This window comes from Delftia sp. WSY_12, assembly GCF_043104645.1.
Taxonomy (GTDB): domain Bacteria; phylum Pseudomonadota; class Gammaproteobacteria; order Burkholderiales; family Burkholderiaceae_C; genus Comamonas; species Comamonas tsuruhatensis.
On record NZ_JBICKW010000016.1, the window covers coordinates 1 to 55,012 of the forward strand.

Genomic DNA, 55,012 nt, shown 5'->3' on the forward strand with positions numbered 1-55,012 from the left:
ATGCGTGGCCACCCAGGGCAGCACACAGTCAATCCAGCTCCCTCACCACCCCGCGCTCCCTCACTCCCCCCATCACATCCTCAAGCGCATCTTCCTGCGCCTGAATAAACGCCAGCAATTGCCCAGGAGTCACCGGCTCCAAGGCATGCCCCGGATAAGCACCAATAATCAAACTGGAAATCAGCCCCAACTGATCCTGCACGCGCCGCAGGCTGTTGTACTCTGGCTCGGAAAGTTGAAAGTACAGCATGGCAACTCCTCAATGAGCACGCTTGGCGGCTGACGCAAAGGAATGCCCATGTGCTCGAAGCACGGGACCACGCAAAGGATTGGGAGAGGGCTCGGGCATTGATACGCCCGCAAGGAAAGCAGCCATAAGGCCTCCTGTGAGTACGTCCAACTGCTTTCGGGAGTGTGGCGGGACCGCCTGTGAAGGTGTGTTCAGCACCTGGGCGAGATGATACAGCGCTCAGGCGCAGCTCCCGCATCCTTGTGTTGCCCGCCCGCCGCAGCTCAGCCCGACAAGGCTCCGCGCTCAAAGACCCCAGCGCCCTCGGAACGCAAGGAAGGCCCCCACGCAAACGCATAGCCAGACGCCCACCACCAGGGCGACTCCGGCACGGCTTCGGGGTTTGCGGCCCTGGGCCTGCATCCAGGCCTCGGCCTGCTGGCGGCTGTCGGCCAGCACGGCAGGGGGAAGCAGCCGCACGGTGAGCCAGATCAGCGCGGGCAGCAGCAGGACGTCATCCACATAGCCCAGCACGGGGATGAAGTCGGGGATCAGGTCGATGGGGCTCAGGGCGTAGGCGACCACGAAGGCGCCCAAGGCCTTGGCATACCAGGGCGTCTGCGGGCTCTTGCAGGCAAACCACAGGGTGACGCCATCGCGCTTGATGCGTCGTGCCCAGGCCTTCAATCTTTCACTGGCTGTCATGGATATACGAGGTTGTGACCGGGCTGGATGATGGCGGCCGGCTGTTGCCCTTGGGGCTGCGCCGCCAGGCCCGCGCAGCACTCGATGATATGGACCGCCAGCCCGCTGCGCGCGGTTTCCTTGTACCGGGTCTTCATGTCCGTATCGCCACGGCGCCGTGCCTGTGGCCGCAAAGGCCCGCAGCACGGCGGTGCCGGCGGCCTGCGTCCACTGGGGCAAATGGCTGCACTGACTGGCAAAGCCTTGTCACCGCCCTGTTCCTCATTCCAAGACCCATATCGCCTGTGCTCAAGGCATGCATCTCGCATATGAGTCTAGGAATAATCTGAAAATAATCAGTCACCAGCCTTTCTGCTTGACTTCCAGATACCCAAGAAATCAAATAGCCGGACTCCCACAACGGAATTCCCAGGCCATTGATTGACATTGGCCTTGGGAATGATTGCTAACGCGCAATTCCCACTCTCACACCTTGATCGGACCTGATTTCTCACAGGACCGAGGGTAGGCCTGCATTTGTGATCTTTCTGGCATTTTGCAAATCACCATTTCCTTATTCATTCCATTAACCATTCGCTTGCAGGCTATGGCAACATCCACCGATCTCACCCGCCCGTATATCAGCTATGAAAAGGCCTTCAACAGGCAGATCACCTGCGCCATGGACAGCCAGCAGGTGGACGTGGTGGTACTCACGCCGCAAGAGTTCATAGGCGTCCTGCAAGACAGGTCGCGCAATGACCCGCGCCTGGAGGCCAGCCTGCGCGCCATCCTGGCCCAAAGCGCCTTGGGCAAGTATTGGACGCAGACGGCCAGCCCCAATGCCGGCAAAACCTGGACCATACCTGCCTCCATGCTGGCCAATGACGCCTACCTGTTCACCAGAACGCTGATTGCATTGCGCCTTGCCGGTGCGCGCACCTATGTCAAGGCGACGCCCAAAGGCACCTATATCATCATAACGGGCCGAGCCGGGTTTCGCGGCAATCTGCTGCAGGGCACGCGCTTTCTCACCACCAATCCCCGCATGGTCCAGATGGGCCTGGGCATGCGCGGCCTTCAAGGTGTGGCCAGAGGGGGCTTCATCTTGAGCTTGGTCGTTGGCATCGGCGTGGAGACATTGGACTTCATCTTCAACGACGAGAAGACCATGCATGACCTGGTTGGAGGGATTGGAGTGGAGGCGGTCAAGGCTGGGTTGGCGACGATGGTTGGTATAGGCGCGGGAATTTTTGTCGCAAGCGTGACTACTATTGCTGTTTTTTCTTTAGGTGCCATGGCCTTAATGGTATTTTTTACCGGGATAGCTTTAAATAGAATCGATAAAAGTTGGGAAATAAAGAAAAATGTTATTACTTCACTAAAAATTTTGACAAACAGCACACCTTCTGGCATATACCGCGTTAATACTGACGCTCTCGTCACAGACCAGTTGAGTGGCAATCATGAAACAACAGAGATCAAAGAAATACCCCAGAACCATCCTAAAAATTTACTATCCCCTATTAATCGCAAAAATTGATGAGTCTTGAAATGGACAAAAGAAATTTAACCGAAATCAGAAAATCACTAATATGGAGTATTCCACTTTTTCTGCTGCTTCTAGCAATGTCAATTTGGAGTATTTTCTATTCTCTATGCGAAACCGTAAATGATTTGAATAAACTCGCACCATCAGTAAGAATCACACCATTTGATCCAATTGCGTTGTGTGTGCCAATAATTTCAATCACAGGAATTATCATTGCAATACAAAAATCAGTCCCTTGTACAGAAGACGCCATGAAAATCCCAACGCGTATTTTTTTATCCGCCATAGCCGTTGGAGTTTTTATTATGTTTTTTTGTATTTTTGCAGTTACTCCTCTTCAGTACTATGCCATGCCAAAACTGGGCTATACCCGCTGCAATATCCTGGAAGACCACCCCACCATTTATTTTACAGACTGGGTAAAGAATCCGGATTGGTGCGTGCGTGGAAAAAGCCGGAAATGGGTCAATGAGCAAGCTCGTTTGGGGAAATAAGGCCGCCGTACTCTTTTGAACGCAACGGCTGCAGTTACTATATTTACTAAAATTGGCTCAATTTTATTGATCGACGACCAAGCAGTCTTGCCGCGCAGAAACAGCAGCAAAAATTAGCAACCAGGAGTACACAATGCAATATCGCGTCAAGCAGAACAGAAAAAATGCTATTTGGGTTATTCCTTTTGCCATAGCGCTGCTTATTGTCGATTTGTACCTTATCCGTGAAATTGTTATACCGGAGACTCTAGATCTCTTTGATCTTTCACCAGTAGTTAGAATAACACCGCTATCTCCGATGATAGGCTCCTTCTGGGCAATCCCATTGACATTGATAGTGGCAGTTATTGCCAACGCAATTCCTTTCAGAAAGCAAACACTTAAAAAGGTGGAATGCATTCTCCTCTCTTTCACTTGCGCCAATATATTCTTTGCCGCTGTCGGATTCTTTGCAATACTACCTTTGCAGTACTACGCCATGCCCCAACTCGGGTATACACACTGTAATATTCTAGAAGGCCATCCAAATAAAGATTCAATGGACTGGGTCAAAAACCCAGAATGGTGTGTGCGTGGAAAAAGCCGGGAATGGGTCAAGGAGCAAGCCCGTCTTGCCCAATGACCAGATGATTTTTCCCGGGTAGGTAAAGAGGGTCGAATGGCCTACCGGCCCAGGAACAGGCGGGTGGCGCGCAGGCCCAGAGGCGTCCAGTGCAGGCCCGGTGACATGGCCTGTACCAGCAACTCATGCTGGGCCGCTGGATCGAGCGTGGGGTAGCGCTGCTCGAAGAGCATCAGGTCTGTGTCCAGTTCCTGCGCGCTGCGGCCCGGGTCCGGTCGCGCGCCACGGGATGTGCGCAGACGCTCGGCCACGCGAAAACTCATGCGCCGCGCCGGTTTGCCGGGCTCGGCCACGGATTCGAAGGAGGCGCCATCCGCACTGGCCGGCCCACGCAGCCAGTCATGAATGACTTGCAGCTCATAGGGAGAGAAAACACCGAACATCTCTGCCCGCTCGCCCTGCAGCAGCTGCCAGAAGCGGCTTTCCTCAGCAGGCCGGTTGCGTTGTATCCAGCGTGCCTGCTCCAGCGCGCCCAGGAAGGCAGGCATGTCCTGCGGACGGGACAGCCAGTCATTGACGCTGCGGCCGGCCACCTTGCAGAAGTCCGAGTGAGCGCCATGCCCGGAAGGCGATTTGCGCGCCAGGATGCGCACCACCTCAGCTTCGATATCGAACGACCTGATCACGTCCAGCGTGCTGGTGCCCGTGTCTGCCAGCCGGGCGCCTGCGCGTACGCGGCGCCAGTATTCGCCGCCATCGTCAATACGCGGCGCGTTTTCCCAGGCGGCAATGCAGGCGCGCCGGGCATGGCCGGTGTCGGCGTTGTCCACGGTGACATGCAGCGTGAAGTAGTAGGGATCTATTCCCAGTTCATTGAGTTCGTAGGCGGTGATGAGCAGGTGCAGCGGCAATTGCTCATAGCCCAGGTTGAATCCCACGATCTCGGGCAGGAACTGCTGCGCATTCCAGCCCAACGCCAGCTGTACCAGCCCCTGCCGGTACAGGTCGTCGGGCAGATCCTCCACGGGATCAAGGCCATACCTGGCCAGGAGTTCCCGGTAGAGCTTGACGTGGTTCTTGTCGGCCATGCCGTCGCCCAGTTCTTCCACATAGGTGGTGACCAGGTCCGACATGCGTGAGTTGCCCGCATGCGCGCACAGGCCGTAGAGCCAGGAACCGTCCACCAGCTTGGTAGGCGCCACATTGCGCAGGAAGTACAGGGCATGGGCGCGGTTGCCGAAGTAGCGGCGTGCCGCACCCGCCTTGCGCTCTGCCAGGTAGGCCTGGTACTGGGCGTGCACTTTTTCGACATTGGCACGCATCCAGTCGGTCAGGTGCTCCGGGTTGTCCGGCAGGCCATCGGCATCGGCAGAGGTCTCGGCGATCACGCCGTGCAGGAAGTCCGCAGCAGCCTGGCGCTCCTGTTCGGTGGGCAGATGGTTGGCCAGGCGCTCGTAGAGCGGTACATGCAGGAAAGAAGGCGCAAGCGTGCCTGCGCCGGCGGCCGGTTCGATACGTGGGGATTCCAGCAGTTCTGTGTTCATGGTGGGGCTTTGGTCCGTAACGCCTTCAGGATGCGGTGTGGCCCTCGGTACAGCCATCGGGCCAACGCCTTCCTGTGCGTCGTAATACGCCTACCCTTGGCGCAGGCGCCCGGGCCGGACCGCCGTCGCCCTGGCGCCCACGCTCATGGCAGGGGAACAGGAACCGGCCCGGCCTTGCCGGCGAGCATTGGCTGGTACTGGGCGCCGGCCTGCTGGGCCTGGGCTGGGCCCGGTTATGGACAAGCGCGGCGTCTTGCTGATACTGAGATAAAGCCGGTCTTCCTGCCGCTGCCCGGCCATCGCCTCACGCTGGCGTTCAGCGCGCATCTTCGTGCCCCCGCGTACTCCCCCTCCCCACCACCTCGAACCCCACATCCTGCGCTGCCGCCGCCACGCCACCGGCCATGCGCGCAATCAGCGCCTCTGCGCCCAGGCGGCCGATGGCGGCGCCGTCCACGCGCACGGTGGACAGGGCGGGCCAGGCGTCCAGCGCCAGGGCCTGGTCGCCAAAGCCCAGCACGCCGAATTCCTCTGGCATGCGCAGGCCCAGCGCGTGGGCATGGGAGAGCACGCCTTGCGCCAGCGCATCGGAGCTGCAGAAGACGGCATCGGCCTCCGGTGCCTGGGCGCGCAGGGCGTTCAAGGCATCGCGGCCACGGCCGGATTGGGGGATGGCTTCCGAGAAGACGATTTGCGCAGGAACCGGGGCACCGGCTTCCGCGGCGGCGCGGGTGAAGCCCAGGGCGCGGCGGGCGGCGCGGCTGTCGTCGGCGCGCAGGATGGCCGGGCGCCGGTAGCCGCAGGCGGCCAGGTGGCGGAAGGCAGCGCGGCCCGCGTCTTCCTGCGAGAAGCCGACCACCATGTCCAGCGGATGGGGCTGGTAGTCCCAGAGTTCGACCACGGGCACGTCGGCATTGACCAGCAGGCGCCGCGTGCGGGCCGTGTGCTCGGTGCCGGTGAGCACGATGCCGTCCGGGCGGCGGCTGAGCATGGCGGCCAGCCAGGTTTCCTCATGCTCCGGGTCATAGCTGGAGATGCCCAGCGTGGTTTCATAGCGCTGCGCGGCCAGGGTGTGGATGAGCGCATCGAGCATGTCGGAAAACAGCGAGTGCCCCACCGAGGGCACGATGGCCGCCACCAGCCGCGTCTGGCGCGAGGTCAGCCCGCCCGCCAGGGAGTTGGGCACGTAGCCCGATTGCTCCACGGCCTGCGCCACGCGCAGCCGCGTGGCCTCGGCCACCAGTTCAGGCCGGTGCAGCGCGCGCGAGGCGGTGATGGGCGACACGCCGGCAATGCGGGCCAGGTCCTTGAGCGTGGGCGCATTGGCGTTGCGCAGGGTGCGGAGGGTCATGCGAGGCCTTTGCCTGGAATGGCGATGGAGAGGCGGCTTGAGGATGATTGCGTGGTCATGTTAACGATGATGTCCATCAGCACGGTCTGATTGTTTCCCCTCGTAGGTCCGAATGGAGAGCGCTGCCTTTGCTTGAAATGATTGCGCAATCATTCAAGAGGAGACCACCATGCGCCCTTCGCTCTCCAACCGCCGCAGCGCCATGGCGCGCCTGCTGGCTGCGGCCCTGGCTCCGGCCTCGATGCTGGCCCCCGCGCACGCCCAGGCCCAGGCTGCCTGGCCCATCCGGCCGATCACGCTGGTGATTCCCTTCCCTCCCGGGGGCCAGACCGATGTGGTGGGCCGGCTGGTGGGAGAGCGCCTGTCGCAGCGCCTGGGTCAGCCCGTGGTGGTGGAGAACCGGCCCGGCGTGAATGGCTCGCTGGCCTCGGAGGCCGTGGCGCGGGCGCGGGCCGATGGCTACACGTTGGTGATTGGCGGGCCGGGCACGCATGCCATCAACCAGCTGGTCAATTCCAACGTGAAGTACGACGCGCGGCGGGATTTCACGCACATTGCCATGCTGGGGCGCGTGCCCATGCTGCTGCTGGCCTCGCCCAGGCTGAAGGTCGCTTCGGTGGCCGATGTGGTGGCCCTGGCCCGGGCCAGCCCCGGTACGGTGAATGTGGCGCTGACGGGCATTGGCTCGTCCAGCCATGTGACGACGGAGCTGCTGCGCCAAGCGGCCGGCGTGAGCTTCAACAACGTTCCCTACAAGGGCGATGTGCCCGCCATGACCGATGTGATGGGCGGCCAGGCCGACCTGCTGTTCGTGCCCGCCACCTCGGCCGTGGGCTTTGCGCAGGCGGGCAAGCTGCGTGCGCTGGCCGTGGCAGGCGAGCGGCGTCTGGCGGCCCTGCCCGATGTGCCCACCATGGCCGAGGCCGGCCAGCCGCAGGTCGTCAACTATTCATGGACCAGCCTGGCGGGGCCGCCGGGCATGCCGGCCGATGTGGTGGAGCGGCTCAACCAGGCCTGCCAGTCCCTCCTCGCCGACTCCGAGGTGGTGGCCCGCCTGGCCGCCATGAGCAACGAGCCCACGCCGGGCACGCCCGCCCAGGCCGCCAGCTTCATCGCCGCCGAGGTGGCGCGCTGGAGCGAGGTGGTGCGCAAGGGAAACATCCAGGTCCAATGAACAGCTTCAGGAGAGTCCCCATGAGCATGCTGCTCGCCAATACGTTCAAGCGCGCGCTGCGCGAAGGCCGCCCGCAGATCGGCCTGTGGTCCACCATTCCCTCCCCCTTTGTCTGCGAGATGATCGGCGGCGCGGGCTACGACTGGGTGCTGCTCGATACCGAGCACACGCCCACCGACGTGCCGCTGATGCTGGGCCAGCTGCAGGCCGTGGCCGCCGCCCTGCCCGCACCGGGCGCCCTGCCCGTGCATGCCGTGGTGCGGCCCGCCTGCAACGATGCAGTGCTGATCAAGCGCTACCTGGACCTGGGCGCCCAGTCCCTGCTGCTGCCCTTTGTGCAGAACGCGCAGCAAGCGCGGGATGCCGTGCGCGCCATGCGCTATGCACCCCAGGGCATGCGCGGCATGGGCGGTTCCACTCGCGCGGCCAACTTCGGGCGCACGGCCGACTATGTGGCACGTGCGGCCGACGAGCTGTGCCTGCTGGTGCAGGTGGAGACGGCCGAGGCGCTGGAGCAGATCGAGGCGATTGCGGCCGTCGATGGCGTGGATGGCATCTTCATCGGCCCCGCCGACCTGTCGGCCAGCCTGGGCTATCCGGGCCAGGCGCGCCACCCTGTGGTGAACCGGGCCATCGACCAGGCCATCGCCCGCATCCGCGCCTGCGGCAAGGCGCCGGGGATCCTGATGGTGGACGAGGCACGGGCGCGCGAATGCCTGGAGCTGGGCGCGCAGTTCGTGGCCGTGGCGCTGGACACGCTCTTGCTGCGCGACGGGCTGGATGCGGCGGCGGCGCGCTTCAGGAAAGGGCCGCTGGCCGCGAACCCGCCAGGGCCTGCATCCACTGCCGGCAGCTACTGAGGAGCCCCACAACCATGACACGTTCCCCCGAATCCCTGCGCAGCGCACGCTGGTTTGCTCCCGATGATTTCCGCTCCTTCGGCCACCGCTCGCGCGTGCTGCAGATGGGCTATGGCTACGAGGACTGGATGGGCAAGCCCGTGATCGCCATCGTCAACACCTGGAGCGATGCCAACCAGTGCCATGCCCACTTTCGGCAGCGCGTGGAAGACGTCAAGCGCGGCGTGCTGCAGGCGGGCGGATTTCCGCTGGAGCTGCCGGCCATCTCGCTGTCGGAAAGCATGGTCAAGCCCACCACCATGGTCTATCGCAACTTCCTGGCCATGGAGACGGAGGAGCTGCTGCGCAGCCACCCGGTGGATGGCGCCGTGCTCATGGGCGGCTGCGACAAGACCACGCCGGGGCTGGCCATGGGGGCGATCTCCATGGGCCTTCCCTTCATCTACCTGCCGGCCGGCCCCATGCTGCGCGGCAACTGGAAGGGGCAGGTGCTGGGCTCGGGCTCGGACGCCTTCAAGTTCTGGGACGAACGCCGCGCCGGCCGCCTAGACGAGCAGGCCTGGCGCGAGATGGAAGCCGGCATTGCCCGCAGCCACGGTACCTGCATGACCATGGGCACGGCGGCCACCATGATGGGCATTGCCGAGGCCGTGGGCCTGGCGCTGCCGGGCGCTTCGTCCATTCCGGCCGCCGACGCCAACCACATCCGCATGAGCACCGAGTGCGGCCGCCGCATCGTGCAGATGGTGTGGGAAGACCTCACGCCCGCCCGCATGCTCACGCGTGCGCATTTCGAGAACGGCATTGCCTGCGCCATGGCCATGGGCTGCTCCACCAACGCCATCATTCACCTGATCGCCATGTCGCGGCGCGCGGGCCATCCGGTCAGCCTCGATGACTTCGACGCCTTCAGCCGCCGCGTGCCCGTGATCGCCAACATCCGGCCCAGCGGCGACCGCTATCTGATGGAGGACTTCTTCTATGCAGGCGGCCTGCGCGCCCTGCTGGAACGTATCCGCCCGCATCTGGACACCGGGGCCATGACGGTCAACGGCAAGACCCTGGGCGAGAACATTGCGGGCAGCCAGGTCCACCAGGACGACGTGATCCGCCCCCTGTCCCGCCCCATCTACGCCGAAGGGGCGCTAGCCGTGCTGCGCGGCAACCTGGCGCCGGACGGCGTGGTCATCAAGCCCAGCGCCTGCGCCCCGCACCTGCTGCGCCATACGGGGCGCGCCCTGGTGTTCGACGACTACCCCAGCCTCAAGCAGGCCGTGGACGACCCCCATCTCGATGTGAACGGCGAAGACATCCTGGTGCTGCGCAACGCCGGCCCCAAGGGCGCGGGCATGCCCGAATGGGGCATGCTGCCCATTCCCACCAGGCTTCTCAAGCAAGGCGTGAAAGACATGCTGCGCCTGTCCGACGCCCGCATGAGCGGCACCAGCTACGGCGGCTGCCTGCTGCACTGCTCGCCCGAGTCCGCCGTGGGCGGGCCGCTGGCCCTGGTGCGCACGGGCGACCGCATCACGGTGGACGTGCCCGCCCGCCGCATCCACCTGGAAGTCAGCGACTCAGAACTCGCCACCCGCCGCGCCGCATGGACGCCCCCGCCCGCGCGCTACGAGCGCGGCTATGGCTGGCTGTTCGGCCGCCATATCCTGCAGGCCAATGAGGGATGCGATTTTGATTTTCTGGAGACGGGTTTTGGGCGGGCTGTGCCGGAGCCGGATATTTTTTGAAGCATGCAAATCAATTCTTTCTTTCAGACTTCCCTATATGATGGAAAGATTTTTTGGTCCACATTGCATCAGAATATTGAAACCATGAAAGCAATTGAAAAGCAATTTTCCCAATGGGTCGACGAAACACTGTCCGGCGATCTGCCAGAAGGAATCGCAGCATTCCACTTCAATCTGTATGACTCGCCCACATCGCACGAACTCCAGATTGTGGGCTGCCCGACCTACGACCCGCAGGACCCGGACTGGGCGTGCGATGACATATTCATGTCCGACGATCCTCACTTCGAGTTGCCGCATGAAGTCGTGGGAAGCGAGTGGGAGAAGGGACTTGCTGCTGCCAGGAAGCTGCTTGGCTCCTACGTGGCCTCGGAAGCGGCAGGAGCCCTTCGGCTGCGCCAGTCGCAAGCGGTGAGCGCCGGTTTTGTGGATGGAGAGCTCCACCTCATCTGGTCGCGAGATGCGTAATTGATGAATTCAGCTGGCGGGCAATAGATTTCATCCAAAAACTGGAATCCTGGGCCTGCAAGCAAGGCAGGCTTGTATATGTATCCGCTTTTGCTGACGGCGCAGTCCTACATTGCCGTTGGTCTTTGTCGTGAATAGTGGCTCTGTTCTCAACAAGGATTGACCCAAAGAAGCCAATGAAATAGCCATATTCGATTGAATATTTCTTGGTCACAATCATTTGTGCAGAAGTATTTTCGATAGCTATTTCCAATAGCGACTCGCCGTTTCCCAGTCCACGCGCACGCAATGCCCCCTGCCCTCCTGAGGCAGCCGCTTCCGTTGCCTTGCACCGCCGTGGACCTCAACCCAGAAGCAGAGGTGGCTGTGGACTTTCTCAGAAGCATCTTTCATCAGGCTCCGGAAATCGCGCTGTTCGCTGCCTTGGCGCTCGGTTACTGGGTGGGCAAGTTCAGGTTCGGGTCGTTCCAGCTGGGGGGCGTGGCGGGGTCGCTGCTGGCGGCGGTGCTGATCAGCCAGGTGGGGGTGACCATCGATTCGGGCATCAAGGCGGTGCTGTTCGCGCTGTTCATCTATGCCGTGGGTTTCGAGAGCGGGCCGCAGTTCTTCCGTTCACTGGGGCGGCAGTCGGTCAAGGAGATCCTGATGGCCCTGGTGGTGGCCGTGTCGGGGCTGGTCACGGTGGTGGTGATTGCCCGGGTGTTCCATCTGGACAAGGGGCTGGCGGCGGGGCTGGCGGCGGGCGGGCTGACGCAGTCGGCCATCATCGGCACGGCGGGCTCGGCCATCGAGAAGCTGGGGCTGGCGCCCGACGAGGTGCAGCGCATGCAGGCCAATGTGGCCATCGGCTATGCGGTGACCTATATCTTCGGCTCCTTCGGCGCCATCATCATGTGCGTGAACGTGCTGCAGTGGCTGACGGGCCGCAAGATCCGCGAGGACGCGATCCAGGCCGAGCAGGAGCTGCTCAAGGGCGTGCGCGTGTACGGAACCGGCGAGTCACCGGCCGTGCCGGATCTGGTGGGCCGCATTTTCCGCGTGGGACAGGCGGGCCGCACCGTGGCGGAGCTGGAGGCCAGCGCCACCGCCAACGGCGGCACGGTGACGGTGGAGCGCATACAGCGCAGGAACGCGATGGTGGGCGTGGACGGCAGCCTGGCGCTGGAGGCCGGCGACATCATCTTGCTGGTGGGCCGGCGTGCGGCCGTGGTGGCGCTGGGCGCCTCGGTGGGCGAGGAGCTGCAGGGCGCCGAAGGCATGGACGTGGTGATGGTGCGGCGCGACGTGGCCATCTCCAACAACCAGTACCTGAACCGCAGCGTGAAGGACATCCTGGACAGCCTGTCGCAGGAGTTCAAGCACGGCGTGTACGCAGTGGCGCTGATGCGCGCGGGCACGCCGGTGCCGATTGCGCCGGCCACCATGGTCATGCCGGGCGATGTGGTGACGCTGTTCGGCACGCCGCAGGATGTGCAAAAGGCTGCGCAGTCGGTGGGCCCCATCATCGTGCCCAGCGACAAGACGGACTTTGTCTTCCATGGCCTGGGCATCACGGTGGGCCTGCTGATCGGGCTGCTGGTGCTGCGCCTGGGCTCCATTCCCATCACGCTGGGCAGCGGCGGCGGCGCCCTGCTGGCGGGCCTGCTGTTCGGCTGGTGGCGCAGCCGCAAGCACACTTTCGGCAACATGCCCACGGCCGCTTCCACGCTGCTGCGCGACCTGGGCCTGGCCGGCTTCGTGGCCATGGTGGGCCTGCAGTCGGGCCAGCAGGCCGTGACCACGGTGATGCAGCAGGGCCTGACGCTGTTCCTGCTGGGCGTGGTGGTGACCATCGTGCCGCTGCTGATCGCCATGCTGTTCGGCAAGTACGTGCTGCGCTATGACAACGTGGCCGTGTTCGCGGGCTCGCTGTCGGGGGCGCGCAGCGCCAACCCGGCGTTTGGCGAGATTCTGGACAAGGCCGGCAACTCGATTCCCACGGCACCGTTCGCGATCACCTATGCGCTGGCCAATGTGTTCCTCACATTGCTGGGCCCGCTGGTCATCGCCTTTGCCTGATCACCCCTGATCACCCCTGACCGATCCCCAAGGACCACCAAGGACCATCACAAGGAGCTGCGCAATGAGCAAGGATTATCGGAGTCTGGCGAATTTGAGCCCGTTCGAACTCAAGGACGAACTGATCAAGGTGGCCTCGGGCAAGGCCAACCGCCTCATGCTCAATGCGGGGCGCGGCAATCCCAACTTCCTGGCGACCACGCCGCGCCGGGCCTTCTTCCGGCTGGGGCTGTTCGCGGCGGCGGAGTCGGAGCTGTCGTATTCCTACATGACGGTGGGCGTGGGCGGGCTGGCCAAGCTCGACGGCATCGAGGGCCGCTTCGAGCGCTTCATCGCCGAGCACCGCGACCAGGAGGGCGTCAAGTTCCTGGGCAAGTCGCTCAGCTATGTGCGCGACCAGCTGGGGCTGGACCCCGCCGCCTTCCTGCACGAGATGGTGGACGGCATCCTGGGCTGCAACTACCCCGTGCCGCCGCGCATGCTCACCGTGAGCGAGCAGATCGTGCGCCAGTACATCGTGCGCGAGATGGCAGGCGGCGCCGTGCCGCCCGAGTCGGTGGACCTGTTCGCGGTCGAGGGCGGCACGGCGGCCATGGCCTATATCTTCGAGAGCCTGCGCATCAGCGGCCTGCTCAAGGCCGGCGACAAGGTGGCCATCGGCATGCCGGTGTTCACGCCGTATATCGAGATTCCCGAACTGGCCCAGTACGACCTCAAGGAAGTGCCCATCCACGCCGACCCCGACAACGGCTGGCAGTACTCCGACGCCGAGCTGGACAAGCTCAAGGACCCGGACGTCAAGATCTTCTTCTGCGTGAACCCCAGCAACCCGCCGTCCGTGAAGATGGACCAGCGCAGCCTGGACCGCGTGCGCGCCATCGTGGCCGAGCAGCGGCCCGACCTGCTGATCCTCACCGACGATGTCTACGGCACCTTTGCCGATGAATTCCAGTCCCTGTTCTCGGTCTGCCCCCGGAACACGCTGCTGGTGTATTCGTTCTCCAAGTATTTCGGGGCCACGGGCTGGCGCCTGGGCGTGATCGCGGCGCACAAGGACAACGTGTTCGACCATGCACTGGCGCAGTTGCCCGAGTCCGCCAAGAAGGCGCTGGACCACCGCTACCGCTCGCTGCTGCCCGATGTGCGCTCGCTCAAGTTCATCGACCGCCTGGTGGCCGACAGCCGCGTGGTGGCGCTGAACCACACGGCCGGCCTGTCCACGCCGCAGCAGGTGCAGATGGTGCTGTTCTCGCTGTTTGCGCTCATGGATGAAGCGGACGCCTACAAGCAGGCCCTCAAGCAGCTGATCCGCCGCCGCGAGGCCACGCTGTACCGCGAGCTGGGCATGCCCCCGCTGGAGAACCCCAACTCGGTCAACTACTACACGCTGATCGACCTGCAGAACGTCACTTGCCGGCTCTACGGCGAGGCCTTCTCGCAATGGGCGGTGCAGCAGTCGTCCACGGGCGACATGCTGTTCCGCGTGGCCGATGAGACCGGCATCGTGCTGCTGCCGGGCCGGGGCTTCGGCTCCGACCGCCCCTCGGGCCGCGCCTCGCTGGCCAACCTCAACGAGTACGAGTACGCCGCCATAGGCCGCGCCCTGCGCCGGCTGGCCGACGAGCTGTACGAACAGTACAAGGCGCTGGGCAAGGAGTAGGCCCTGCGCACAAGGCCCGCACGGCTCATCGCCCGCACGGCTCATCGCAGCTGTCGGGCCTTGACCACCAGCAGCGCCCCGGCCATCAGGCCCACACCGGCCAGTTGCACGGCGTCCAGCGCACGCCCGTAGACGGCCCAGTCCAGCACGATGGCCGTCAACGGATAGACGTACTGCAGCACGGCGATGCGGCCCAGCGTGAGGCGCGCCATGCCCGCAAAAAGGATGGCGTAGGCCAGGCCGGTGTGCAGCACGCCCAGCCCGGCCAGCCACGCCCAGGATGACGGCGCCTGCGGCCAGCCATGAACCAGCGGCACCCACAGCAGCAGCACGGTGCCGACCGCGCATTGCCACCAGGCCAGCGCAAACGGCGTGACCACTTTCTCGGTCTTGGCCAGGATGGTCACGGCTGCATAGCACAGCGAGCCGGCCAGGCACATGAGCAGTCCGGACACATGGTCCGGTCCCCAGGCCGCCGAATCGCCACCCAGCAGCCCCGTGGTCAACACCAGTCCCAGCAACGCCGCCAGCATGGCCACCGCCTGCCGTGGCGCCACGGCCTCGCGCAGCACCAGGGTGCCGAACAGCATGATCCACACCGGCTGGATGTGGAACACGATGGTGGCCACGCCAATGGAGGTGCGCGGTATGGCGGCAAAGAACAGCGCCCAGTTCAGCACCATGAGGACGCCGGTGGCCGCCACCACCGGCCAGCTCCTGCCGCGCACGCGCAACTCGCCCATGCGGCCCGTGGCCAGCCCCCAGGCCAGCAGCGCCAGGGCACCGAAGGCGCAGCGAAACAGCACAGTGACCAGCGGATGCTGTCCGGCCTCCTGCACGAACACGCCCACGGTGCCCAGCAGCACGCCGCCCGCGATCATCAGCCACTGGCCGCGTGTCTCCTGCGCTGTGGGAGCGGCTTGTGCGGGCGCGGGAGCGGGAGCGGGCGCGGTGGAGGCTACGGATGCGGCCTGTAACGAATGGGTTCTGTCTTGCATGGCCACGATCGTCTCGTGGCAGGAAATTCTCGTAAAGCAAATAGTTTGCAGGTTTAGTATTCGATATTCGAATCAATGGAGCGTGCCGTGAACCACCCCGACCTGCAGATCGACTGGCTGCGCGCCCTGGTGGCCGTGGTGGATGCGGGCTCGCTCTCGGCTGCCGCGCCGCTGCTGCACCGATCACAGGCCGCCGTGAGCATGCAGATCAAGAAGCTGGAGACCACCCTGGGCCGGCCCGTGCTGCTGCGCGGCCCGCGCCATCTGCAGCTCACGCCCGCCGGCGCGGAGCTGCTGGGCTATGCGCGGCGCATGCTGGAGCTGCAAGCCCAGGCGCAGGCGGCCCTGTTCGGCCCCGACCTGTCCGGGCGCGTGCGGCTGGGCGTGCCGGACGACTACGCATCCACCTATCTGACGCCCGTGCTGCGCAGCTTCGCGGGCCGCTACCAGGGCGTGGAGATCGAGCTGACCTGCGAGCAGTCCACCGCACTCATCCCGCAGGTGGTGCGCGGCACGCTGGACCTGGCCCTGGTCTCACGCGACAGGCCCCAGCGCGGGCGCCTGCTGTTCCACGAGCCCCTGGTCTGGGTGGGCGCGCCGCAGCACGAGGTGTGGAGGAAGAATCCCCTGCCGATTGCCGTCTACGAGGCCGCCAGCCTGGCGCGCACGGCCGCGCTGTCCAGCCTGGCGGCCCAGCGGCGCGCGCACCGCGTGGTCTATCACAGCTCCAGCCTTGCCGGCCAGCTGGCAGCCGTGGAAAGCGGCCTGGCCGTGGCGGTGTTCACGCGCTGCAGCGTGCCCCCGCACCTGCAGGTGCTGCAGAACCTGCCGGCCGGCTTCGAGCTGCCGCCGCTGGTGTCCATGGAAGTGTCGGCCCTGCGCAGCAAGGCCTCGCAGGGCTCGGCGGCCGTGGATGCCATGTATGGGCAGTTGATTGCGACGCTGGGCCAGGCACCTCAGGAGCTGACCAAGGCCTGACGCCTGGCGAGGTTCGGCAAGCATTCTGCGCACGCATTTCGCTGTATAGCTGCGCTCGCGCGTTCCCGTGCGCGAGCAATGGCTGGCCGCAGGGGCTGCGCTGGGTAACCTCCTCAATGCCGCCCACCATTTGGGCTTTGGTGCCATCGTGCTCAGTGGCGAGCGCTGTTTTGACCCGGCCCTGCATTCAGCGCTGGGTTTGCGCGAGGGCGAGCATCTGGCCGGCTTCATCAGCCTGGGCTCCATCACCAGCCAGCCATCCCCGCGCGCAACGGTGGCGCCCTCTTCCATGCGCAGGGCATGGCAGGCGGAGCAGGCAGCAGCGGTCACGGCACAGGCCCTTCTCCAGCCAGACGGCAACCACGACAGCCACGGCAGCCACGGCAGCGATCTTTGAAGCCGCAGCCAGCGCGTGCAGGGTGGCGCACAGGTGGCGCACTGACTGCGCGGGGCGGTTAGAGTTGCGGGGCTGCTGCGCCCTCTTTTCCATCACGGAACAAGCTTTCATGATCATCCGGCCCCGCCCCCACTGGCTGCGCATGCTCTTCGTGCTGCGCGGCTCGGTGCTGCCCGACATCCTGCCCCAGCTGATTGCCGCCACCCTGTTCGCCGTGCTGGTCACGGCCCTGCACGGCCAGCTGTTCGCCTGGAAGGTGCCGCTGAACTTCGTGCCGTTTTCGCTGATCGGGCTGACGCTGGCCATCTTCCTGGGCTTTCGCAACAGCACCAGCTATGCGCGCTATTGGGAGGCGCGCACGCTGTGGGGCACCCTGCTCAACGAGACGCGCTCCCTGGTGCGCCAGGCCCGGACCTTGACCGATGCACCGCAGCACGCCCCGGCCCTGGCCATGGTGCTGGCGGCCTTCGTGCATGCGCTGCGCCACCAGTTGCGCGGCACCGATGCCGCGGCCGAGATGCGCCGCCTGCTGCCCGCCGCCGACTGCGAGCGCCTGGCCACGGCGCGCTTCAAGCCTGCCGTGCTGCTGCTCATGGCCGGCGAATGGCTGCAGGCGCGCCGCCAAGACGGCAGCCTGCAGCCGGTGCTGGTGCCCGCCATGGAGGCGCCGCTGTGCAAGCTGGGCGAGGCACTGGGCGGCTGCGAGCGCATTGCGGGCACGCCCATCCCCTTCACCTACGCAGTGATCATCCACCGCACCATCTACCTGTACTGCCTGCTGCTGCCCTTCGGCCTGGTGGATTCCATCGGCTTCATGACGCCGGTGATCGTGGCCTTCATCGCCTACACCTTCTTCGCGCTGGAGGCGCTGGGCGCCGAGCTGGAGGAGCCCTTCGGCACGGCACCCAATGACCTGGCGCTGGACGCCATGTCGCAGATGATCGAGGCCACGCTGCGCGAGCTGACCGGCGAGGTGCTGCCCCCTGCCCCGCAGCACAAGGATGTGCTGTTCCTGACCTGACCCTGCCTGCCGGCCCGGACAGCGCCAGCGGCACAATCTGCCACCCGCATCACAGAAAAAGGACAAGCGCCATGACGGAGACAAGCAAGGTCAAGGGACCGGCCTCGTATTTCCCTTCCATCGAGAAGACCTACGGCCAGCCGATTGCGCACTGGATGGACCTGCTGCAACAGCAGGACACCCGCAAGCACATGGAACTGGTGGGCTGGCTCAAGGCCCAGCACCAGATGGGGCACGGCCATGCGAATGCGCTGGTGGCCGTGTTCCTGGCGCAGGCCTGACCTGACCTGCAGCCAGCAATCCTCAGCCGATGGCCGTGCCGAAAGCCTGGCGCACGGCGGCACCTGCTTCGTCAAACAGGCGGCGTGATGCCGGCGCCAGCCCCAGCATGTGCATGCAGGCGTGCACCATGCCGGGCAGGCGCACGGCCTGCACCGCCACACCGGCCTGGGCCAGCCGCTGCGCATAGGCTTCGGCCTCGTCGCGCAGCGGGTCGTATTCGCAGCTGATCACCGTGGCTTGGGGCAGGCCTGCCAGGTGTTCGGCGCGCAGCGGAGAGACAAGTTCGTGCCGCCCCGGTGCCGCATCGCCCAGGTACGCGCCATAGCAGTACTCCATGGCCGCACGCGTGAGGTAATGGCCCTCGCCGAACTGCTGGAACGACGGCGAATCCATGGCCGCGTCCAGTGCCGGGTACAGCAGCAGCTGGTGGGCGATGGCCGGTGCGCCCGCCGCTCCCCAGCCTTCTTGCTGCCGCGCCAGCAGGCAGGCAGCGGCCGCGAGGTTGCCGCCCGCGCTGTCTCCGGCCACGCCGATGCGCCTGTTGTCCAGGCCCAGCGCATCGGCCTGTTCAAAGGTCCAGGCAATGGCATCGCAGAAGTCATGCAACGGCACGGGAAAGCGGTGCTCGGGCGCCAGCCGGTAGTCCACCGAGACCACGACGGCGCCCGTTGCCATGGCCAGCGCGCGGCAGGGGTTGTCGTAGACCTCCAGCGAACCCAGGCACCAGCCGCCGCCGTGGGCGAAGACCAGGGCGGGCTGGGGCGTGGGTGTGTCCGAGGCCAGCGGCCGGTAGATGCGCACGCGCAGCGGCGCACCGTCGCGCGCGGGCAGCGTGAAGTCTTCGGTGCGGGCCATGGCCTCGGCCGGGCCGTGCAGGGCGCGCAGCCCGGCGTCGGTGGCCTCGCGCAGCGCCGCCAGCGTGGGCTGCGTGGGCGGGGCCACGGCCTGGGTTGCCTGCGCCAGCTCGGCGAGATAGCGCGCAATGTCAGCGTCCAGGCCCATGGTCACAGCGTCCTTTGCAGGAAGGGCAGCAGTTCGGCGATGAAGGGCTCGGCGGCTTCCTCCATGATGAAGTGGCCGCAGCCCGGCACGATCACGCCCGACAGGTCATCGGCATGGCCGCGCAGCGTGGCCAGCGGCGCATCGGCCGTGGCGTGCTCGGCGCCAATGGCCAGCACGGGCATGGCCAGCGGGCGCAGCGCACGCTCGCGGTTCTGGCGGATGGTTTCGGGAATGGCGCGGTAGTAGGCAAAGCCGCCGCGCAGGCCACCGGGCGCCGCATAGGCATCGACATAGACGTCCACGGCCACGCGGTCGCGCCGCAGCGACCAGCGGTTGAACATGAATTCCAGGTAGGCACGCTCGCGCCCCGCGATCAGGGTCTCGGGCAGATCGGCCAGCTGGTTGAACATGAAGTGCCACAGGAAAATGTTCTGCTCGGGCGGCGCAAAGATGCTGGGCTCGGGCGCCAGGCCAGGGATCACGGCCTCGGTCAGCGCCAGGGACTGCACGGCCTGCGGCTGGTCGCTGGCCAGTGCATAGGCCACCCACATGCCCACGTCGTGGCCGGCGACCTGGTAGCGCTCATGGCCCAGCGCCAGCATGGTGCGGTGCAGGGTCAGCGCAATGGAGCCCGTGTCGTAGCCGGTGTCGGGCCGGTCCGAAAAGCCCGTGCCCGGCGGATCGACGGCAATGGCCTGGAAGCCCTGCGCCGCCAGTGCCTGCATGACGTGGCGCCAGGCATACCAGGTCTGGGGCCAGCCCGGGATCAGCAGCACGGGCGCGCCCTGCCCGGCCGTGATGCAGTGGATGCGGCGGCCGTCGATGCGCACGTAGTCGTGCGAGAACTCGCAGGCCTGGTCTTCCTGCTTGCGCAGGGCGTTCGATGTGAAAGCGTTCATTGTTGGATTCTTTTTGAGGTTCTTTGGCTGCGGGCGTGCTCAGGCGATGCCGAGCATGGCGTTGATCTGGCGCTGGTCCACGGGGGCGCCGGCGAAGTCGTCAAAGATCTTGTCGGTCACGCGGATGATGTGGCGGTTGATGAAGTCCACGCCCTCGCGCGCACCGTCTTCCTGGTCCTTGAGGCAGCACTCCCATTCCAGCGAGGCCCAGCCCTGGTAGTCGTACTGGGCGAACTTGGAGAAGATGGCCTTGAAGTCCACCTGCCCGTCGCCCAGCGAACGGAAGCGCCCTGCCCGCTCCAGCCACGAGGAATAGCCGCCGTAGATGCCCTGGCGCCCGCTGGGCAGGAACTCCGCATCCTTCACATGGAACATGCGGATGTGCTCGCGGTAGATGTCGATGTAGTCGAGGTAGTTGAGCTGCTGCAGCACGAAATGGCTGGGATCGAACAGGATCTTGCAGCGCGCGTGCTGACCCACCAGTTCATGGAAGCGCTCGAAGCTGGTGCCGTCGTGCAGGTCTTCGCTGGGGTGGATTTCGTAGCACAGGTTCACGCCCTGCTCGTCGCAGGCGTCGAGGATGGGGCGCCAGCGGCGCGCCAGCTCCTCGAAGGCGGTTTCGATCAGGCCGGCCGGGCGCTGCGGGAACGGGAACAGATAGGGCCAGACGAACGAGCCCGAGAACGTGCCCATGTCGCTCAGCCCCATGCGGCGCGATGCGACGGCCGACAGCTTGAGCTGCTCCAGCGCCCAGGCCGTGCGTGCGGCCGGATTGCCGCGCAGCGCCTCGGGCGCAAAGCTGTCGCACATGGCGTCGTAGGCCGGGTGCACGGCCACGAGCTGGCCAAAGATGTGCGTGGTCAGCTCGCTGGCCACCAGGCCGTGCGAGGCCAGCATGCCGTTGACATCGTCGCAATAGGTCTGGCTGCTGGCGGCCGTGGCCACGTCGAACAGGCGCTGGTCCCAGGCGGGAATCTGCAGGCCCTTGAAGCCCACGCCGGCTGCCCAGCGTGCGATGTCTTCCAGGGAATTGAACGGTGCCTTGTTGTCGGCGAATTGCGCCAGATGAAGGCTGGGGCCCTTGATGGTCTGCATGTGATTTCCTTGCGTTGAGCTATTGTTTGTTGATTGACAAAGAATAGTATCACGCCAATGCGGCTGCTTTTGCGAAGCCGATGCAAGACAGCATCACGGCGCCGCTAAGATGCCGCCCTGACTGTTGAGAAGGATGAGGAAGATGGCCGGAAGACCCAGGGAATTTGACCGAGACCAGGCGCTGGAGCGCGCCATGCTGGCGTTCTGGCGGCGCGGCTACGAGGGCACGTCCATGGCTGACCTGGTGCAGGCGCTGGGCATTGCGTCAGCGCGCATCTATGCGGCCTTCGGCAGCAAGCAGGACCTGTTCCGCGAGGCCGTGCAGCGCTACGAGGCCGGTGATGGCGGCTTTGCCGACCGCGCCATGGCCCAGGAGCCGCGCGTGCGCGACGCCCTGGCCCGCGTGCTGCGCGATGCCGTGGCCACCTATACGGACGATGCCCATCCGCTGGGCTGCATGGTGGTCACCGCCGCCACCAATTGCGCCGAGGAAAACGAGGCAGTCGCCGCCTGGCTGGCCGAACACCGCCGCCAGCGCACGCAGTCCCTGATCGACCGCCTTCAGCGCGCGCTGGATGAAGGCGAGTTACGCGCAGGCACCGATGTGCAGGCGCTGGGGGATTTCTATGCCACGCAACTGCACGGCATCTCCGTGCAGGCCCGCGATGGCGTGCCGCGCGAACGGCTGCTGGCTGCAGTGCAAACCGCCTTGCTGCTGCTGGACACGGCGCTGGAGCCGGCGCTGCAGCCCGCTGTCAAGGCGGGCTGAGCCTCAGGCGCCGAGCTTTTGCAGTTTTTGCAGCTCGGCGCGCAACTGGATCACGCTGGGCGTGACGATGGGGATGAAGGCCGATTCACGCCAGCGGCGGGCAAAGCCATCGTCCGCATCCAGGCTGTAGGCACGGCCACCGGCCGTCTGCAGCTCCAGCTGCATGGCCTGCTGCACGCAGTCGTGCAGGGCCAGGCGCAGCGCGAAAAGCCGCTCGGGCGCCTCCACGAAATCGCCGGCCTCTACACCGGCCTTGAGTGCGGCCACCGCCTGCTCCAGATGGCTGCGGGTATCGTCCAGCGGCTGCTGCAGCACATGCCCGCCCTGCCCCATGCGCGAGGCGGCCTGCGCACAGGCCGCGCGCGCCAGCCCGATGGACAGGCCGCATTGCATGCCCAGGAAGGCCGGCCGCACACGCGGCAGGAATCCGCCGGCGCGCTCGGCCAGCAGATCGTCTTCGGTGATGGCCACGTCCTTGAGTTGCAAGGCGGCGGTGTTGGTGCCGCGCAGGGCGATCAACTCCAGATCCGGCGAGCGCTCCAGGCCCGGCCGGCCGGACGGCAGGGCCACGATCATGGGCGGCGCGCCGTCGTCACGCGCCACGGCAATGGCGGCCAGAAAGCGCGGCCCGCGCAGGTTGGTGCACCAGGGCACGCTGCCGTTGAGCAGCCAGCCGCCGCCTTCCCGGGCCGTGGCGCGGATGTTGAGTGCCTCCAGCCCGCTGAGGAATTTCATGATGTTGGACAGCCCCGAGGCACCGGCCGCCTCGCCAGCCAGCAGCGCGGGCAGCCAGCGCTCGCGCAGGGCCGCATTGCCGGTGTTCGCCAGCATCTCGATCAGCACGCGCTGGCCCCAGAAGGCAAAGGCGGCGGACATGGAGTGCGTGGCCACCTGGGCAATCGCCTCGATGGCATCGCCGGCGCTGCCGCCCTGCCCGCCCAAGGCATCCGCCAAGCCGTGGCCCAGCAGCCCGGCTTCGGCCAGATAGGGCACGACGGCGGCCGTGGCCTCGCCGTTGCCGGCATCCAGGGCCTGGGCACATGCATCCAGCCATTGGCGGTTGGCGTCGGTCAGCAGGGGGAAATTGGGCATGGGCTCAGGCATGGGGTCGGGCATGGGGCTTGTCATCTTGCGGGTCACCATAAAAAAAGGGACCGCTGTGGGAACAGCGGTCCCTTGCCATCCTAGCGCAGCACACAGGCTGCGCAGATGACGCGGCGCAAGCTCAGTGCGCCGCCACCTTGCCGGGGCGTGTTTCCTCGCGCAGGGCCTTGACCTTGTCGCTCAGGCCGGGCCATGGCTGCAGGCCGTACTGGCTGCGCATGGTGTTGAGCAGCGTGGCGATCTGATCGTCGCTGAGGTTGTGGCGGAAGGCGGGCATGGTGCCCAGCTGCGGGCGCGCCGGTTGCGTGATGCCGTTGAGCACCACATGGATGGCGTTGGTCGGCGAGTCGCTGTACAGGTTGGTGTTCAGCGACAGCTGGGGACGCACCCCGAAGCTGCTGCCGGCCAGCACGCCGCTGGGATCGGCACGGTGGCAGGCCATGCAGGCGCCCTGGTACAGGCGATAGCCCTGGGCGTCGACCGGCAGCTTGGCAACCTCGGTCTTTTCCTTCACCAGCGCCTCGGCGTCACCCGTGCCAGCGGCATCGGCCACAGGCTTGCGGTACGACATCAGGTAGGTGGCCATGGCGTTGATGTCCTCGGCCGACTGGTGGGACAGGCCTTCGATCACGGGCGCCATGGGGCCGGCGGCCACGCCGTGGCGCTCCGAGAAGCCGGTCTGCATGTAGCGGACCAGGTCTTCTCGCGTCCAGGGCAGCGGAGCCACGGCCTTGTCGTTGAGCGCGGGCGCATCCCAGCCGTCGATGAAGGCGCCGGCCAGGTGGTCGGCACCCTTTTTCTCGGCGCCGAACTGGTTGCGCGGCGAGTGGCAGGCCGCGCAGTGGCCCAGGCCCTCGACCAGGTAGGCGCCGCGAATCCACTCGCCCGACTGGTTGGCGGGCGCGGGCTGCTCGCCCGGCTCCAGGTACAGCGCATTCCACAGGGCCAGGCCACGGCGCACGTTGAACGGGAAGTTCAGCGCGGTCTTGGGTGCCTCGTTGGAGACAGCCGGCTCGGTCATCAGGAAGGCGTACAGCGCCTTCATGTCCTCATCGGTCACGCGGGTGAATGCCGTGTACGGGAAGGCGGGGTACAGGTAGTTGCCCTCGCGGTCCACACCATGGCGCATGGCGCGCTCGAAGGCCTCGTACGACCAGCGGCCGATGCCGGTTTCGGCATCGGGCGTGATGTTGGTCGAGTAGATGGTGCCGAAGGGGCTGGGCATGGCCAGGCCGCCTGCGTTGCGCTGGCCGCCCGGTGCCGTGTGGCAGACAGCGCAGTCGCCCATGTGCGCCAGGCGGCGCCCCTGGTCGATCTGCTGCTGGCTGAATTCCTGCACCGGGATCTGCTGCAGGGGCGCGATTTCGCTGCGGCCCGTGGCCAGCCAGAAGGCGGCGCCGGCCACGGCGGCCAGGCCGACCAAGCCGAGGGTGATTTTCTTGAGTGTGTGCATGTTCCGGTCCTCCGCTCTCAGTTCTGTGCCTTGTCGGCCGGGGCTGCATCGGCAGCCTTTGCCTTGAGTGCGGCCAGCACGCGTGCCGGGGTGAACGGCACTTCGCGCAGGCGCACGCCGGTGGCGTCGAACACGGCGTTGGAGACAGCGGCGGCGCTGGGCACGGAGGCCGATTCGCCCGCGCCCATGGGGTCTTCGCCGGGGCGCTCGACCAGTTGCACGTCGATCTCGGGCAGCTCGTCAAAGCGCAGGATGGGGTAGCCACCCCAGTCCAGCGAGGTCACGCCCTTGCTGTCGAAGGTCACGTACTCCTTGAGCACGCGGCTGGTGGACTGGATGATGTTGCCGTGCACCTGGTGGCGCACGCCGGCCGGGTTGACCATCTCGCCGCAGTCATGGGCCACGAAGACCTTGTCCACCTTGATCACGCCGGTCTCGCGGTCCACGGTCACGTCGCAGATCCAGGTGGTCCAGGCCGCGCCGTAGCCAGGGAACTTGCTGTGGTAGTAGCGGGCATAGGCAAAGCCGCGGCCCTTGACCAGGCGCTGGTCGGCCGGCGCGGGGTTGCGGTGGGCCGGGCCATCCTGCCAGCCGGCCTGCTTGTGCGCAGCGTGCGTCAGCGCCACGGCGCGCGGGTCCTTCAGGTAGCGCAGGCGGTAGGCCAGCGGGTCTTCACCGGCCAGGTAGGCACATTCGTCGATCCAGCACTCATGGGCAAAGACGTTGGGCAGGGCCGAGACGCCGCGCATCCACGAAGCGCGCACGATGGGCGCCGCATCCTGCGAGACCACGCGCATCTTGGGGTACTCGTACTGCGGGATGGCCGTACGGTCGCCCATCTGCAGCACCTTGGGCTTGTTGGGCACCTTGCCCGTCAGGATCAGGGCCAGGGCAGCCGCGTCGTTGGACGGGTAGCAGGTCTTGAGCTCATAGCCCAGCACGGCATGGTTCTCGTCCAGGCCGCCGCGCACGCGGATCAATTGGCCCGTGCCCTTGGGCTCCCAGGCGGCTTCCTGCTCGCGCATCAGCTGCACGCGCACCGGGCGGCCCACGGCCTGCGACAGCAGCACGGCGTCGGATGCCACGTCGTCCGCGCAATTGCGGCCGTAGCAGCCCGAGGCTTCCAGGCGCGTCACATTGATCTGGTCGGCCGCCATGCCGGTCAGCGTGGCGATGTCCTTGCGCACGTCGTGCGGGTTCTGCGATCCGGTCCAGACCTGGATCTGGCTGGCGGACACCTCGGCCACGGCGCAGGACGGGCCGATGGAGGCATGCAGGTGGTAGGGCCAGACGTAGTCGGCCTCGATCACCTTCTTGGCGCCCGAGAAGGCCTCGTCAATGCCCGCGTCCTCGCGCAGCATGCGGTCGGTCTTCTCGTGCTTGACCAGGGTGTCGTGCATGGCGTTCAGCGACAGGTCGGGCACGCCGGCCCAGTCCTTCCACTTCACCTCCAGCTGGCGCATGGCGGCAATGGCCTGCTCTTCGCGCTCGGCCACGATGCCCACGAAATCGCCCCGCACCACCACCTTGACGATGCCCGGCAGATGCGCCACGGACTGTTCGTTCACCGAAATCAGGCTGCTGCCCAGCGGCGCCGACGCATCGGCACCGCCATAGGGCGGGCGCACCACGCGGCCGTGCAGCATGCCGGGCACGCGCACATCGTGCACATAGGCCAGCGCGCCCAGCACCTTGGCCGGAATGTCCACGCGCTGCACGGACTTGCCGATGTAGTTGAAGCCGCCGGTGCGCAGCGGCACTTCCTTGTCCAGCGCAATGTTCAGGTCCTGGCCCTGGGCCAGTTCGCCGTAGCCGATGCGCCGGCCGCCCTTGGCCACCACCGCGCCCTTGGACGTGGTGAGTGCAGACACGGGCTGCTGCAGCTTCTCGGCAGCCAGGCCCAGCAGCAGCTGGCGCACCTGCGCGGCGGCCTTGCGCATGGGGATGGCATCCACCTGGATGGTGTTGCTGGCAATGGTCGGGCCCTGGTTGGGCGTGCGGCCCGTGTGGCCCAGCACCATGGTGATGCGCTCGAACTCCACATCGAGCTCATCGGCCACCAGCTGCGCCAGCGAGGTACGGATGCCCGTGCCCAGGTCCACGTGGCCGTGGTAGGCCGTGACGCTGCCGTCCGCGCCAATGGCGATGAAGCTGCTCACCCGATCGATGGGGGGAATGGGGAAGGCGCCGGCCACGGCAGGCGCCGTACCCGTGCTTTCAGCCACCAGGCCAGCGGCCGCCACCGAGCTGACCATGACCATGCCGCCCAGCTTGAGCAGGTTGCGGCGCGTCAGTTGAAGGGGGTTGGATGCACTCATGCTGCACCTCCCTGGGCGATCAGCACGCGGGCGCGGGCGGCGGCCCGCATGATTTCCACATGCGTGCCGCAGCGGCACAGGTGACCGGACAGGGCCTGGGTGACTTCCTCGTCGGTGGCCGTGGGCTTGTGGTCGAACAAGGCCACCAGGGCCATGACCATGCCGTTGGTGCAGTAGCCGCACTGGGCGGCCTGCTCGTCAATGAAAGCCTGCTGCACGGGGTGCAGTCGGTAGACAGCCTTGACCGGTGCATCGGCTGCCGGCTTGCCGGCAGGCATCCCCGGCACGGCGGCCGGATGGGCTGCTTCCCAGTCACGCGCCACGCGGGCGTGCTCGGCCTGGGTCGCGTCCTGGGACAGGCCTTCCAGCGTCGTGACCTTCATGCCCTGGACCACGCTCACGGGAACGGAGCAGGAGCGGGCCACCTTGCCGTCGATCAGCACGGCGCATGCGCCGCATTCGCCCAGGCCGCAGCCGAACTTGGGACCGTTGAGCTGCATGTCGTTGCGCAGCACATAAAGCAGCGGCGTCTCCGGGCTGACGCCCTGGATCTCGACCTCTTGTTGGTTGAGAGTGAATTTCATCGTATGCAAACCTTGTGGTTGACAACAGGTGCAAACCATAGGTGCGCACTGAAAAATCAGGCGTCAGGCACGCCGCAGCAGGGCCCGAAAAAGAAAGCCCACCGCCGGCGGGGTGGGCTATTTCACGTGGTTTTTAGAGGCAAGTCGGATGGCTGGCTGCCTGTTGTATGCAAACGATTCTATGCCTCGCACTTGCTCGCCGCTGCCAGCGTGCCGCCATCCCGGCACCCGCACAGACTGCAGATTTCCGTGGCTTTTTATGCACAAGACCAAACTCATCCATCGGAAATATCCACTAAAGCACAGCGCAGCAGGCTGATCAGTGAGCCTGCACCAAGAGCGAAAAGGAGTGCACCACCGCAGTGCACAGGAGGGCAGGACACGCTGCAGCAATTTCCGTCCGGATCTTTCAGCCATGCACGGCCGGGCATAGAGATCGCAGCCCGTCCAGGCGTTCAACGCGTCGGCTCGAAAATCACACCAACCCAGCAAAACACTCGGCTTTTACCTGCATCAAATTCCAGTGAGAACGCTTGAAATTCACGAATGCATCATGCGCAGCGCCTGCAAAACACCTGCTCGTCTGCAGGATCGGCACCACGCAAGGCTGCTGGCTGCCACCCCAAGCATCAGCGGGTGCCCGGTGTGATCTGGATCGTGCCAAGGCCCGAATCCATGGCCACACGCCGCCGGGGAGTCAGCCAATGCACCCACAGCCCCCAAAGCCACCCCAGCGCAAACACGCAGGCCAAGGCCAACATGCCCCAGCGCCCGGCAGACAGCGCGCTGTAAATCCAATACGGCATGCCCCCCAGGCCGAAGAGGCAGGCCCATCGCCGAAGCGCGGCGGAACGGGATTGGGACAGCCAGACGGCAAGGGCTGCGGGGAGTGCGAAGGCGATCTGATCGATGCTCATGACTGCATCATACTGTACAAATAAACAGCATTGCACAGAAAAATCCAGACGCTTGCACAAGGCACGTCGACGGGACGGCCACACCCTCTGATTTGTTCGCATCTCATCTGGCAAGCAGCGTACAGACTGGACTTGAAGGATTCCGAATCCGCACCGGAGTTTGGGTAAAGCGCGGCCCTTGCATCACTCAATCCCAGCACCGCCGGCCATGAACCCGGAGTCACGGCTTATCCAGTTCCGCCCAGCCCGAAAGCGAGGGTGCACAGGATTTTGAAAACCCGCAGAACATACAGCGCCATACTGCGCAACGGCTCTTTACCCAAGGTTTACCTGACAGTTTGAACGCATTCGGGACGGGCAATGGTGGTCATAGGGGGAAATAATCGAAAGCATGCAAACCGGTTCTTAAAAAACAGTTAATATTCGCGCTTCAATCCATGAAAGGCAAACTACCGTGAGCAACACATACAAAGAACTTCTGGCGCAGCGCGAAGCACTTGAGGCCCAGATCCAGACAGCACGCAAGCAAGAAGTCAGTGATGTGATCGCCAAGATTCGCGGTCTGGTTCAGGATTACGGCCTGACAGCCGACGACATTTTCACGGCACGCCGCGCCTCCTCCACCGTGGCTCCCAAGTTCCGCAATCCAGAGACAGGTGACACCTGGACCGGACGCGGCAAGCCGCCCGCCTGGATCAAGGACAAGGATCGCGCCCAGTTCGCCATCTGAAGCCCTGGATAAACGCCTCCATGAAAACAGCCTGCAGTCACTTGCAGGCTTTTTTCATTCTGCCCCCACCTGGAGCGTGCATCTGAATTGGCATGCCTGCACTTCTGCAGGGCGGCATTGCCCAGGCCTGGCCCCGTGCAATCGCGGCAAGCACGCGCACATGCCCTTAGACATGCACTGTGGATGGATGCCGTGGTTCAATCAGTCGGCCTGATCTGCATCTTAAAATTTCTCGCTGTAGAGACCGGCCCCCGACGTTCGGCCTTCCATGACAAAACAGATCTCCGCCCCGGACAGTGCCCCCACCGCACGCCGTCCTGACAAGCTACCGACCGCCTTTGGAACGACACCTGTCGCAGATGCACTCTTGCGGCCCCATCTGCCATTTTCAGGACAGCAGATTCTGTTCATCTCGTCATGCGACGACCAGCACGCCCATCTGCTCCCTTTGCTCAAGGAGTGGGGTCTGGTGACCACGGCATGCCGCCATCCCACCGCGATTCGCCAGGATCGGCTACAGAAGTTCCACGTTGTCGTGCTATGCGGGCCGAAGACCTCATGGAATCCCAAGGACGAAAACCGCCTGGTGGCAGGAGCGGCACGCATCATCGAATGTGAAGCCAGCCATCCCATGCAGCCCAGAGTGATCAATGCCCGCATCATCGCGGTATCCTGGCATTCACCGCAGGGGATTCTTGATGCGCTGACGATGGCGATCCATTCAACGCATCCCAACCCCGACAGCCTCCTGCCGACTGACGAAGTCGTCCATTTCGAGAAAATTGCGCCACCCATCAGAAATGCCTTCCTGGAATCTGCGCGCTCTTCTCTGGCAACCATCAAATCCAGCCCAAACTGCAAAGATGTGCAAAGAGAGCTTCACAACCTGTCTGGCTCACTGAGATTCTTTGATCTGGTCGAGTTGTCAATACGGTGTGCCGACCTGGAAAGCCGCATGGGCCATGATGGGCTGGCATATCACAGACATTCGCTCTCGCTGCTGGAGCTCCAGCTTGAAGCAGTCATCCAGGACATACAGGCACTGAAGGCGGAATGAACATGCATCATTGAGATCTCGATGATGTCACCCACCCACATTCCAAGGCATATTTCATAAGGTCTATGTCTCGCTCTATGCCGAGCTTTTGCATGGCCTTGACTTTTTGCGTGCTGATGGTCTTCTTGCTCCTGTTGAGCTTGGCTGCAATTTCATCAATGCGCAGGCCAGCAGCGTACAACCGGACTACCTCGGACTCCTTGGGGCTCAGCTCGGCAGGCACTCTTCTCTCCCCCTGCACTCCGCCCAACCCGCCTGCACCACCTCTTTCCAGCCGCTCGGCGATGGCTGGCGAAAAATAAACTCCGCCAGTGAATGCCGCGTGGATCGCGGGAACAAGATGCAGCACCGGATCGGCCTTGCTGACAATACTGATGTTCGAGACACGACCCAGAGCCTGGAGTATTGCCGAGTTATCCAGCATGGTCAGGACCACCAGACCCAATTTTGGGAATCTTCTCGATATATAACCGAATAGATGCAGTCCATCTCCATATTGCCCGGTCGGCATGGAGTAATCGGATACAAGCACATCAAAACCTCCCTCTTCCAGCTTTTGAATCAGATCGGTTGAATTTGAAACACTCCCATTCAATGCAATTTCTGACTCACCAGACAATTCATGCCTGACACCTGATATTATCCCAGGATGATCGTCCGCCAACAATACGGATATTTTCAGGTATTTTTTATAGTCCATGGTGCGTAAATATGAATAACCTGACACCAGCCGGCTTTCAACCTTTCTCACAAATCTTTCAGAACGTCCATGAAATTCACAAGCTCCCCATCGACCGCTCGAAAATCTCGCGCATTGACAAAAGAAGAAATCCTATCAAGCGCCTGGACTATGTCATTGAACCCTGCCACTGCAAATGCCCCCTTCATGGCATGAATTTCCCTATGCACAGCCACGAGATCTCTTTTTTCCAAGGATTTCTTCAAGGAGATCAAGGATGCTTGTGTTGTTGAGACAAGAATGTCACGGTAGCCAGAAATCTTGCTTGTTCTTGCCGGCAATGCATCCACTTGGCAAACCCCGGACTTGCCGATATTTCTATCAATGAATTCCTTGATGCTTTTCAGGGAGGCTGGTTTGACGATGATGTCAGATATGCCGAATTTGGCACATTTATCCCTTTCATGCTTGCCTGCGTTTGCCGTTATTGCCCCCACTCTAATCCCGGGGTAATCCTTACGGATGTGCTGTGCAAGCACATAACCGTTCATGCCGGGCATCTGCAGGTCGGTTAGAACCAGGTCATAGGCCAGCTGTGCCAGCATGCTCAAGGCAGATTCCCCTCCTTCTGCAGAATCGGCCTCATACCCAATGATCCTCAGCTGATCCAGCAACAGCATTCTGTTAACAGGGTGGTCATCCACCACCAGAATCCTTGCCGAGAAATCCTCTCGTTCGTCCTCCGAAAGCAGGACATCGCCATCCTCCCAAGCGACAGCGGATGATGCGGGCTGCGCATGGTATGCGGGCAGCACCAGCTCGAAAATGCTGCCTTTTCCAAGGACACTTGAAAACCGGATCTCCCCTCCCATGAGGTGGGCCATCCGCTGGCACAGCGTCAGCCCAAGTCCGGTTCCTCCAAACTTCGTGGCGATTTCCGAGCCGGCCTGCTTGAACGCATCGAAGATGAACGCATGCTGCGAATGATGAATACCTATTCCAGTATCGGATACCTTGATATTCAGCTCGCCGGATCTGTCGGATGCATATACCTCTATTTTTCCACTCTTGGTGAACTTCAAGGCATTGCTGAGAAGATTGTTGAGTATTTGCTTGATGCGCTCAGCATCGCCAAGATATCCAGACTTCAGCGAATCATCGATGGTCAGGGAAAATTCAATTTTTGCCTCTGTCACCAAGGGTTTATAGATGGATGCCACCTGCCTGATCACAGACTTGAGATCGAATCCGGCCATCTCGACACTCATCTGACCAGACTCGACCTTCGAGAAATCGAGGACATCATTCAACAGAGACAAAAGAGAATGTGAGGAATTCGAAATGATGTCCAGCCGTGTTTTCTGCTCCATGGACAGAATGCTTCTTCCCAGTATTTCCAGGTTCCCCAGTATCGCATTGAGTGGAGTGCGTATCTCGTGGCTCATTACGGCGAGAAAAGATGATTTTTCATGGTTTGCCTCTTCCGCAGCCTTCTTTGCATCCTCCAGGCTTCTTTGGACCTGCTTGTGAGCCGTGATATCGGCAAACCCGCACAACAGCACGTTCCGACCTTGGTATTTTGCCTTCACCATGATCATGGACAGCTCTGCAATGGTTCCATCGTTGGAAATCACCACCTCGCTGGACACGGGCACATAGTCACTTTTCCCACCACCAAGATATTTCTCCACATAAACTCTGTGGAAATAGCCGATCAATAGCTCGCCAGGGACCGGGCCACGCAGTACTGCACTCTCCTTGTATTTGAACATCATGCTGTTCTCCAACAGCATCTTTTTCTCCTTGAAATCAAGAAGACCCAATCCGTAAGGAGCCATGGCAATGATGGTTCGACTCAGCTGCTCGGTATCGAAAACATTCTTTGCCTTTTCATAGATTGGAATAAATACCTTTTCGTAGAAATATATCAAAAAGCACCAGAACAAGACAATGAATATCAACGAAAGAATCAAATATACGAACGATTTTCCCTTTAGAAAAACCGCATCCTTCCACGAAAACACGTGGAGCAGAATCATGTTTGTATTCGATATCCTCGAGTAGTAATGAAAAAAACCATCCTTGTATACAGCACCATACTTGAACAGAAGATAGCGACTCACCAGATTGCCTTGGAATTTCGATGTTTCAATATCAAAGAAATCCGCTTTGCTGTAGCCCTCTGGTTCAACACCCAGGGCAACGCTTCCCTGGGAGTCCATGATCAGAAAGGAACTTCTATCCTCACCTTGCTGCATCAGATTCTCAATATGCTGGGTAGGCATGTCACTCACCACGGTGAGAAATGGCTTACCCCTGTGGAATGCAGAAACAACAACCTGGAACGACATTTCACCCGTCAGAATACTTTTGGTCGGGGGAAGCCAAATGGGGTGGCGCACTTGTCCGGAATGAAGTGGAACGCCTTTGTCTTTCGGCAGCCCGGCAATCTGTTGCTGAAGCTCCAAGAGCATCCGTTCCCGCTCAGGCTCATCTGGAATCTGAGGCAGGAGAGCACCGATGAACCCGCCATCCGGACTGAAGGCATATACAGATATGGCTCTTCCATCCTGAAGAAAACTCGAGTTTGCCAGGTATGCAAGCTCCTCCAGCATATCCCTGTATCGCCTGCATGCAGGCTTGTCGCCCTTATCCTCGAGCAAAACCACCGGACTCACACCCGTGATCATAGCGCCCGGCCTGCCAACTCCCGCCGGTTGTGATATATGCGCTTGCCCCCAAAGCAATTCTGATGCGATTATTCCACGCATCATGATGACCTGCTTTGTTTCTATCTCCACCAGAATTCTAGTTCTCTTGTTCTGAAAAATTGACCTTCTTTCCTCCATGAAATCATTGAACTCGAACGATGCCGCAAATAACGCGACAATGATCACAAGGAAAGAAAAGATCAGCCCCCCACCAAAAAGCAGTCTCTTGTTATATCTGGCCAGAAGCAGAAGATCTTCCTTTTCTGCAATTTCTTTTTTATGGATTTCCATCTGGACATCGATATACAGCCATTGCTCAGGCCAATGATCGCCTCATGTAGTCGATAAAATCTTTGCAGGAAAGTGCTCTGGAATACAAGAATCCCTGGGCGACATCGGCATCCATCCTCCTGATCATTCCCAGATCATCAACGTCCTCCACTCCCTCAACAACCACCTGTGCCCGAACATCTTTCGCAAGCGACACCGCTTTGCTCAGCACTCTCTTTGCATGGGCCTGGTTTCTTGCAGCATGCAGCAAAGCCTTGTCAATCTTGATCTGGTTGAAAGGAACGCTAAGCAGGCGCCCTAGGGTTGAGCCGCCCACGCCAAAGTCATCCATTGCGCACTGAAAGCCACTCATTCGTAAATTCGCAATGACACCGCCCAGAGACTTGTCGAGATCATCCGCCCCATCTTCCGTCACCTCAAAACCGATATTTTCAGGGGAGACACCTGCATCCCTGATCACGCGCAATGCCGAATCCATCCACTCCCAGGATGCCGCCAGGGAGGCGGATACATTGATGCTGCAGATGAACTGCCCTGAAGGTGCTGCCGATTTGATGAAAGAGATGGACTGCAGGAGCATTTGGAGAGTGAGCTCATGCATCAATCCATGGTCTCCGATGGCCTTCATGAACGCAGCAGGTGGCAACAGTTCCGTGGCCGAAATAGGCCACCGGGCCAAGGCTTCCGCCCCGATGATCCTGCCCGAGCCTGCATGATGCAAGGGTTGAAAATGGGCAACGATTTCGCCGCTGTGCAAAGCGTTCGTCAACCTTGCCCTCGGGATCGGCAAGATCGTCCTGGGCTGGCCCTCCGTCTTGGTCCGCCCCAGGATACGCAGCAGGAAATCCCCGTTGACCGGCACCTCTCTTGCCATTCTGGAGCGAGATATTGCACAGACGATGTTGAGTGCCAGGCTCCGGGCATAGTCAGCGACCGCATGGAATATTCTTGGTTCGCAGCTGCTGACAAGGATGATGGGAACATCCACTTCAGACAGTGCCAGATCATTGAGGAACCTCATCAGCTTTTCGCCGATGAAATCCATATCCACAAAGGCCGCATCCGCATTGAATTTCTTCAGTTCCGCCAGGAGCTCATCCGTATTGCTGATCCATTGAATGCCGTGAAAAATTCCTTGCTGTTTGCAACATTGCTGTATCCAATATGGGGCCATCGGATCGTTTGTGGCAACTAGCATTCTTTTGCCATGACCGGGACTATTTTCTGGCATCAATCCATCCCATCTCTATTCCATAGCGAATGAGGTCAATGTCCTTGCGGATGCCCAGTTTATTCATGACCGCCACCTTGTGCGTACTGACCGTCTTGATGCTGCGATAGAGTTTTTTCGCTATTTCAGACACTGTCATTCCAGAAATGAAAAGGAGCAGAACTTCCTCTTCACGCTTTGACAGTTCTATCGATGTTCGTACCGCCCCGAGCCATTCGCCGCCAAGCAGTTTGCTTGCGCTCGGCGAAATGAATTGACCATCTGTGTATGCCGCATAGATCGCCGGCACCAGGCTCCCCAAAGAATCTGTTTTATGGACTATCCTGTAGATCCCCTGATTGGCAAGCGACTTGATGATCCCAATATTCTCAATCATGGTCAGCATCACGATCTTGACGCCGGGAAATCGTCGCCGGATGACATTCAGCATGACCAGGCCGTCGCCATAAGTTCCGCCGGGCATTGAATAATCAGTCACCAGCACATCGCATTCGTTCTGCCTGAGAAAATTGATGATTTCCGTGGAGTTTTTCGCTCGACCCACAATCTCTATCTCATTTTTTTCCTCCAAAACACTTTCTATGCCTGCCAGAACTGCCGGATGGTCATCGGCAATCAGTATCCGCAAGACGAAATTTTTCATGACTCAAAAAATTAGCAAGAAGAACATTCCTATTCTAGGCAGTGACGCACTAGGATTTAATTGGATTAATCTGATTTTTCCACTTCAAAATCTAAGATTTGTCTGATTTTTTGGCCCAATTGCTGCGAATTCGGGCGTCAGTCCTAGGTAGCACTCCTAGAATTCAACAGATAGTTGAATCGGTGGTTGAATGCGTTGCAGGCCAAGCATCCGGACCACGCGGGAGTCTGTGGATGAGATGCACGCGCCCGGGCAGGAGCCCGCGACCGATGCCTCGGTGGGGCTGAAGCGACCTCACCCCATGGCCGAGCGCGTGAAGAGACCGCCAAATCCCGGCACAATCCGTGGATGCGAATCCTTCACACCATGCTGCGCGTTGGCAATTTCCAGCGTTCCATCGATTTCTACACACAGGTTCTTGGCATGCAGCTGCTGCGAACCTCAGAGAACCCCGAGTACAAGTACTCGCTGGCCTTCCTGGGCTTCGAGGGCGGCAACCCTGGCCAGGCCGAGATCGAGCTGACCTACAACTGGGGTACGGAGTCCTACGACATGGGCACGGCCTACGGCCATATCGCCATTGGCGTGCCTGATGCTTATGCCGCCTGCGAGAAGATCAAGGCGTCCGGCGGCAACGTGACGCGCGAGGCCGGCCCCGTCAAGGGCGGCACCACGGTGATTGCCTTTGTGACGGATCCGGACGGCTACAAGATAGAACTCATACAGGAGAACTCACGCGCCCATGCCGGCGTGCAGCCAGCTGGCGGCGAGAAGTTCGATCCCCTGCGCAATTCCTGATCCACGCAGCCCCAAAAACAAAGGCCCGGAGCGTTCATCGCTCCGGGCCTTTGTTTTTAGCTGCGGCTGCTGCCAGCCGCACTGCTGATTCGGTTCAATCCACCAGGATCACTTCCACCCGGCGGGCCTGGGCATTGCTGCCATCGGCCTGCAGTTGTTCGGGCTTCTTGAGTTCGACCTTTTCCTCGGCCACGCCCAGTGCCAACAGGGCAGCCTGGACTGCCAGGGCGCGCTTCTTGGCCAGTTCGGCGTTGAGTTCGGCGCTGCCGGTGGCGTCGTGGTATCCAGAGATCACGGCGCGCTTGCCGCCCTGCACACCAGCCACCACATCGGCCAGCGCTTCATTGGCGCCAGCCGCCAGCTCGGCCTTGGCCGATGCGAAGTAGAACTTGACCACGCCGTTTTCGACAACGACACGCGCCACGTCTTCCTCCAGGACCACAGGCGCCATCGCCGGCACAGGTGTGGCGCCGGTTGTCGTCTTTGCAGGGCCATGCGCAATACCGCGCTGGTAGACCACGACACCCACGACCGTGGAGACGACGAGCGCAATCAGCGCAAACAAAAAGCCCAGGGCAAAACGTTGTTGGCTGTCGTCGTCGGATTGACTGAAGGACATGAAGCACTCTCCGTGAATGAACTGTTGAAGGAAACCAGAAAGACTGCGAAAAACCGGCCGATTGTAGAGGGCCGCCGCCAACGGCCCTGCGCACCGCCCAAGCCCCGTGATGCCACCCGGCACGAACTGTGGCGCCGCAGAGACAAAAGGCCGGCCGTGCAAGGGCAACGCAGGCGCTTGTGCACCGTTTGGGCCGACAGGCGTTAAAACGTCATTGTTCCTTCACGCCACAGCGCCCATGTCCGCCCTGCCAGAATTCTCATTTGCCCGCCGAGAGTCCCAGCCCATGCTGGACGAGGCGCTGCACCGATGGGGCGGAAGCGACGACCTCTGGATCTTTGGCTACGGCTCGCTGATCTGGCGGCCGGATTTCGATTTCTGCGAACGCCGCACGGCCCGTGTCTTTGGCTGGCACCGGGCATTGAAGATGTGGAGCACCATCAACCGCGGCACGCCCCAGAATCCTGGATTGGTCTTTGGCATGCTGTCCGGCGGCAGTTGCCAGGGCATGGTGTTCCGCATTCCCCGGCACCACGGCCATGACGTCATGAGAAAGCTGTGGCAGCGCGAGATGGCCAATGCCGTCTATGACCCCCGCTGGCTGCCCTGCCGCACCGGCCAGGGCACGGTGCAGGCGCTGGCGTTCACGCTGTCCCGTCAAAGCCCCAATCACACGGGCGAGCTGGCGCCCGAAGACTATCGCCGCATCTTCAGCGAGGCTAAGGGCATCTATGGCAGCACGCATGACTATGCGCGCGCAACCTTCGATGAGCTCAAGCGCCTCGGCATCCGGGACCGCGCCTTGCAGCGCCTGCTCAGCTACGCGGGCCAGCCTGAAGCGGGTGCGCAAGCCGCGCGCTGACGCTTTGATGCGATTGATACGCTGATGCGCGCAGGCGCACAACGCTGCCCTCTCCGACATATCCACCGTATTGCACGCTGCAAGATGGCGGCTGCGCGCAATGCGCCTCACAACTTTTCCAGCACGGATATCAACCAGGAGATTGCCACCATGCGTTTGAACGCTTCCCCATCCACCCCGTCCACCGCCGTGAAGCTGCTGATGGCAACCGGCATGGTGCTGGCCCTTGGGGCCTGCGGCAGCCAGGCCAAGCCTCCTGCCGCAGCCGCAGCGTCCACCCCGGCAGCCGTCACCGCAGCCCCTGCCGCCCGCAACGTGGCCATGGCCCAGCTGCAGCCCACGCAAGGCAGCAAGGTCAGCGGCAGCCTGCAGTTCACTGCCCAGGCCGATGGCAGCGTGCGCGTTCAGGGCTCGGTTCAGGGGCTGGCGCCCAACAGCGAGCATGGCTTTCATGTCCATGAGAAAGGCGATTGCTCCAGCCCTGATGGCCTGAGCGCGGGCGGCCATTTCAACCCCACCGGCCACGCCCATGGCCGCTTCGATTCCGCTGTCCACCACGCAGGGGATCTGCCCAGCCTGCGGTCCGACGCGCAAGGCATGGCCAGCATAGATTTCGTTTCGCGCGGCCTGGCACTGGATCAGAGTCCCAACAGCGTGGTGGGCCGCGGCCTGATCGTGCACAAGGACCCTGACGACTACACCACGCAGCCTACCGGCAATTCGGGGGCGCGCCTGGCCTGTGCGGTGATCACGCGCGGATGATGTGCTCGGCCGGGTCTGCGTTCAGCGCAGGCAGTCGCGCAGCCACGCCGCGCACTGCTCGGCGCGCGCGCCCGGCCATTGGACGCTGACCGTGGTATCGCCACGGCGCAGCTCGACATGAATGGTGTCGGCAGCGCCCGCGCTGCCCTCACCGCTCAAGCTGCCGATTAGCCGTCCCCACCAGCCACGGCCCCGCAGGTCTTGGGCCGTGGAGGAGAGCTCCGAAGCTGGCGCTGGTGCTGGCGAATTCCGGGCCTGCACCACCGTTTCCCCGGCTGGCTCGGAGGCCGGCGCGGGCGCGACAGGTGCAGGCGCCTGCACGGTCGCCTTGCCCGCAGCGGGCTCCCCTCCCCCGCCTTCGAGCCGCGCGGCCAGATTGTTACCGAACTCCTCCCATATTCGGTCGGCCTTGGTCTTCATCACGCTCAGGCCGAATGCGCCCAGACGGCCCAGCAGGTCCACGTCGATCTTGATGCGCAGGTCGGTGCCTCCATCCGGCGTGGCGCTCAGGAAGATTTCACTGCGCTGCTTGAGCGAGCTGGCCACCGAGGTGTCTTCTCCCGTTCCTTCCACGCGCAGATACTCGGGAGCGCGTTGCTCGACGATGCGTGTGCGCAGCTTGAATCTGGCGCTGATGAAGGAGATCTTCTGGTGCATCACCGCCACGTATTCGGTGGGGCTGACCACTTCGATGGACTGCATGCCCGGCACGGCACCTCCCATGACCTGGGGATCGAGCAACAAGGCCCACACCCGCTCTCGCGAGGCCGAAACAGTCAGGGTTTTCTCAATTTCCATGCATTTTCTCCGCGGCCACAAGGACCGATTCCACGATCTGGGTGTAGCCCGTGCAACGGCACAGGTTGCCGTTGAGGCCATGGCGAACTTCGTCCGCGCCGGGAAGGGGGTTGCGCCCCAGCAGATCGCAGGCGGCCATGATGAAGCCTGGTGTGCAGTAGCCGCACTGCAGGCCGCCGCATTGCATGAAGCTTTGCTGCAGCGGGTGCAGCCGTTGTGACGGGTCTGCGCCCGCACCCCCAGCAATACGGTCGGCCAGGCCTTCGATGGTGGTGAGCGCGCGGCCCTGGACCTGCACGGCCAGCAGCAGGCAGGACTTCACCACTTCGCCATCCAACAGCACCGAGCAGGCGCCGCACACGCCCGTCTCGCAGCCGCGCTTGGTGCCCGTCAGGTGCAGGTCATCACGCAGAAAATCCGACAGCAGCCGGCGCGCAGGCACGTCCACGCTGCAGGGCTCGCCGTTGACGGTGCATTCGATGCGATGTCGGCTCATGCCAGCTCTCCTTGTTCCAGTGCCAGGTCCAGGCCAAACAGTTCGGCCACGGTGCGCCGCACGTTGACGCGCACCATTTCTCGGCGGAAATCCGCCGAGCCGCGCAGGTCCGAAACCGGTGTGATGTCGGCCGCGACGATGTCACCCGCCTCGGCCGCCAAGGCCCAGGTGAGGGCACGGCCTTCAAGAAAGCCCTCGGCGCGCCGCTGGCGCACGGGTATGGGGGTAGAGGCGCCCACGACGAGACGCGCGTCGCGGCAGATGCCCCCGGCGGTGTGCGCCACCAGGGCCACGCTGGCCAGCGGCCGGTGTTCGGCCGCTGTGCGCAGAAAGCGCGTGTACACACCGCTGCGCCGGTCGTCTCCTTGCCCCATGGGCGGCACGCGGATCTCGCTGACGATCTCGTCGCCTTCCAGCGCCGTGGCGTAGTAGTCGACCAGGAAGTCCTCGATGTCCAACAGGCGCTCGCCTCTTGCGCTGGCCAGCACGATCTGGGCGCCCAATGCCATCAGGCAGCCGGGCGGGTCGGTGGAGGGGTCGGCATAGCAGAGATTGCCGCCCACCGTGCCCTGATTGCGCACCTGCGGGTTGGCCATGCGCTGCGCCATGCCGGCCAGGACAGGATAGTGATGCGACACCAGCGGCGAGGCCGCCAGTTCGGCATGGCGCACCAGGGCGCCGATACGCAGGCCCCGCACCGGGTCGAAGTCCAGGCCGCGCAACACATCGATGCCAGCCAGCGAGACCAGGTGCGTGGGCGCGAGCATGCGCTGGCGCATGCCCAGCATCAAGGCCGTGCCGCCGGCGATCACGCGGCAGTCCTCGCCCAGTTCGGCCAGCAACCGGCTGGCCTCCGCCACCGAGGTGGGCTCCAGGAAGTCGAAGTCATGCATGACGGCCCTCCTCGGCGCGTGCGCGCAGCGCCGCCAGGATTTTTTCGGGCGTGATCGGCAGATCGCATATGCGCACACCGATGGCGTCGTACACGGCGTTGGCGATGGCAGGCGCTCCCGGCAGGATGGCGGTTTCGCTGGCCCCTTTGGCGCCATAGGGGCCGTTGGGGTCGTTGGACTCGACAAAGCCGCCGCGCAGCAAGGGCACGGCGTCGGCCGTTGGCATGGTGTAGTCGGCGAAGTTGCCGTTGGCCAGGCGCCCGCCTTCCAGGTGCAGTTGCTCGTAAAGGGCCCAGCCCATGGCCTGGACGGTGGCCCCGTTGGTCTGCCCATGGATGGCGACGGGGTTCAGCGCCTTGCCGCAGTCGTCGGCCACATAGCTGTCAAGCACCCGGACCTGGCCGGTTTCCGTATCGACCTCGACCTCCACTGCCTGGGCCGCGAAGGAATAGGCCGGCGCGATGTTGCCGTGCAGCTGGGCGTCGTGCATCTGCGTCTGGGCATCCCAGGTGTGGCTGACCTGTATGCCCTCGCCGCCATGGCGCCAGATGTGCTGGCGTGCGAGCTCGGCCATGCCTGCCGCACGGTCGGTGCCGCGCACGCGCACCTGACCATCGGCCAGCTCCAGGTCGTCTACCTGCGCCTCCAGCACGACGGCGGCCAGGGCCAGCAGCTTGCTGCGGGCCGCCTGCGCGGCACCTATGGCGGCATTGCCTGCAGCCATGGTCACGCGCGAGGCCAGCGAGCCTATGGCGAAGGGCGTGCTGTCCGTGTCGGGTGCGGCCACGCGGACCTGCGACAACGGCAGCGTGAGTTCATGGGCGACGATCTGGCTGAGCATGGTGGCCGCGCCCTGGCCCATGTCGCACTCGCCACTGAGCACAAGCACCTGGCCATCCTCATGGATGCGCACCACCACGGTGGAGCCGTCCCAGTTGCCCATGGTGCGGTTGCCGCTGACATGCATGGCTGCGGCCATGCCCACGCCCCTGCGGCGGGCGCCAAGGGCCTGGCGGGGGCGGGCGCGCTTGCCGCGCCAGTCGATGGCATCGGTGGCCTGGTCTATGCACTCCTTGAGGCCGGCGCTGCCGATCTTCCAGCCATGCACTGTCACGTCGCCGGCTTGCACTGCATTGAGCTTGTGGACTTCGGCCGGATCCAGCCCCAGCTGCTCGGCCATGATGTGGATGTGGCTGTTGAGCGCGAACAGCATCTGCGTACCGCCAAAGCCGCGGAACGCGCCGTGCGGCGGGTTGTTGGTATAGACCAGGGTGGCGTGCGATCGGACGTTGCCCTGCCTGTGCATGTTGTCGCTGCGCATGGCACTGACGTGCATGACCTCGGCCGACAGACCCGCATAGGCACCGCACTCGGCAACGATGTGCACCTGCTTGGCGAGGATGCGGCCATCACGCGCCATGCCCAGCTTGAGCGTAATGCGCTCGGGAACGCTGGAGCAGCAGGCCAGGAAGTCCTCCAGCCGGTTGTTGACCAGGCGCACGGGCCGCCCGGTGCGCAGGGCCAGCAGGCCCGCCACGAGCTGGTTGTCGTCCTCGACGATCTTGCCGCCAAAGCCGCCGCCCGTGGTGGCCTGCACCACGCGGATGGCGGACACCGGCAGCTCCAGCGCCGCCGCCAGCCGGGCACGCGCCAGGAAAACCGACTGCGTGGAGGTCTGTACCAACAGGCGGCCATCGGCGTCGATGGAGGCCAGGGTGGCCATGGGTTCCAGGTAGCCCGGGTACTGCGCATGCGTGGTGTACGTGGCTTCGTGAACCAGATCAGCTGCGGCGAATCCGGCATCGGCATCGCCGCGCTCGAAGCGGATCTCGTGGGCGATGTTGCCCCGGCCCGGATGAACGCCGGGCGCTTCTTCATCCAGGGCTTCCTCGGGCGACAGGATGGCGGGCAGTTCTTCGTACTCGACCTCGATCAGGTCCAGCGCATCGCGGGCGATCTCTTCTGTGGCGGCAGCCACGGCTGCCACCTCTTCCCCCGCAAAGCGCACCAGGCCGTCGGCCAGGATGCGCCGCTCCTTGTGGCTTACGCCCCAGGGCGTGCGCGGTGCATCTGCCCCGGTCAGCACGGCTTTCACACCGGGCAGCGCACGCGCTGCAGCAATGTCGATGCGCACGATGCGCGCATGCGGATAGGGGCTGCGCAACAGCTTGGCATGCAGCATGCCCGGCAGCTTGAGGTCGCCCGCGTACTGGGCACGACCTAGTACCTTGGACAGCGCCGTGACCTGGGCCGTCTCGCGGCCCAGCGTTGAATTCGAGGTATTCATGTCATTCAGCGGTGATGCCGAGTTCGCGGATCACCTTGCCCAGGCGCTCGTAGTCGGCGGCGTTGACATCGGCCAGCACCTGCGGCGACCCGCCCACGGGCACGGCACCGAAGGTGGCCATCTTTGCCGCCACCTCCGGCATCCTGAGGATCTCGTTGAGATGGGTGTTCAAGGTCTGCACCACGGCGGCCGGCGTGCCCTTGGGCGCGAAGAAGCCATTCCAGGCACCCGCGGCGATGTCCCTGTAGCCCAGTTCCGCCAGCGAAGGCACATCGGGCAGCAGGGGCGAACGCTTCGGGTCGGTCACGGCCAGCGCGCGCAGCTTGCCCGCCTGGATGTACTGGGCCACCGGCCCCAGCGTGACGTAGGCCAGTCCCACATGACCCGCTGCCACATCGTTGACGGCCGGTGCCACGCCGCGATAGGGCACATGCTGAATGCTCACTCCGGCAGCGCGGTTCAGCCACTCGGCACCTATGTGCATGGGCGAGCCTGCGCCGGGACTGGCGTAGCTGAGCGTCTTGCCGGCCTTGGCCGCAGCCACCATGTCGGCCACGCTTTTGAATCCCGTGGAGGGATGGGCCACGAGCAGCACGGCCTGGCTGGCGGTCTGCACCACGGGGGTGAAACCTTTCAAGGGGTCATAGGTCGCGGCAGTAGGGAGCCTCATCACCATGGGGGCGATGGTGAAGGGGTTGGGCGTGAACAGCAGCGTGTAGCCATCGGGCACGGCCCGCGCAACCAGGTTGTTGCCCACGGTGCCGCCCGCCCCGGGCCGGTTGTCCACCACCACGGGCTGGCGCAGACGCACCGTGAGCTTTTCGGCGAACAGGCGCGCCATGGCGTCCGTGTCACCACCTGCGGGATAGGCGACCACCACGGTGATCGGCCTGGCGGGGTAGTCCTGTGCAAATGCCGGACCACAGACAGCGGTGGCAAAAGCCAATGCTGCAATGGTCAGGCCTTGCCGACGATGGAGGGTCATCACTGGCTCCTTTGAAAGCGCGGACATGCATCGGTCAGATACGGGCATGGCAGCTGGGGCTGGCTATGGGATGAATTCATACGATTCACGCATGAAACATTGATCCTCAAAAGAATCAATGACGATTTTCTCCGGCAAGTTGATGAATCAACTTACTGAAAACACCGATTGACCTTTATTGATTTCTCAAAAGAAATTCCACAAGACAAACATCAGGCAGCCTGTGAAACAATTGATGGGAACATGCCCATCCCACCTTCTCCTCTCCCTGTGCCCAGCACGCCCGCAGGCAATCCCTGGACCCACCTTGACGAGGCAGGCAGCAGCCTGACCGTCGATGCCTTTCTGACCACGCTGATGAGCCAGGTGGGCAATGCGCTGCGGCGCACCATCACCGTGCCCTATGCCGATACGGCGGGCTTGACGGTTTCGGAGTGGCGGCTGTTGGCCCTTGTCGCGCATGCAGGCGAGTTGCCGTTCAGCGCGCTGGTGGTGCAATCCACTTCGGACAAGGCCCTGGTGAGCCGGGCGCTGCGGCTGCTCGAGGAACGCGGCCTGGTGGCCCTGCTGGCGCAAGGCTCCACTCCACGCAAGAAGATCCTGTGCTCCATCACGCCTGCGGGCCGGCAGTTGCATGACGAGGTGATGCCCGTGGCCCGACAACACCAGGCCGCTGCTCTGCTGGCGCTGACGCAGGAGGAACGGGAGGTGATGTATCGGGCCTTGCTCAAACTGCGCGGTTATTGCCAAGACAGCCAAGCCGACCCAGCGACCGAAGGCGGCCCCGCTACGGCAGACGGCGAAGCCTGAATTCAGCCCACTTCAGGCCGGTTCTGCAGCAACACCTCAGCGCGCGCCAGATCGTCCAGCGTATCGATGTCGGTGAGCACACCAGCATCGTCCACATCGACCTGAACCACGTGTCCGGCTTCGCGCAGCGCCTTCAGCACAGGCGCCCCGCCCTTCTCTCCGCTCAACGCCATGAGCGCCGCGCCGCATGCGGCGCCGAAACCCACGGGATGTCCACGCTCGCCTTGATGGACAGGCTGGGCGGCTCGGGCACCCGCATGCAATGCATCGGCCACTTTCAGCAAGGTCTGTGGACTCACCAGCGGCAGATCGGCCGGCAAGACCAGCCAGCCTGGCGCATCGGCTGTGGCACGCACGGCCGCAGACAGCGAATCGCCCATTCCGGGGTGGCCCGCATCTTCCAGATGCCAGGGCAGGCCGCTGGCGCGGACGGCGGCCAGTGTGTGTTCCAGCACGGTGCTGCCGCCCAGCGGCGCGGCGAGCTTGTGCATTGCGCCGCCCGACGCGCGGAAACGCTCGCCACGGCCCGAGGCGAGGATGATCACGCAGGGGCGACCTTTGAAGTCTCTGAGCATGCGCAACTCTAGCGCAGCAAATGGGAGGTCGGGCGCAGGCACAATGCAGGCCATGAGCAGCATTTCCACCTCGATCGCCGATCTGCGCAAAAGCTACGAGCGCGCGGAACTCAGCGAATCGGCCTCCCTGGCCGATCCGCTGCAGCAGTTTGACCAATGGCTGCAGGAAGCCCTGAGCGCCCAGGTGCCCGAGCCCAATGCCATGACGCTGGCCACCGTGGGCGGCGACCTGCGGCCCAGCACACGCATCGTGCTCATCAAGGGCTATGACGAGCGCGGCCTGGTCTGGTACACGAACTACGACAGCCGCAAGGGCCAGCAACTGGCGGGCAACCCCTTTGCCGCGCTGCAGTTTCACTGGGTGGAGCTGGAGCGCGTGGTGCGCATCGAAGGTCGGGTGGAAAAAGTCAGCGAGGCCGAAAGCGACGCCTACTTCAACAGCCGTCCGCTGGACTCTCGCATTGGCGCCTGGGCCAGCCCGCAAAGCCAGGTCATCAGCGGGCGCAGCGTGCTGGTGGCCAATGCGGCCAAGTACGGCGCGCAGTTCCTGCTGAACCCGCCACGCCCGCCGCATTGGGGTGGATTCAGGCTGGTGCCCGAGCGCTGGGAATTCTGGCAAGGCCGCAAGAGCCGGTTGCACGACCGCCTTTGCTACCAGCTTGAAGCTGGAACCTGGCTGCGCCAGCGCCTGGCGCCCTGATCCCCTCGATTGCTGGCGCTGCTGAAACCCATCAGCCCGGCAGGCGCTGGGCCAGCCACAGCATCAGCGGCACGGTAAGCAAGGCCAGCGCAGTGGACACCGCGATGCTGGCGGACACCTCCTCCTGCATCACGCCATAGCGCTGCGTGAACAGGAACACGTTGGCCCCCACGGGCAATGCAGCCGCCGTGAACATCACGGCCACGGGCAGGCCACCCAGGCCGAAGGCCCAGGCCAGCGCAAGCATCAGCAGCGGATGCACCAGGTTCTTGACCAGCGCGATGCCAGCAGCCTCTCGCAAGTTCTGGCCCACCCTGGTGTAGGCCAGTGTCACGCCGACCAACAGCAGCGCCATGGGGCCCAGCGCCTGGCCCAGGACCTGCAGGGACCGGTCCACCGCTTCGGGCAGCACCAGCCCAGTCTGAGCGAACAGCAAGCCAGCGAGTATGGGCAGCGGCACAGGATGCACGATGCCGTTGCGCACGGCCTGCAGCACCGTGCGCCACATGGGGCGCGGTGCTCTTTGGCCGCAGCGCTGGCGTTCGTGGGCCTCGGCCAGCTCGAACACGATGGTGGCTGCGGTCAGCAGGATCAGCGCATGCAGCGAGACCAGGGTGAACAACGTGACAAGCCCTTCCTCCCCGTAGACCAGCCCCACCAGCGGCACGCCGATCATGACGGTGTTGCTGAACATATTGGCCAGCCCCCGCGCGGCCGAGCGCGTGGAAAAACCGCCCAGCACCATGGACACCACGAAGATCAGCGCAGTCGCCAGGAAATACAGGGCCACGGGCTGAAAGTCCAGCTCCTGTACCCGCACCGCACCCATGGTGCGAAACAGCAGCGCCGGCGTAAGCACCAGAAACACAAGGTTGGACAAATCCTTGATGGCTGTGGCACGCACCCAGGCCAGCCGGGCGGCAAGAAAGCCTGCTCCTATGCAAAGAATGACAGGGATGAGGGAGGCAAAGACGGGAGAGTTCACTGAAGCAGGACCGGGAAGCTGCGCCTGCGCAGGCTTGCGGCGCGCGCAGATTATGCGCCGCAGACCCGGCCCTGCCTCGTTCAGGCATCGTCCCGGGCCTCGAAGGCCCGGCCAGCCTCCACGGACGTGCCAAGGCTCAGATTCATGCCGAACAGCCCCCTTTTCTGGCGACTTGTCGCCACTGACATTCATCAGTCGATAACAAGGTTGCCACTCAACTTCATGTAAGTTACATTGATCATCCCTATTGGTTGATTCGTTTTGCTCTAGACGTCCATGACTTCATCACCATCCCAGGCACCCGCTGCCGGCAAGCCGCCGTCCACTGTCCCCGACGGACTGGCCCTGTTCCGGCATTGGCTGGAAACCGAGGGCACCAAGGGCTGGGATGCCCTGGACACGGCGCCCGACAGCGGCTACGAAAAGGTATGGCGTGCCTGGCTGCGCAGCCTGGGCGATGCGGGCATCCCAGCCAAAGAAAGTTCCCCCTCCCCCACCACGCCGAAAGGCAAAGTCAACGCAAAGGCCCGCGCCTGGCAACAGGCCACCGCCGTGGATGTCCAGAATTTCCTGTGCCCGCGCGAAGGCCAGTTGTCGGGCCACCAGCCCGGCCGCCGCATCAGCGAGGTCACGCGCAGGCGCTACTGGCGCCTGCTGGAACGCATCTACGACCATGCGCTGGACCACGGCTGGGTCAGCGCCAATCCCGCCGCAGGGTTGGCGCCGCAGGAGCGCCCCCCTGCCGAAGACGGCCAGGGCCATTGCCTTCCCGCGCCGCTGTGGAATGCCCTGCCCCGCCACATACCGATGGCCGACGGCTTTCAGTCGGCGCGCGACCGCGCCATCTTGCTGCTGCTGTACGAACTGGCGCTGGCGCCCGAGGAGGTGCGCGGCCTGTGCTGGCGCGATGTGCAATGCGCAGGACCAGGCGATGGCCTCCCCTGTCAATTGCATATCGATGGCGCACGCGCCGCGCAGCAGCGCACGCTGGATCTGTCGGAAACGGTGGTGAAGGCGCTGCAGGACTGGAAAGGTTTCAGCGCCGGCCAGCGCGGGCCGGAGGCCGTTCAACCCGATGCCACGGTCTTTTATTCGCGCGAGGGGCAGCCGCTGTCGGTGCGCGTGCTGTTCCATGTGGCCTCGCAGCTGATACAGCGTGCCCATGCGGCCCAGCCCGCTTCTGCCCAGAAGGCGCCGCTGCACCGGGTCGGGCCGCAGGTGCTGCGCAACACGGCCATCGTGCAGTGGTTGCGCGCGGGCCGTGCCGAGACCGAAGTGGTGCAGTGGATAGGCGTCGACAGCGCACGCGCCCTGCGCCATCTGCAGCATTACCTGTAGCAGACGGCGCGGGAGCGCAGCGCGGGCAACCCGCCTTAGAACGACACCTTGACGCCCACGGTGATATTGCGCCCCATCAGCGGCGCAGCGTTCTTGATGAACGATGTGTGGGCGAAGGCCAGGCGGTTGGTCAGGTTGTTGCCCTTGATGAAGAACTGCCAGGGCGTGCCACCCGAGGTGCGCAGCGTGTAGCTGGCCGAGAGGTTGAGCATGCCGTAGCCGTCCGTCTCGGTCTCGTAGGCGGTGACGCGGTTCTGGCGCAGCACCTGCACCCACTCGGCCTGGGCATCCCAGCCCTTGTAGAAGGTGTCCACGCGCAGGCCTACGCGCGCCGCGGGAATGCGCGGCAAGGCGGAGCCGTCTTCCAGCCGCGCACGCACGGCGTCACCGAACAGGGTCACGCCCCACTGGCGCGACAGCTTCTGGCGCACCTGGCCCTCCACGCCGGTGAAGCGCGCATCGGCCTGGGTGTATTGCAGCAGTTGCAGGCCGTCATGCTCGTCCAGCGTGGCTCCGTAGATGTAGCCCTTGACGCGATGGTGGAAGGCATTGACGCTGAACGTGGTGTCCCCCGAGGTCTTGCGCAGGCCTATGTCCAGTGCCTGGGAGCGTTCACGCTTGAGGTCGGGATTGCCGCGCTCATAGGTGGATGTGGCCATGTGCAGGCCATTGGCATACAGCTCCTCGGCCGTGGGCAGGCGGTTGCCCTGCGTCAGCGAGGCCGACAGGCTGTAGCCCGGGGTGAACTTCCACACCGAGCCCAGCGAGAACGATGTGCCGCTGTGGCTGCGAGAGATGGCGCTTTGCTGGGCGTCCACGGTCTGGCGCTCATGGCGCAGCGCAGCCTGCCAGCGCCAGTCCTGCCAGCGGTATTCCTCCAGCAGGTAGATGCTGTTGCGGCGGGTTTCGGTGGGCTGCACATAGGCCTCCTCACCCTCGGCACTGAATTTGCGCTGCACGGTCTGCAGGCCGATGACGCCGCGCCAGCCGGCGATGGGCTCCAGCTCGGCCTCCACGCGCAGGTCATGGGCGCGGTTCTTGAAGGTGGTCGAGACCTGGCCGTCCTCGATCTCGTCATGGCGGTAGTCGGTCCAGCCGCCGCGCACGCGCAACGCCGCAATGCCTGCCGTCGGATTGCGCCATTCGCCGCGCAGATCCCAGCGCTCGCTATTGAGGTCGACCACCGGCACGCTGCCATGGTCGTGATCGTGTTCTTCGTCGCCATGGTCATGTCCGTCCTCGTCGCCGTGGTCATGGCCGCCGCAGTGCAGATGGTCGCCATGGGTGTGGCAGCCCTCGAAGCTGTGGTTGTGGCCCGGCAGGCCATAGCGCGCGGTCTGGCGCGTGTAGGCCAGGCCCAGGTAGCCTTGCGTGCCGATCCAGGACAGGCCCAGGCTGCCCGTATCCGTGCGGTTGAAGCTGCCGCCCACGCGCCCCTGCGACTGGCCGTTGGGCGCCCAGCCGCTGCCCACGCGGTAGTCGCCGGCATCGCGCGCCATGCCCTCGGCGTGGATGGCCAGCTGGCCGGCGCCGCCCGTCAGCGAGAACGCGCCGGCCGTCTCGCCCGCGCCCGTGCTGCCGCGCAGCTGGGCCGAGCCCGTGATGCCGTTCTTGGGAATGGACGTGGGGATCTTGTCGTCCAGGATGTTGACCACGCCGCCCATGGCACCGCCGCCGCCGTAGATCAGCGCCGAAGGGCCGCGCAGCACTTCGATCTGCGTGGCCAGCATGGGCTCGCTGGCCACGGCATGGTCGGGGCTGATGGTGGAGGCGTCATGCAGCTCCGAGCCATCGCTGAGGATCTGCACGCGCGGGCCGTCCATGCCGCGGATGATGGGGCGGCTTGCGCCCGCACCGAAATGGCTGGCGTGGATGCCGGGCTCGCCGTCCAGCGTCTCGCCCAGCGTGGCGGCCTGGCGCAGCGTCAGCACATCGCCTTCCAGCACCGTGGCTGGCGTGGACATATCGGCCGAGGTCAGGCCCAGGCCGCTGGCCTTGACCGTCACCTCATTGAGCACAGGCGTGTCGCTGCGCGGGGCATCCGCCTGGGCGCCGGTGGCAGTTCCGGGCGCGGCGGCGACTCCAGCCTCCGCAGGCTCTGCTGCCATGGCCAGCCCTGCCATCGCGGGGCCGAGCACGCCCGCCAGCAGCAGTTGCTGCAGCAGCGGGCGCAGCTTCATCCTCTCCCCCTGCACCTTGGCGTCCTGGTGGTATTGCTTTGTTGTCACTCTCATCACTGGTCTTCCCGGCAGCGGCCGGCCACGGCCCGGGGACGTGGGAATGCGGGCGCTGCAAAAAATGGCGTCGGAAACGGACAACCGGGGTGCGCCATGCAGGCGCACGCAGCCATCCGATCGGATATGCATTCAGGATCTGTCCAACCTGGGCACAGCGCCTCTTGCGTGCAATGCAGGAAGGCGCGCGCAAACAGCTTCAATGGGCGGGCGCATGCAGCGCCGCCGCCCAAGGTTCAAGCCGCCAGGCGGGCAGTGATGGGATGCGGGGGACCACGCGCATCGAAGAAAGCCGCCAGCACGCGGCCATCGCGCACGATGGGCGGCTGGGCGGGCTCGGCCTGTTCGCCCCAGAAAGGCGGCAGCGCCACGGCGGGCGGTGGCCCCGCCATGCCTTCGTGCAACTGGTCCAGCAGTTGGCAGTCCGCCGGGCCGTGGCCCGAGAACAGCGCATGCACCCAGTCGACGGGTGCAGCGCAGGAGGTGGCCACCACCTCGACCGGGCCATGGGCCGTGGCCGAGGCCAGGCCGCCAGCATGCACCACACGGTGCATCTGGCCCAGCAACGGCGCCAGTGCGATGGACCAGACCAGCAACCAGGCCAAAAGCCAACCCCGATTCGGCACGGCACCGCGCAACGCAAGCCGTGAGGCGGGCGCAGGCGAGTGGCGACTCGGGAGTTTGAAGGGCATGGATGAATCAGTAGCGGGTCAGGCAGCGCAGAGTGTATGCGCCAATTGGCGGGGCAGGTTCCAGCATCCCGTCACAAAGACGGGCGACTGCTCACAGCAGTGCACGGCGGGCAATGCCGCGCTCAATGCGCATGGCGCATGCCGCAGAACTTGCCCAGCGCCAAGCCCTTGCAGTCGGCCTGCAGCTGCTTGTGGCATTGCGCATGGTCACGCCCTGCCGCCAGACACTGTGCGGCGGCCTCGTGGGCCTTGGCCATCGAGCGGTGGCGCTCCATGTCGGCACGGGCATGGGCATCCAGTTGCACCGGGCCACCCTGTGCCTTGGCGTCCGCCGGGGTCTTGGCATGGTCATGGTCTTGGTCTTGGCCGTGATCGTGCGCCTGGGCCGCAGCGGCCAGAAAGACAGCGGCCAGGATCAGGGAAACGGAACGGAAGGGGGAAAAAGTCATGCGAGATCCTGAAGGGCTATGCAAGAGAAAAAGGGAAAGGCGGCCACCTCACACGGACGGATCATTCCGGGAGTGCCCGGTGCCGCTGCAGACCTGGCACCGCCCCGTCACCGACACATCGATGGCCTGGCCCTGCAGGCCGCTGGCTGCCAGCGCCTGCCGCAATTGCAGCAAGGCGGCCTGCAGTTGCTCACCGCCCCCGCCTGCCTCGCCGCCCAGACGAAAGGCGCTGTGGCAATCCGCACACTCGAAGTGCGCAGCGGCGTCGCCTTCGCAGGCCGCGCCCTGAAGGGGCCTGCCGTACCGGGCCACGCGTGCCGCATCCACGCTGCGGCGCAACACGCCGGCTGCGGCCAGCCGGTCCAGCAGCCGGTAGACGGTGACGCGGTTGACCTGCACGCCCTGGGCATGCAGGGCGGCTTCCACATCCGCCTCGCTCAACAGCGCATCGGCGCGCGCCTCCCACAGCGCCAGCACGGCCCGCGTGGCGCGGGTCGAACGCATGCCGCAAGGCAAGAGCAAGGGGGAGGGAGTCGGCGATGACATGGGCAATGCAAGAGCGGGCTGCAGAGCGCGACAGGACACCGTTATCGCAACCGAGTTGCATTATGCCCGCAAATCACAACCGCTTACACAACCCGCCCACCTGGGCTCATTGCTTGACCCAGCGCGCAAAGGCACCCCGGAATTTCTGCACCTTGGGCCCCACCACGAAGGCGCAGTAGCCCTGGCTGGGATGGTTCAGGAAGTAGTCCTGGTGATAGTCCTCTGCGGGCCAGTAGCTGGCCAGGGGCTGGACCTCGGTCACGATGGGAGCGTCATACGCGCCCGCCTGGGCCAGCTCGGAGATCAGCGTACGTGCGACCTCCGCCTGATGGTCATTCGTGGTGTAGATCGCGCTGCGGTACTGCGTGCCCACGTCGTTGCCCTGGCGGTTGAGCGTGGTCGGATCGTGCGTGCCGAAGAACACGGTCAACAGGTCGCGCAGCGGAATCACAGCAGGGTCGAACTGCACGCGGATGACCTCGGCATGGCCGGTCTGCCCGGTGCAGATGTCTTCGTAGCTGGGATCGTCCAGATCGCCGTTGGCGTAGCCGCTTTGTACGTCGCTCACGCCGCGCACGCGGTCGAAAACGGCTTCGGTGCACCAGAAACAGCCGCCGCCCAGATAAATGGTTTCAGTCGTCATATGCGCCTTTTCTGTGAGAAATCGAAAAAATGACCACACGCAATGCATGCAGGCCGTTGCGCCTACAGGTTAGCCCATGCACAAGCCAGGTGACGACGAACGGTTCTGCGGTTACGATAACTAACCCATCAGTCATTAATTTTCCGTGACCGACTCCCCCGCCTCTTCACCCGCCCCCACCGAGCCTTCCGGAAAGCGCAGCCGCCGCAAGCACGAGCGTCCGGGCGAGCTGCTGGAAGCCGCGCTCGACCTCTTCGTGGAAAAGGGCTACGCCGCCACCCGCGTCGAAGAGGTCGCCGCCCGGGCCGGGGTTTCCAAGGGCACGCTGTTCCTCTATTTCGCGAGCAAGCAGGAGCTTTTCAAGGCCGTGGTGCGCCACAGCATCGCGGGCCGCTTCGGCGAGTGGAGCGAGGAACTCGACAACTACTGCGCACCGTCCACCGATCTGCTGCGCTACTGCTTCAAGTCCTGGTGGGAACGCATCGGCAGCACCAAGGCGTCGGGCATCACCAAGCTCATGCTCAGCGAGGCGGGCAATTTTCCCGAGCTGTCGCAGTTCTATCACCAGGAAGTGGTTCTTCCAGGCCATGAACTGATCCGGCGCATCCTGCAGCGCGGCGTGGAGCGTGGCGAGTTCCGGCCCATGGATCTGGACCTGTCCGTGCACTGCGTGGTCGCCCCGATGATGTTCCTGATGATCTGGAAGCATTCGCTGGGCGGCTGCCTGCCGCACGGCGACTTCGATCCCGAGCGGTTTCTGGAATCCCAGATCGACTACCTGCTGCATGGCATGTGCCAGCCCCTTGCAGCCACCACACCACCCTCCTCCCCGCCCACACCATGAAGCGTCGCACCGGCTGGCTGATCGGCCTGGCCTTACTGATCGCCATCGGCGCCAGCGCATGGCGCGCCGCATCCACCCGGCACAGCAAGCAGGCCGCCATTGCCGCGGCCACCCAGCCGCGCGAGATGCCCGTGCGCGTGGGCCCGCAGGAGGTGGTGCAGCTGCAGCCGCGCCAGTTGCAATTGACCGTGCCTGTCAGCGGCGTGGTGCAGGCCGTGCGCAGCGCCGTGGTCAAGGCCTATGTGGCCGGCGAGCTGCGCGGCCTGCAGGTGCGCGAGGGCGACAGCGTGCGCAAGGGCCAGGAACTGGCCCGCGTGGATGCCACCGAGGTCGAGGCCCGCTGGCGTCAGACCCGCCAGCAGGCCGACGCGGCCCAGGCGCAGCTGCAGCTGGCCCAGCGCCAGCACGACAACAACCAGGCCCTGGTCACCCAGGGCTTCATCTCGACCACGGCACTGGCCACGTCCCAATCCAATCTTGACGCCGCCCGCGCCAACCTGGCCGCCGCCCAGGCCGCCGCCGATGTGGCACGCAAGAGCGTGACCGACAGCGTGCTGCGCAGCCCCATGGACGGGCAGGTCGCCCAGCGTCTGGTGCAGGACGGCGAGCGCGTGGGCGTGGAAACGCGGGTGCTGGAGATCGTCGATCCCTCCGAGCTCGAGGTGGTGGCCCAGCTCGCGCCCGCCGATTCGGTGCGTGTGCAGGTCGGCCAGCAGGCCCTGTTGCAGGTCCAGGGCGCGGGCGACGATGTGGCCGCCGTGCCCGCGCGCGTGGTACGCATCAACCCCAGCGCCCAGGCAGGTTCGCGCAGCGTGGCCGTCTATCTGCGTGTGCAGGCTGCACCGGTCAACGCAGGCGCCGCCGGCAGATCCATCCCCATCGTGCGCCCGGGCCTGTACCTGCAGGGCAGCATCGTCACGGGGCAGACCGAACAGCTGGCCGTGCCCCTGACCGCCGTGCGCACCGACCAGCCCCAGCCCTATGTGCAGCTGCTGCAGCCTGCGGGCGAGTCCGAAGCGGACAAGAGCCTGCTGCGCGTGCAGCACCGCCCGGTCACGCTGGGCAGCCAGAGCGCGCAGGATGGGGCCACCTGGATTGCCGTGTCCACCGGCCTGCAGGCCGGTGACAGGGTGCTGGCCGGCAGTGTGGGCGGCCTGCG

55 protein-coding genes (1 of these 55 cut by a window edge) are annotated in these 55,012 nt (G+C 64.0%); 24 read left to right on the forward strand and 31 right to left on the reverse strand.

Annotated features, from left to right (window positions below):
- Positions 1 to 28 precede the first annotated feature (28 nt).
- From ACF8LI_RS09540 to ACF8LI_RS09550, 3 genes are all read right to left on the reverse strand, one after another.
- Positions 29 to 250 carry a hypothetical protein gene (locus ACF8LI_RS09540; RefSeq protein ID WP_392412473.1) on the reverse strand — a complete coding sequence of 74 codons (222 nt, stop codon included), beginning with the start codon at positions 248 to 250 and terminating at the stop codon, positions 29 to 31.
- 285 nt (positions 251 to 535) lie between these two features.
- Positions 536 to 934: a YkvA family protein gene (locus ACF8LI_RS09545; protein WP_336695713.1), complete on the reverse strand. Its 399-nt coding sequence runs from the start codon at positions 932 to 934 to the stop codon at positions 536 to 538.
- A complete protein-coding gene (locus tag ACF8LI_RS09550) occupies positions 931 to 1,071 on the reverse strand; it encodes a hypothetical protein (protein WP_277848394.1) in 141 nt (46 codons plus the stop codon). The genes ACF8LI_RS09545 and ACF8LI_RS09550 overlap by 4 nt, the downstream gene beginning before the upstream one ends.
- A 449-nt stretch (positions 1,072 to 1,520) precedes the next feature.
- On the opposite strand from ACF8LI_RS09550, the gene ACF8LI_RS09555 reads away from it, so the two are divergent.
- From ACF8LI_RS09555 to ACF8LI_RS09565, 3 genes are all read left to right on the forward strand, one after another.
- A complete protein-coding gene (locus ACF8LI_RS09555) occupies positions 1,521 to 2,456 on the forward strand; it encodes a hypothetical protein (protein ID WP_392412709.1) in 936 nt (311 codons plus the stop codon).
- Positions 2,456 to 2,959: a hypothetical protein gene (locus ACF8LI_RS09560; protein WP_250438868.1), complete on the forward strand. Its 504-nt coding sequence runs from the start codon at positions 2,456 to 2,458 to the stop codon at positions 2,957 to 2,959. Before ACF8LI_RS09555 ends, ACF8LI_RS09560 begins: the two co-directional genes overlap by 1 nt.
- A 133-nt stretch (positions 2,960 to 3,092) precedes the next feature.
- Positions 3,093 to 3,581, forward strand: a complete 489-nt coding sequence (locus ACF8LI_RS09565) for a hypothetical protein (RefSeq protein ID WP_392412476.1) — start codon at positions 3,093 to 3,095, stop codon at positions 3,579 to 3,581.
- Between the two features lie 41 nt (positions 3,582 to 3,622).
- On the opposite strand, the gene ACF8LI_RS09570 is transcribed toward ACF8LI_RS09565, so the two are convergent.
- Positions 3,623 to 5,065, reverse strand: coding sequence for an iron-containing redox enzyme family protein (locus ACF8LI_RS09570; RefSeq protein ID WP_392412478.1), 1,443 nt, complete (start codon positions 5,063 to 5,065; stop codon positions 3,623 to 3,625).
- Positions 5,066 to 5,381: 316 nt separating this feature from the next.
- Positions 5,382 to 6,416, reverse strand: a complete 1,035-nt coding sequence (locus ACF8LI_RS09575) for a LacI family DNA-binding transcriptional regulator (RefSeq protein ID WP_392412480.1) — start codon at positions 6,414 to 6,416, stop codon at positions 5,382 to 5,384.
- Between the two features lie 169 nt (positions 6,417 to 6,585).
- Between ACF8LI_RS09575 and ACF8LI_RS09580 the strand changes: the two genes are divergently transcribed.
- From ACF8LI_RS09580 to ACF8LI_RS09605, 6 genes are all read left to right on the forward strand, one after another.
- Positions 6,586 to 7,590, forward strand: coding sequence for a Bug family tripartite tricarboxylate transporter substrate binding protein (locus ACF8LI_RS09580; protein ID WP_392412481.1), 1,005 nt, complete (start codon positions 6,586 to 6,588; stop codon positions 7,588 to 7,590).
- A 20-nt stretch (positions 7,591 to 7,610) separates the two neighbouring features.
- Positions 7,611 to 8,450 carry an HpcH/HpaI aldolase/citrate lyase family protein gene (locus ACF8LI_RS09585; RefSeq protein WP_392412483.1) on the forward strand — a complete coding sequence of 280 codons (840 nt, stop codon included), beginning with the start codon at positions 7,611 to 7,613 and terminating at the stop codon, positions 8,448 to 8,450.
- A 14-nt stretch (positions 8,451 to 8,464) separates the two neighbouring features.
- A complete protein-coding gene (gene araD, locus ACF8LI_RS09590) occupies positions 8,465 to 10,192 on the forward strand; it encodes an L-arabinonate dehydratase (RefSeq protein ID WP_392412485.1) in 1,728 nt (575 codons plus the stop codon).
- A gap of 3 nt (positions 10,193 to 10,195) precedes the next feature.
- Positions 10,196 to 10,660 (forward strand): hypothetical protein, encoded by a 465-nt coding sequence (locus ACF8LI_RS09595; protein WP_250438873.1) that lies wholly within the window; start codon positions 10,196 to 10,198, stop codon positions 10,658 to 10,660.
- A 366-nt stretch (positions 10,661 to 11,026) separates the two neighbouring features.
- Positions 11,027 to 12,718 (forward strand): aspartate-alanine antiporter, encoded by a 1,692-nt coding sequence (gene aspT, locus ACF8LI_RS09600; RefSeq protein ID WP_034398603.1) that lies wholly within the window; start codon positions 11,027 to 11,029, stop codon positions 12,716 to 12,718.
- Positions 12,719 to 12,782: 64 nt separating this feature from the next.
- Complete coding sequence (locus ACF8LI_RS09605) at positions 12,783 to 14,378, forward strand: bifunctional aspartate transaminase/aspartate 4-decarboxylase (RefSeq protein WP_016447046.1); 1,596 nt, start codon at positions 12,783 to 12,785, stop codon at positions 14,376 to 14,378.
- A gap of 41 nt (positions 14,379 to 14,419) precedes the next feature.
- On the opposite strand, the gene ACF8LI_RS09610 is transcribed toward ACF8LI_RS09605, so the two are convergent.
- Positions 14,420 to 15,376 (reverse strand): DMT family transporter, encoded by a 957-nt coding sequence (locus ACF8LI_RS09610; protein WP_392412488.1) that lies wholly within the window; start codon positions 15,374 to 15,376, stop codon positions 14,420 to 14,422.
- 75 nt (positions 15,377 to 15,451) lie between these two features.
- Between ACF8LI_RS09610 and ACF8LI_RS09615 the strand changes: the two genes are divergently transcribed.
- The 4 genes from ACF8LI_RS09615 to ACF8LI_RS09630 all read left to right on the forward strand — a co-directional run bounded on the left by ACF8LI_RS09615 (position 15,452) and on the right by ACF8LI_RS09630 (position 18,053).
- Positions 15,452 to 16,354 (forward strand): LysR family transcriptional regulator, encoded by a 903-nt coding sequence (locus ACF8LI_RS09615; RefSeq protein ID WP_392412490.1) that lies wholly within the window; start codon positions 15,452 to 15,454, stop codon positions 16,352 to 16,354.
- A gap of 67 nt (positions 16,355 to 16,421) precedes the next feature.
- On the forward strand, positions 16,422 to 16,751 hold the full coding sequence (locus ACF8LI_RS09620; RefSeq protein ID WP_392412492.1) for a nitroreductase family protein: 330 nt from the start codon (positions 16,422 to 16,424) through the stop codon (positions 16,749 to 16,751).
- Positions 16,752 to 16,860: 109 nt separating this feature from the next.
- Entirely contained in the window at positions 16,861 to 17,772 is a 912-nt protein-coding gene (locus ACF8LI_RS09625) for a bestrophin family protein (RefSeq protein ID WP_392412493.1), read from the forward strand.
- A gap of 71 nt (positions 17,773 to 17,843) precedes the next feature.
- Positions 17,844 to 18,053 (forward strand): DUF4287 domain-containing protein, encoded by a 210-nt coding sequence (locus ACF8LI_RS09630; RefSeq protein ID WP_013802290.1) that lies wholly within the window; start codon positions 17,844 to 17,846, stop codon positions 18,051 to 18,053.
- Positions 18,054 to 18,075: 22 nt separating this feature from the next.
- Here the strand turns inward: ACF8LI_RS09630 and ACF8LI_RS09635 are convergent, their stop codons facing one another.
- From ACF8LI_RS09635 to ACF8LI_RS09645, 3 genes are read right to left on the reverse strand one after another with little or no spacing between them, the layout of a single operon-like run.
- A complete protein-coding gene (locus ACF8LI_RS09635) occupies positions 18,076 to 19,056 on the reverse strand; it encodes an alpha/beta hydrolase (protein WP_392412495.1) in 981 nt (326 codons plus the stop codon).
- 2 nt (positions 19,057 to 19,058) lie between these two features.
- A complete protein-coding gene (locus ACF8LI_RS09640) occupies positions 19,059 to 19,955 on the reverse strand; it encodes an alpha/beta fold hydrolase (RefSeq protein WP_012205750.1) in 897 nt (298 codons plus the stop codon).
- A gap of 39 nt (positions 19,956 to 19,994) precedes the next feature.
- Positions 19,995 to 21,050, reverse strand: coding sequence for a sugar phosphate isomerase/epimerase family protein (locus ACF8LI_RS09645; RefSeq protein ID WP_392412497.1), 1,056 nt, complete (start codon positions 21,048 to 21,050; stop codon positions 19,995 to 19,997).
- 142 nt (positions 21,051 to 21,192) lie between these two features.
- On the opposite strand from ACF8LI_RS09645, the gene ACF8LI_RS09650 reads away from it, so the two are divergent.
- Complete coding sequence (locus ACF8LI_RS09650; protein WP_392412499.1) at positions 21,193 to 21,819, forward strand: TetR/AcrR family transcriptional regulator; 627 nt, start codon at positions 21,193 to 21,195, stop codon at positions 21,817 to 21,819.
- A 3-nt stretch (positions 21,820 to 21,822) separates the two neighbouring features.
- Here the strand turns inward: ACF8LI_RS09650 and ACF8LI_RS09655 are convergent, their stop codons facing one another.
- From ACF8LI_RS09655 to ACF8LI_RS09675, 5 genes are all read right to left on the reverse strand, one after another.
- Complete coding sequence (locus ACF8LI_RS09655; protein ID WP_392429753.1) at positions 21,823 to 22,911, reverse strand: acyl-CoA dehydrogenase family protein; 1,089 nt, start codon at positions 22,909 to 22,911, stop codon at positions 21,823 to 21,825.
- A 133-nt stretch (positions 22,912 to 23,044) separates the two neighbouring features.
- The gene (locus tag ACF8LI_RS09660) at positions 23,045 to 24,376 is read right to left on the reverse strand and encodes a c-type cytochrome (RefSeq protein ID WP_392412503.1); all 1,332 of its coding nucleotides are present in this window, start codon (positions 24,374 to 24,376) and stop codon (positions 23,045 to 23,047) included.
- A 17-nt stretch (positions 24,377 to 24,393) separates the two neighbouring features.
- Positions 24,394 to 26,694, reverse strand: a complete 2,301-nt coding sequence (locus ACF8LI_RS09665; protein ID WP_392412505.1) for a molybdopterin cofactor-binding domain-containing protein — start codon at positions 26,692 to 26,694, stop codon at positions 24,394 to 24,396.
- Positions 26,691 to 27,278 (reverse strand): (2Fe-2S)-binding protein, encoded by a 588-nt coding sequence (locus tag ACF8LI_RS09670; protein WP_209801807.1) that lies wholly within the window; start codon positions 27,276 to 27,278, stop codon positions 26,691 to 26,693. Before ACF8LI_RS09670 ends, ACF8LI_RS09665 begins: the two co-directional genes overlap by 4 nt.
- 629 nt (positions 27,279 to 27,907) lie before the next feature.
- A complete protein-coding gene (locus ACF8LI_RS09675; protein ID WP_016447059.1) occupies positions 27,908 to 28,195 on the reverse strand; it encodes a hypothetical protein in 288 nt (95 codons plus the stop codon).
- A gap of 454 nt (positions 28,196 to 28,649) precedes the next feature.
- Here ACF8LI_RS09675 and ACF8LI_RS09680 point away from each other — a divergent pair, with 454 nt between their 5' ends.
- Together ACF8LI_RS09680 and ACF8LI_RS09685 are read left to right on the forward strand one after the other, a co-directional pair.
- Positions 28,650 to 28,925 carry an H-NS family nucleoid-associated regulatory protein gene (locus ACF8LI_RS09680; protein WP_016447060.1) on the forward strand — a complete coding sequence of 92 codons (276 nt, stop codon included), beginning with the start codon at positions 28,650 to 28,652 and terminating at the stop codon, positions 28,923 to 28,925.
- 268 nt (positions 28,926 to 29,193) lie between these two features.
- Positions 29,194 to 29,982, forward strand: a complete 789-nt coding sequence (locus ACF8LI_RS09685; protein ID WP_277848378.1) for an Hpt domain-containing protein — start codon at positions 29,194 to 29,196, stop codon at positions 29,980 to 29,982.
- Positions 29,983 to 29,989: 7 nt separating this feature from the next.
- Here the strand turns inward: ACF8LI_RS09685 and ACF8LI_RS09690 are convergent, their stop codons facing one another.
- The 4 genes from ACF8LI_RS09690 to ACF8LI_RS09705 are packed head-to-tail and all read right to left on the reverse strand — an operon-like array spanning position 29,990 to position 35,537.
- On the reverse strand, positions 29,990 to 30,682 hold the full coding sequence (locus ACF8LI_RS09690) for a response regulator (RefSeq protein ID WP_016451730.1): 693 nt from the start codon (positions 30,680 to 30,682) through the stop codon (positions 29,990 to 29,992).
- 47 nt (positions 30,683 to 30,729) lie between these two features.
- The gene (locus ACF8LI_RS09695; RefSeq protein ID WP_392412508.1) at positions 30,730 to 33,663 is read right to left on the reverse strand and encodes an ATP-binding protein; all 2,934 of its coding nucleotides are present in this window, start codon (positions 33,661 to 33,663) and stop codon (positions 30,730 to 30,732) included.
- 25 nt (positions 33,664 to 33,688) lie between these two features.
- Positions 33,689 to 34,861: an EAL domain-containing protein gene (locus ACF8LI_RS09700; protein ID WP_074921277.1), complete on the reverse strand. Its 1,173-nt coding sequence runs from the start codon at positions 34,859 to 34,861 to the stop codon at positions 33,689 to 33,691.
- A 19-nt stretch (positions 34,862 to 34,880) separates the two neighbouring features.
- Positions 34,881 to 35,537, reverse strand: coding sequence for a response regulator transcription factor (locus ACF8LI_RS09705; RefSeq protein WP_016447065.1), 657 nt, complete (start codon positions 35,535 to 35,537; stop codon positions 34,881 to 34,883).
- Between the two features lie 348 nt (positions 35,538 to 35,885).
- Here ACF8LI_RS09705 and gloA point away from each other — a divergent pair, with 348 nt between their 5' ends.
- On the forward strand, positions 35,886 to 36,335 hold the full coding sequence (gene gloA / locus ACF8LI_RS09710; RefSeq protein WP_026062330.1) for a lactoylglutathione lyase: 450 nt from the start codon (positions 35,886 to 35,888) through the stop codon (positions 36,333 to 36,335).
- Positions 36,336 to 36,429: 94 nt separating this feature from the next.
- Here the strand turns inward: gloA and ACF8LI_RS09715 are convergent, their stop codons facing one another.
- Complete coding sequence (locus ACF8LI_RS09715; RefSeq protein WP_160854800.1) at positions 36,430 to 36,954, reverse strand: OmpA family protein; 525 nt, start codon at positions 36,952 to 36,954, stop codon at positions 36,430 to 36,432.
- Positions 36,955 to 37,192: 238 nt separating this feature from the next.
- Between ACF8LI_RS09715 and ACF8LI_RS09720 the strand changes: the two genes are divergently transcribed.
- Positions 37,193 to 37,816 carry a gamma-glutamylcyclotransferase gene (locus ACF8LI_RS09720; protein WP_047473238.1) on the forward strand — a complete coding sequence of 208 codons (624 nt, stop codon included), beginning with the start codon at positions 37,193 to 37,195 and terminating at the stop codon, positions 37,814 to 37,816.
- Between the two features lie 150 nt (positions 37,817 to 37,966).
- A complete protein-coding gene (locus ACF8LI_RS09725; RefSeq protein WP_046985507.1) occupies positions 37,967 to 38,578 on the forward strand; it encodes a superoxide dismutase family protein in 612 nt (203 codons plus the stop codon).
- Positions 38,579 to 38,599: 21 nt separating this feature from the next.
- On the opposite strand, the gene ACF8LI_RS09730 is transcribed toward ACF8LI_RS09725, so the two are convergent.
- The 5 genes from ACF8LI_RS09730 to ACF8LI_RS09750 are packed head-to-tail and all read right to left on the reverse strand — an operon-like array spanning position 38,600 to position 44,037.
- On the reverse strand, positions 38,600 to 39,376 hold the full coding sequence (locus ACF8LI_RS09730) for a CoxG family protein (RefSeq protein ID WP_392412511.1): 777 nt from the start codon (positions 39,374 to 39,376) through the stop codon (positions 38,600 to 38,602).
- Positions 39,366 to 39,872: a (2Fe-2S)-binding protein gene (locus ACF8LI_RS09735; RefSeq protein WP_016447071.1), complete on the reverse strand. Its 507-nt coding sequence runs from the start codon at positions 39,870 to 39,872 to the stop codon at positions 39,366 to 39,368. Before ACF8LI_RS09735 ends, ACF8LI_RS09730 begins: the two co-directional genes overlap by 11 nt.
- Complete coding sequence (locus ACF8LI_RS09740; RefSeq protein ID WP_392412513.1) at positions 39,869 to 40,765, reverse strand: FAD binding domain-containing protein; 897 nt, start codon at positions 40,763 to 40,765, stop codon at positions 39,869 to 39,871. Before ACF8LI_RS09740 ends, ACF8LI_RS09735 begins: the two co-directional genes overlap by 4 nt.
- Positions 40,758 to 43,052, reverse strand: coding sequence for a xanthine dehydrogenase family protein molybdopterin-binding subunit (locus tag ACF8LI_RS09745; protein ID WP_288899022.1), 2,295 nt, complete (start codon positions 43,050 to 43,052; stop codon positions 40,758 to 40,760). Before ACF8LI_RS09745 ends, ACF8LI_RS09740 begins: the two co-directional genes overlap by 8 nt.
- A 1-nt stretch (position 43,053) precedes the next feature.
- A complete protein-coding gene (locus ACF8LI_RS09750) occupies positions 43,054 to 44,037 on the reverse strand; it encodes a Bug family tripartite tricarboxylate transporter substrate binding protein (RefSeq protein WP_392412515.1) in 984 nt (327 codons plus the stop codon).
- A gap of 243 nt (positions 44,038 to 44,280) precedes the next feature.
- On the opposite strand from ACF8LI_RS09750, the gene ACF8LI_RS09755 reads away from it, so the two are divergent.
- Positions 44,281 to 44,847 (forward strand): MarR family winged helix-turn-helix transcriptional regulator, encoded by a 567-nt coding sequence (locus ACF8LI_RS09755; protein WP_016451722.1) that lies wholly within the window; start codon positions 44,281 to 44,283, stop codon positions 44,845 to 44,847.
- 2 nt (positions 44,848 to 44,849) lie between these two features.
- On the opposite strand, the gene ACF8LI_RS09760 is transcribed toward ACF8LI_RS09755, so the two are convergent.
- A complete protein-coding gene (locus ACF8LI_RS09760; RefSeq protein ID WP_016447076.1) occupies positions 44,850 to 45,422 on the reverse strand; it encodes an NTP transferase domain-containing protein in 573 nt (190 codons plus the stop codon).
- A 52-nt stretch (positions 45,423 to 45,474) separates the two neighbouring features.
- On the opposite strand from ACF8LI_RS09760, the gene pdxH reads away from it, so the two are divergent.
- Positions 45,475 to 46,122, forward strand: a complete 648-nt coding sequence (gene pdxH, locus ACF8LI_RS09765) for a pyridoxamine 5'-phosphate oxidase (RefSeq protein WP_017405177.1) — start codon at positions 45,475 to 45,477, stop codon at positions 46,120 to 46,122.
- Between the two features lie 31 nt (positions 46,123 to 46,153).
- On the opposite strand, the gene ACF8LI_RS09770 is transcribed toward pdxH, so the two are convergent.
- Complete coding sequence (locus ACF8LI_RS09770; RefSeq protein ID WP_244388139.1) at positions 46,154 to 47,107, reverse strand: AEC family transporter; 954 nt, start codon at positions 47,105 to 47,107, stop codon at positions 46,154 to 46,156.
- A 276-nt stretch (positions 47,108 to 47,383) separates the two neighbouring features.
- Between ACF8LI_RS09770 and ACF8LI_RS09775 the strand changes: the two genes are divergently transcribed.
- Positions 47,384 to 48,445, forward strand: coding sequence for a tyrosine-type recombinase/integrase (locus ACF8LI_RS09775; RefSeq protein ID WP_392412518.1), 1,062 nt, complete (start codon positions 47,384 to 47,386; stop codon positions 48,443 to 48,445).
- 35 nt (positions 48,446 to 48,480) lie between these two features.
- Here the strand turns inward: ACF8LI_RS09775 and ACF8LI_RS09780 are convergent, their stop codons facing one another.
- The 5 genes from ACF8LI_RS09780 to msrA form a co-directional block, all read right to left on the reverse strand.
- Positions 48,481 to 50,679, reverse strand: a complete 2,199-nt coding sequence (locus ACF8LI_RS09780) for a TonB-dependent receptor domain-containing protein (protein ID WP_026062337.1) — start codon at positions 50,677 to 50,679, stop codon at positions 48,481 to 48,483.
- Positions 50,680 to 50,915: 236 nt separating this feature from the next.
- The gene (locus ACF8LI_RS09785; RefSeq protein WP_223275282.1) at positions 50,916 to 51,284 is read right to left on the reverse strand and encodes a hypothetical protein; all 369 of its coding nucleotides are present in this window, start codon (positions 51,282 to 51,284) and stop codon (positions 50,916 to 50,918) included.
- 209 nt (positions 51,285 to 51,493) lie between these two features.
- A complete protein-coding gene (locus ACF8LI_RS09790) occupies positions 51,494 to 51,820 on the reverse strand; it encodes a hypothetical protein (protein WP_212646730.1) in 327 nt (108 codons plus the stop codon).
- A gap of 48 nt (positions 51,821 to 51,868) precedes the next feature.
- Positions 51,869 to 52,324 (reverse strand): transcriptional repressor, encoded by a 456-nt coding sequence (locus ACF8LI_RS09795; RefSeq protein ID WP_016447083.1) that lies wholly within the window; start codon positions 52,322 to 52,324, stop codon positions 51,869 to 51,871.
- Positions 52,325 to 52,472: 148 nt separating this feature from the next.
- Positions 52,473 to 53,009, reverse strand: coding sequence for a peptide-methionine (S)-S-oxide reductase MsrA (gene msrA, locus ACF8LI_RS09800; protein ID WP_016447084.1), 537 nt, complete (start codon positions 53,007 to 53,009; stop codon positions 52,473 to 52,475).
- A 145-nt stretch (positions 53,010 to 53,154) separates the two neighbouring features.
- On the opposite strand from msrA, the gene ACF8LI_RS09805 reads away from it, so the two are divergent.
- Together ACF8LI_RS09805 and ACF8LI_RS09810 are read left to right on the forward strand one after the other, a co-directional pair.
- On the forward strand, positions 53,155 to 53,853 hold the full coding sequence (locus ACF8LI_RS09805) for a TetR family transcriptional regulator (protein ID WP_392412521.1): 699 nt from the start codon (positions 53,155 to 53,157) through the stop codon (positions 53,851 to 53,853).
- A protein-coding gene (locus ACF8LI_RS09810) for an efflux RND transporter periplasmic adaptor subunit (RefSeq protein WP_392412523.1) crosses the window boundary here: on the forward strand, positions 53,850 to 55,012 show its 5' portion. 79 nt of this gene lie beyond the right edge of the window; the window shows 1,163 of its 1,242 coding nt (coding positions 1-1,163); its start codon is at positions 53,850 to 53,852; the stop codon falls past the right edge of the window. Before ACF8LI_RS09805 ends, ACF8LI_RS09810 begins: the two co-directional genes overlap by 4 nt.

Excerpts from the sequence above, each read along its gene's own strand:
- ACF8LI_RS09715 (WP_160854800.1), bottom strand. The coding sequence starts at position 36,954 with ATGTCCTTCAGTCAATCCGACGACGACAGCCAACAACGTTTTGCCCTG.
- ACF8LI_RS09575 (WP_392412480.1), bottom strand. The coding sequence starts at position 6,416 with ATGACCCTCCGCACCCTGCGCAACGCCAATGCGCCCACGCTCAAGGAC.
- ACF8LI_RS09595 (WP_250438873.1), top strand. The coding sequence starts at position 10,196 with ATGCAAATCAATTCTTTCTTTCAGACTTCCCTATATGATGGAAAGATT.
- ACF8LI_RS09740 (WP_392412513.1), bottom strand. The coding sequence starts at position 40,765 with ATGCATGACTTCGACTTCCTGGAGCCCACCTCGGTGGCGGAGGCCAGC.
- ACF8LI_RS09560 (WP_250438868.1), top strand. The coding sequence starts at position 2,456 with ATGAGTCTTGAAATGGACAAAAGAAATTTAACCGAAATCAGAAAATCA.
- ACF8LI_RS09735 (WP_016447071.1), bottom strand. The coding sequence starts at position 39,872 with ATGAGCCGACATCGCATCGAATGCACCGTCAACGGCGAGCCCTGCAGC.
- ACF8LI_RS09645 (WP_392412497.1), bottom strand. The coding sequence starts at position 21,050 with ATGCAGACCATCAAGGGCCCCAGCCTTCATCTGGCGCAATTCGCCGAC.
- pdxH (WP_017405177.1), top strand. The coding sequence starts at position 45,475 with ATGAGCAGCATTTCCACCTCGATCGCCGATCTGCGCAAAAGCTACGAG.
- ACF8LI_RS09570 (WP_392412478.1), bottom strand. The coding sequence starts at position 5,065 with ATGAACACAGAACTGCTGGAATCCCCACGTATCGAACCGGCCGCCGGC.
- msrA (WP_016447084.1), bottom strand. The coding sequence starts at position 53,009 with ATGACGACTGAAACCATTTATCTGGGCGGCGGCTGTTTCTGGTGCACC.
- araD (WP_392412485.1), top strand. The coding sequence starts at position 8,465 with ATGACACGTTCCCCCGAATCCCTGCGCAGCGCACGCTGGTTTGCTCCC.
- ACF8LI_RS09635 (WP_392412495.1), bottom strand. The coding sequence starts at position 19,056 with ATGGGCCTGGACGCTGACATTGCGCGCTATCTCGCCGAGCTGGCGCAG.
- ACF8LI_RS09750 (WP_392412515.1), bottom strand. The coding sequence starts at position 44,037 with ATGACCCTCCATCGTCGGCAAGGCCTGACCATTGCAGCATTGGCTTTT.
- ACF8LI_RS09550 (WP_277848394.1), bottom strand. The coding sequence starts at position 1,071 with ATGAAGACCCGGTACAAGGAAACCGCGCGCAGCGGGCTGGCGGTCCAT.
- ACF8LI_RS09675 (WP_016447059.1), bottom strand. The coding sequence starts at position 28,195 with ATGAGCATCGATCAGATCGCCTTCGCACTCCCCGCAGCCCTTGCCGTC.
- ACF8LI_RS09690 (WP_016451730.1), bottom strand. The coding sequence starts at position 30,682 with ATGGACTATAAAAAATACCTGAAAATATCCGTATTGTTGGCGGACGAT.
- ACF8LI_RS09705 (WP_016447065.1), bottom strand. The coding sequence starts at position 35,537 with ATGAAAAATTTCGTCTTGCGGATACTGATTGCCGATGACCATCCGGCA.
- ACF8LI_RS09540 (WP_392412473.1), bottom strand. The coding sequence starts at position 250 with ATGCTGTACTTTCAACTTTCCGAGCCAGAGTACAACAGCCTGCGGCGC.
- ACF8LI_RS09760 (WP_016447076.1), bottom strand. The coding sequence starts at position 45,422 with ATGCTCAGAGACTTCAAAGGTCGCCCCTGCGTGATCATCCTCGCCTCG.
- ACF8LI_RS09755 (WP_016451722.1), top strand. The coding sequence starts at position 44,281 with ATGCCCATCCCACCTTCTCCTCTCCCTGTGCCCAGCACGCCCGCAGGC.
- ACF8LI_RS09650 (WP_392412499.1), top strand. The coding sequence starts at position 21,193 with ATGGCCGGAAGACCCAGGGAATTTGACCGAGACCAGGCGCTGGAGCGC.
- ACF8LI_RS09670 (WP_209801807.1), bottom strand. The coding sequence starts at position 27,278 with ATGAAATTCACTCTCAACCAACAAGAGGTCGAGATCCAGGGCGTCAGC.
- ACF8LI_RS09625 (WP_392412493.1), top strand. The coding sequence starts at position 16,861 with ATGATCATCCGGCCCCGCCCCCACTGGCTGCGCATGCTCTTCGTGCTG.
- ACF8LI_RS09775 (WP_392412518.1), top strand. The coding sequence starts at position 47,384 with ATGACTTCATCACCATCCCAGGCACCCGCTGCCGGCAAGCCGCCGTCC.
- ACF8LI_RS09610 (WP_392412488.1), bottom strand. The coding sequence starts at position 15,376 with ATGCAAGACAGAACCCATTCGTTACAGGCCGCATCCGTAGCCTCCACC.
- ACF8LI_RS09660 (WP_392412503.1), bottom strand. The coding sequence starts at position 24,376 with ATGCACACACTCAAGAAAATCACCCTCGGCTTGGTCGGCCTGGCCGCC.
- ACF8LI_RS09685 (WP_277848378.1), top strand. The coding sequence starts at position 29,194 with ATGACAAAACAGATCTCCGCCCCGGACAGTGCCCCCACCGCACGCCGT.
- gloA (WP_026062330.1), top strand. The coding sequence starts at position 35,886 with ATGCGAATCCTTCACACCATGCTGCGCGTTGGCAATTTCCAGCGTTCC.
- ACF8LI_RS09545 (WP_336695713.1), bottom strand. The coding sequence starts at position 934 with ATGACAGCCAGTGAAAGATTGAAGGCCTGGGCACGACGCATCAAGCGC.
- ACF8LI_RS09720 (WP_047473238.1), top strand. The coding sequence starts at position 37,193 with ATGTCCGCCCTGCCAGAATTCTCATTTGCCCGCCGAGAGTCCCAGCCC.
- ACF8LI_RS09700 (WP_074921277.1), bottom strand. The coding sequence starts at position 34,861 with ATGCTAGTTGCCACAAACGATCCGATGGCCCCATATTGGATACAGCAA.
- ACF8LI_RS09790 (WP_212646730.1), bottom strand. The coding sequence starts at position 51,820 with ATGACTTTTTCCCCCTTCCGTTCCGTTTCCCTGATCCTGGCCGCTGTC.
- ACF8LI_RS09730 (WP_392412511.1), bottom strand. The coding sequence starts at position 39,376 with ATGGAAATTGAGAAAACCCTGACTGTTTCGGCCTCGCGAGAGCGGGTG.
- ACF8LI_RS09555 (WP_392412709.1), top strand. The coding sequence starts at position 1,521 with ATGGCAACATCCACCGATCTCACCCGCCCGTATATCAGCTATGAAAAG.
- ACF8LI_RS09745 (WP_288899022.1), bottom strand. The coding sequence starts at position 43,052 with ATGAATACCTCGAATTCAACGCTGGGCCGCGAGACGGCCCAGGTCACG.
- ACF8LI_RS09630 (WP_013802290.1), top strand. The coding sequence starts at position 17,844 with ATGACGGAGACAAGCAAGGTCAAGGGACCGGCCTCGTATTTCCCTTCC.
- ACF8LI_RS09695 (WP_392412508.1), bottom strand. The coding sequence starts at position 33,663 with ATGGAAATCCATAAAAAAGAAATTGCAGAAAAGGAAGATCTTCTGCTT.
- ACF8LI_RS09795 (WP_016447083.1), bottom strand. The coding sequence starts at position 52,324 with ATGCGTTCGACCCGCGCCACGCGGGCCGTGCTGGCGCTGTGGGAGGCG.
- ACF8LI_RS09565 (WP_392412476.1), top strand. The coding sequence starts at position 3,093 with ATGCAATATCGCGTCAAGCAGAACAGAAAAAATGCTATTTGGGTTATT.
- ACF8LI_RS09640 (WP_012205750.1), bottom strand. The coding sequence starts at position 19,955 with ATGAACGCTTTCACATCGAACGCCCTGCGCAAGCAGGAAGACCAGGCC.
- ACF8LI_RS09585 (WP_392412483.1), top strand. The coding sequence starts at position 7,611 with ATGAGCATGCTGCTCGCCAATACGTTCAAGCGCGCGCTGCGCGAAGGC.
- ACF8LI_RS09780 (WP_026062337.1), bottom strand. The coding sequence starts at position 50,679 with ATGAGAGTGACAACAAAGCAATACCACCAGGACGCCAAGGTGCAGGGG.
- ACF8LI_RS09615 (WP_392412490.1), top strand. The coding sequence starts at position 15,452 with ATGGAGCGTGCCGTGAACCACCCCGACCTGCAGATCGACTGGCTGCGC.
- ACF8LI_RS09725 (WP_046985507.1), top strand. The coding sequence starts at position 37,967 with ATGCGTTTGAACGCTTCCCCATCCACCCCGTCCACCGCCGTGAAGCTG.
- ACF8LI_RS09580 (WP_392412481.1), top strand. The coding sequence starts at position 6,586 with ATGCGCCCTTCGCTCTCCAACCGCCGCAGCGCCATGGCGCGCCTGCTG.
- ACF8LI_RS09655 (WP_392429753.1), bottom strand. The coding sequence starts at position 22,911 with ATGCCCAATTTCCCCCTGCTGACCGACGCCAACCGCCAATGGCTGGAT.
- ACF8LI_RS09665 (WP_392412505.1), bottom strand. The coding sequence starts at position 26,694 with ATGAGTGCATCCAACCCCCTTCAACTGACGCGCCGCAACCTGCTCAAG.
- ACF8LI_RS09605 (WP_016447046.1), top strand. The coding sequence starts at position 12,783 with ATGAGCAAGGATTATCGGAGTCTGGCGAATTTGAGCCCGTTCGAACTC.